Here is a 52,618-nt window from a genome sequence, read left to right on the forward strand (position 1 = left end):
CAAGAACCACGACCGTTCGTCTGGAAGGCCGATCCCGATCACATTATCGCAGCTGTCAGGCGCGGGCACCAAACGTTGGAATCAATCCACTAGGACGGTTTGACCACCAGAATGTGGAAGCTGCCGGACACCATCGTCGGACGGCTACCAGCAGCCACGGGCGCGGCAAATTTTGCGGTCGGCAGGTATATCGTGCCCGTCGAACTATCGAGCGCACCGGTGCGTGCGCCGGCCTCTGTCGTGACGCGACCGACCCGCGCCACGCCGCCCGGCGCGTCGAGCGAGAGAATGTCGAGTACGCCGTCACGACCGCACGGGATGAAGGCAAGCCGCCGCTTTACGTCCATGATGACCGCATCGGCACCTTTGCCGATATCGACCAGTCCGATGAAGCGCCGCGTTCCTGCTGCAACGATCGCCGCCTTGCCGTTGGCGCACGCCGCGATCAACCTGTCGTGCCGCGCGTCATAGCCCAGTCCCGTCGGCCCTTCGCAGCCCGGCATCGCAATCGGTTTGCCCGTCTTGCTCCGCGCGACCTCGACGACCTCGATCTCGTTGGCGTCCTCGTTATTGACGAACAGCGTCCCATCCTCGACCAGTGCGGCATATTCGAGTGCTGGCTTGACCGCGACAGTCGCTGTGACTCGCATCGCTTGCGTGTCGATCACCGACACCGAACCACTGTCCGAATTCATCACCATGGCGCGGTGGCGCGGCTCATCGTAGATCGCCGCATCCGGCTTCTTGCCAACCCCGACGCTCGCAATCTGCTTACCGGACGACGTGTCGAAGAACCGCACAGTGGCGTCGTTGCCACTTGTCACCAACAAGCGATTGTCCGGGAGCGGCAACACTGCGTGTCCGCGGGATAATTCGCCCCATGACGTGACGTGCCCGCCCGACGCCAGATCTACCACGGTGATCGATCCCGATCGTGCGACATACAGCCGGTGCATCTCAGCATCGACGCGCGCATAATCCCATGTTCCGTCCGGCCCCGCGATGCTACCGGTCACCGCATAGGTCGGCACGGGCGGCGGCGTGGCGGCGATGCTGGGCGCAGCACAAGCGAGCAAAGCAAGGGTCGATCGGCGCATGTCGGACTCCATCAGATGATCACCATTTCTGCGCCCGCCGCCCTCCGCATGCCAGCGCCGGGCGCTTCATTGGGAAAATACAATCGCGCGACCGGAGCGTCCGCGCCTGTCGTTGTTAACGAACATTGGGAAAAAGGAAGTGCCGCGTAAGCTGCAGCCAATCTAGGGAAGAGCATGATCGCGGCGCGGTCGGGTTTTGGATCGCAAGGCTAAGGAACACAGCAATGAAGACCATTCCCATGTCGCTTGCCGCCATCGCGTTGATTGGCACCGCGCCCCCTGCCTTTGCCGCCAAGGTGGCCAAGCCGAAGATCACGATGGCGCAGGCGCGTACGATCGCACTGAAGCGCGCGCCGGGCCGGATCAAGGACGCCGAATACGAGTTCGAAAAGGGCGGCTGGCGCTATTCGTTCGATATCTTGCAAGGCAAGCGCATTCACGAAATCGGCGTCAACGCAATGACCGGCACAATCGTCGAGGATGCGTTCGAAGCGCCTGGCAAGAAGGATTGACCTAAGGGATGCGCATCCTCCTCGCCGAAGACGATACCGAGACCTCCGCGTTCGTCGAGCGCGGGCTAGGCGAGCTCGGTCATGCCGTAACGGCTGTCGGCAGCGGAGAGGATGCGCTGCATCTCGGCGCGACCGAGAGCTTCGACGTGATAGTGCTCGATCGCATGCTACCGCAAATCGAGGGCCTCGATGTGTTGCGCCGCTTGCGCGCCGCAGCGGTGCGTACACCGGTACTGGTGCTGACCGCCAAGGGCGGCATCGCCGACCGGGTTGATGGGCTCGACGCGGGCGCGGACGATTATCTCGTCAAGCCGTTCGCAATGGCCGAATTGGTCGCGCGGCTGAACGCGCTAATGCGCCGCCCGCCAATCAGCGACGTCGTGACCCGGATCGAGGTCGGCGACATCGTACTCGACATATTGCGCCGCCAGGTGATGCGTGCAGGGAAGCCGATCCATCTCCAACCGCGCGAGTTCGCCCTGCTCGAACAGCTGATGCGCAATGCCGGGCGCGTCGTCACGCGAACCATGTTCCTCGAACAGGTGTGGGGATTCCATTTTGACCCGCAGACCAACATCGTCGAAAGCCATCTGAGCAGGATGCGATCGAAACTGCGCGAAGGGTTTGCCGACGACCCAATCGAGACGATCCGAGGCGCAGGCTATCGGATGCGCGCCGATGGCTAGTCTCAGGTCGAGCGCGGCCTACCGCATTGCGTTCACCTACGCCGCTGCGTTCGCCGCGGCGATTTTGCTGCTCGGAACAGCGGTCTATTTTGCCGCGGATGCCGAGTTCCGTCACTTGCGCGACCAGACGATTTCGGACGAACTGGCAGATTTGTCGCAGGAAAGCAGCGATGGCGATCTCGCTCGTGAGATTGGCGAGCGCGAAACGGCGCGCGCCACCCAGTCGTTCGTCTATGCGCTGTACGACCGAACAGGTAGGCGGATCGCCGGTACACTGGATACGCCGCGACCGGCGATCGGCTTTAGCCTTATCGTGTTCCACGATCCAGCCGAAGGCGACGATCCAGCCCGCGCCAAGGCAGTCGACCTTCCAAACGGTGAGCGGCTGGTCGTGGCGGTCGATTCGGAATCGGTCGAGGCGATCGATGAGACGATCCTCACCCTTTTCGGGATCGCGTTTCTGGGCGTGCTGGCGATTGGCTCGACAGGGGCGCTACTGCTTGGCCGCTATTTGCGCTATCGGCTGGGGGCGATCAGCACGACTGCTAACGCGATTGTAGCGGGCGACCTCGACCATCGCATGCCGGTGGGGCCCAACCGTGACGAATTCGACACCGCGGGGCTGGCGCTCAACGCCATGCTCGATCGCATCGCCGGGCTGATGGAAAATCTGCGGCAGGTGTCGAGCGACGTTGCGCACGATCTGCGCACGCCTTTGCTCCGCCTGCGCAACCGGCTCGAACAGGTCGGCACGGTCGAAGGCGCGGCACAGCGTGCGATCGAGCAGGGTGACGAGATGCTGAAACTGTTCGGATCGATCCTGCGCATCGCCGAGGTCGAGGGCGGCGGGCTAAAGCAAGGTTTCGCGCGGATCGACCTGTCGGCGCTGATCGAAGATGTCGGGGACGGTTTCCTGCCCGCGCTGACCGACAGCGGCCACACTTTGTCATGGGCGGTGGAGCCCGGCATCGCCGTGCTGGGCGACCGCGAGCTGATTGCGCAGGCGGTGGCTAATCTGCTCGACAATGCGCGTGTCCACACGCCGGCCGGGACTGCAGTCAGCCTGACGCTCGATGGCGAAAACGGGTGGGCGCGGCTGTCGATCGCGGATAACGGGCCGGGCGTACCAAGCCAGGATCGCGACGCCATCTTGCGCCGCTTTTTTCGCGGCGAAGCTAGCCGCACGACGCCGGGCAATGGCCTGGGGCTCAGCCTGGTCGCCGCAGTGGCAGCAGCGCATGGCGGTGAGGTGGCGATTGACGCCGCCGAGCCGGGGCTGCGGGTGTTGATCGTTTTGCCGAGGATGTCATGAAGCGCGCCCTGATCGTCGCTTTCCTGCTGCTCGGCGGCTGTCAGAGCTACGCGCCTGTGCGCTTGTCGTCGTCGCCCGACGTGCTGGCCGCACCGGACCCTGCTGCCCTGTCCAAAGCGGCGTCAGCGATCGACCGCCCTTATCTGAAGCCCGTTGCGATCGACTTGGGCGCACCGCTTGACGGCAATGCCATTGCAACGCTCGCGGTGATCGCGAATCCCGATCTCAAGGCATTGCGCACACGCGCCGGGGTGGCCGATGCGCAGGTGTTCGACGCGCGACTGCTGCCCGACCCAACGCTAAGTCTTGGCGCGAGCAGGGTGCTGAGCGGCCCCGATCCGCTGGTGGATCTGGTCGGCGCATTGGGGTTCGATCTCAATACGCTGCGCACTCGCGGGGTAAAGGTTGCGCAGGCCGAGGCAGCCGCCCGACAGGTCCGGCTCGATCTCGCCTGGAGCGAATGGCAGACATCAGGGCAGGCACGCTTGCAGGCGGTGCGGATCATCGCTTTGACCCGATCGCTCACGCTTGTTGAGACAAGCCGCGAGAGTGCGAGGTTGCTGCTCGATCGCACACTGCGCGCCGCCGGGCGTGGCGATATTGCGGGCGATCAGGTCCAGTCGGCACGCACCGCGAATGTCGATGCCGAAACAAAGGCACGCACCGCGCAGACCGACTTCAATACCGCGCAGTTCGAACTCGCCCGCCTGCTCGGCCTGCCGCCCGCGACGCGGTTGCAGTTTGCGCCGCTCAGCGAAACCGACATGCCTCTCGATGCGGAGCGCCTGTTCGAGGCCGCGCGCGCCAACCGCACCGACATCAAGGCGCTGGAGGCCGGCTATGCCTCGCAAGAGGCGGCGGTGCGCAAAGCGATCCTCGACCAGTTCCCCTCGCTCGCGCTGACCGTCACCGGCAACCGTGATACCGCAGGCAATCTGATCGTCGGCCCATCGATCGATTTCACGCTGCCGTTGTGGAACCGCAACCGCGGCGGGATCGCGATTGAAATGGCCACGCGCGAAACGTTGAAGGCCGAATATGACGCCCGCCTGTTCCACACCCGCGCCGAGATCGCAGTCGCCGTCGCCGGGATCGAGATCGCGCGGCGCCAGCGCGACGCGGTGCTGCGCGACCTGCCGGCGGCGGAACGTTACGCCAAGGCGAACCGCGCCGCTGCCGATCGCGGCGATTTGTCGCTCTCCGTTGCCGAAACCGCCGAACAGGGGTTGCGCGACAAGCGCATACTGCTCGCGCAGAGCGACCAGGCGATCGCCGAACAGATGATTGCGCTCGAACTGTTGACCGGCACGCTGAGGGAGGCGTGGACCTGATGAGAATATCGATTATCGGTGTGGCGCTGTTGGTCACGGCATGCTCGGGTCCGGACGAAACGGCGAGCGCGCCGGACGCGGTCGCGCTGGTCAAGCTCGCCCCAGTCAGTCAGGGCGGTGCCGGGCAGCGGGTTACCGTCTATGGCGCGGCCGAGCCGGGCCCTGCCGGCAAGGCGTCGCTGGTCGCCCCTGCCGAGGCGAAAGTCATCGCGATCACCGCGCCGGTTGGCACTCGTGTCGGGCAGGGGCAGGTGATCGTGCGGCTCGCCGCCTCGCCGGCCACACGTGCGGATGCCACTAAAGCCTCCAGCGATGCTACCTCCGCCGACAAGGCGCTTGGCCGCGCGATCCGCCTGCGTGCGGATGGTCTTGCCAGCGATGCCGAAGTCGAGACAGCGCGCGCCGCCGCTGCTTCCGCCAACGCGCTGCGCTCCAGCTTTGCCAGCCGCACCGGCGACCTGACATTGCGCGCTCCCACCGCTGGCATCGTCGACAGCATTGCGGTCGCGCCCGGTGATCTGCTTCAGACCGGGGCTGCGGTCGCATCGATCGCGCGCGCGGGCGATGTCCGGGTCAGGTTCGGGATCGATCCCGACACCGCGCAGGCGATTCGCCCCGGTATGGCGATCAACATTGCCGGCACCGGTGCGCGCGCACGGCTTGCGGTCGGGGTCGAATCGGTCAGCCCGACAGTCGATCCGCAGACCAGGCTGGCTGCGGTCTTTGCGCGTATCCCGGCGAGCAGCGGGATCGTTGCGGGCGAGACATTGACCGCGACGATTGACGCCGGCGGGCTTGATGCGGGGCCGAGCGGCGATGCACTGAGCATTCCCTATGCCGCGCTGCTCGACGATGGTGGGCAACCCTATGTCTATGTCGTCTCGAACGGGGTGGCGCATCGCCGCGATCTCGCCACCAAGCCATCGAGCGGCGACCGCGTCACCGTGGATAAGGGGCTCAAGTTTGGCGAGCAGGTCGTGATCGAGGGCGGCACCGCACTTGAAGACGGCATGAAGGTGCGTACGAAGTGACGGACGCGCTGCAGCGTCACGCCCGCGCATTTTGGCTTGCGGCGATTCTGCTCGTCGTGGGCGGCGTGTTCGCCGCGACACGGATGCCAGTCAGCCTGTTCCCGCATATCGATTTCCCGCGCGTCGTCGTGTCGATCGACGCCGGAGACCGCGACGCTCAGCAGATGGCGGCGGAGATCACCCGCCCGATCGAGATCGCCCTGCGAGCGGTGCCCGGCGTCACCCGCGTACGATCCATCACCAGCCGCGGTTCGGCCGAGGTCGCGGTCGATTTTCCTTGGGGCCAGGACATGGTCGCCGCTACTTTGGCGACGCAGACCACGCTGGCGACCACCTTGCCCGACTTACCCATCGGGACGCGCTTCGACGTCCGGCGCTCCGACCCGACGATCTTCCCCGCGCTCGGCATTGCCCTGACCTCTAAAACGCTCGATCAGACCGCGCTCCGCCAGATCGCCGAACTCAACGTGCGCCCTGCTTTGACCGCAGTGTCGGGTGTCGCAGGCGTCGATATCCTCGGTGGGTCGCCGCGCGAGCTCGCGGTCGATGTCGATCCGGCCAAGGCGCAGGCGCTCGGCTTGTCGCTCGACACAATCGCGAGCGCTCTCGGCAAGACCAATGCGGTGCGTGGGGTCGGGCGGCTTGAGGATCGCCACCGGCTCTACCTTGTGCTCAGCGAGAACCGTCTAGCCTCGATCGACGACCTCGCCGCCACCCCGGTCCGGGCGGGCACAACCGGCGGCGCCGGCTTGGTGACGCTCGGTCAGATTGCGATAATCAGGCCCTCGGTCGAACCAAATTTTACCAAAGTGACGGCAAGCGGTCAGGATGCCGTGCTCGTCAACATCCGCCAGTCGCCCAGCGGTGACACCGTGCGTATCGTGGCAGAGGTCGGTGCGCGGCTGAAATCGCTAGGCCTGCCGCCAAGCGTCACTGCGACGCCCTTTTACGATCAGTCCGAGCTCGTAAAGGGCGCAGCAAACGCGGTGCGCGACGCGATCCTGATCGGCGCGGTGCTGGCGGGGCTGGTGCTGTTCCTGTTCTTACGCTCGGGCCGGCTGATGTTGATCACTGGACTGATGCTGCCCGCCGTGCTCGGCTCGACTTGCCTGATCCTCTATGCACTGGGGATGAGCTTCAACATGATGACGCTGGGCGGCATGGCGGCCGCGGTTGGCCTGATAGTCGATGACGCTGTCGTTATGCTCGAACACATAATGCGGCGCTTGCAGGAGGGAGGAAAATCAGTTTCGGCCGCAGCCGCCGAAATGGCGCAGCCGCTGTTCGGATCGACCGCCGCGACGATCGTCGTGTTTACGCCTCTCGCCTTTATCAGCGGCGTCACCGGCGGCTTCTTCAAGGCGCTGGCGTTGACAATGGTCGCCGCGCTCGGACTGTCGTTGCTCTTCGCGCGCTTCCTGTTGCCGCTGATCGCCGAGCGTTGGGTGCGCATCAAGGATGTCGAAGCGGCGGATCGCGCTGGCGCGTTCCTCGGTCGGATCGAGCACTGGAACGGTCGCGCGAGCGAGCGCGCATTTGCCCGGCCCAAGCTGTTCGTCGCGCTGCTCGGCATCGGCATGGCGGTGCTTGGTTTTGCGGCGTGGAATCACGTCCCGTCGGGCTTTATGCCGGCGATGGACGAAGGCGGCTTCATCCTCGATTATAAGGCGCAGCCGGGGGCGGCACTCAGCGACACCGATCGGTTGCTGCGCCAGGCCGAACAGATCATCTCTGCTACCCCCGAGGTCGCAAGCTATTCACGCCGCACCGGTGCGCAGCTCGGCGGTGGACTGACAGAAGCGGATGAGGGCGACTATTTTATCCGGCTGAAGGGCGGTTCGCGCCGCCCGATCGACGCAGTGATGGCCGACATCCGCCAGCAGGTCGCGGCCAAGGTACCCGGCATCGAGATCGAGACCGCTCAGTTGATGGAGGATCTGATCGGCGATCTGACCGCCGTCCCGCAGCCGATCGAGGTCAAACTGTTCGGCGACGATCCGAAGCTATTGGCCGATTCCGCCAGGCGAGTCGGTGAGGGGATTGGCAAAGTCGCCGGCGTGGTCGAAGTAGTCGATGGCCTACGCGTCGCGGGCGATGCGCTGACAATCAAGGTCAACCCGGCAGCGGCACTGCAACAGGGGCTCGATCCCGATGTGATCTCGAACCAGGTTGAGGCGCTGATCGCGGGGGCGCCCGCGACCCAGTTGCGCATCGGCGAGCAGCTCGTCACGGTCCGCGTTCGCGCCTCGATAGATTTGCGATCTCGCGTCGACGACATCGCTAGGCTGCCGCTGGTAGCACCCGACGGGCATCTTGTCCGGCTTGGACAGGTCGCGGCGATCTCGGTCTCGCCCGGACAGGAGCAAATTACGCGCGAAGACCTCGCACCGTTCGTTGCGGTCACCGCGCGGCTCGAAGGGCGCGATCTCGGTTCTACGATGAAGGAGGTGCGCTCAACCGTTGCTGGGCTCAAACTGCCCGCGGCGGTGCGCGTCGATTATGGCGGTCTTTATGCGCAGCAACAGCGAAGCTTCTCCGATCTTACCGTCGTGTTCCTCGCCGCCCTCCTGCTCACCGCCCTGCTGCTGACACTGCTGTTCGAGCGGCTCGCCTGGACGCTCGCTGCAATCGTTACCGTCCTGCTGTCTGCGGCTGCCGTGCTGTGCGGATTGTGGATTACCGGGATCGAACTGGACATTTCCGCGCTGATGGGGCTGACGATGGTCGTCGGCATGGTCACCGAACTGGTGATATTCTTTCTCGCCGAACTCCCCAAGAACGCGCCGGTCGATCTCGCGGCGTTGCGCGAAGCCGGGACCAAGCGACTACGACCGATCCTGATGTCGGCACTGATCGCGATACTGACACTGGCCCCGCTCGCGCTCGGCTTGTCGCGCGGTGCAGGTTTGCAGCGCCCGCTCGCCACCGCGATCATCTTCGGCCTGACCGCGGCGGTACCGCTAGTTTTGCTGTTCCTTCCATCGCTCATCAAGGTCCTGACGGAAGCGCACGAAAGGTTGGCGTTGACCGGCGTCCAAAAGGGACCCCTCATTTCGACGGTTTAGGCTGCGGTCTGGATTTGCAGGTGGTGAGATCGAGAGCTGCCTTAAGCGTTCGCTTGGAAGCTACACCGCAATGATGCGAGACCACGAAGTGTATTGTGCGGACGACGCACGGGATCCGACGCTGCAATCCGCGCGACCTGCCGCAATAACGTCTCGAGGATGATCGAGATTTCGAGCTTGGCGAGATGCATCCCTGCGCAAACATGCGTCCCCATTCCGAACCCGAGATGATCGCTCGGCTTCCGGTTTACATCGAAGCGTCCCGCGTCCGGGTACTTCGTCGAATCGCGATTGGCGCAGGCATACAGCATCAACGCCTTATCCCCTTTTGCCAGCATCGCCCCGTACCACTGGACGTCTCGCGTCACCGTGCGGGCAAAGGCGCGGATGGGCGATTCAATGCGGATCACCTCGTTGATCGCGTGCGGGATCAACGACGGGTCGGCACGCAGCTTATCATATTCCGCCGGATTAGCGGCGAACAACTCCAGCGCAGCACTCGTTGCGTTGATAGTCGTGTCGAGCGACGGTGTCAGATAATCGACCAGCATCATTCGAGCGTTTTGCTCAGTGATATGCCCCGCATCGGCGGCAGCGAACAGCGCCTCGCCCCATCCACCGGGCACCATGTTGGCGCGTTCGACGCGTTCGAGGACATAGTCAATCACCTGCTGCGCGATTTCCAGTCCATCAAGTGTCCGCTGGCTCTCGATCGGTCCGAAGGCGTCAAAGATCCCGGCCGCCCATTCGAGCATCCGGGCGCGTCCCTCCTCGTCCAGCCCGACCAGTTCGGTGACGACCGCCAGCGGCAGAAAATGCGCGAGATCGGCCACGCCGTCGAAGGAATCGCGGTTGAGCAGGTCGCTGATCCGCCGTTCGACCAGCGCCTCGAGGCGGGGCCGCAGCACGGCAAGCGCTTTCGGTTGGAGAGGCTTGGCGAACAGCCGACGCATCCTGAGATGTTCTGGATCGTCGCTGCACAGCATGATGCCGCTGGTTGCCATGTTCATCGGCTCGTTCATCATGCAGCCCGAGGCCGACGAGAAAATGTCCGACGCGAGCAGTGCGCGACGGACGGTGTCGTATTGCGTGAGCGCCCAGGCGTCATGGCGACTGAGTCGCACCACCGGTCCCAGCGTGCGCAATCGATCATAGTGCGGATAAGGGTCGAGGATCACCTCGTTGCTCCAGAAATCACCGTCATAGACCGGGGTCGGATCGTTTAGCGCCATGTCCCTTGCTCCTCACGGCTTTCACCAATCATGCGAGACTTCTCCCCGCATCGTTCATGTGTCATTATTTGTTCATGCCCTCCGCCCCGCAAAAGACGCCTGCTAACGCTATCATGCCGCGCGAGGACCACCGCGTCCGGGTCGCGCGCGGACGCCGCGAGCGGATGCGCGCGCATCTCCTGCAATCGGTGCTGAGTGTATGCGCCGGTCGCAAACTGACGGGCGCTACGGTGATCGAGGATGTCGTCACGCATGCCAATGTTTCGCGCGGCACCTTCTACAAATATTTCGAGTCCATGGATGAGGCGGTCACGCAACTCGCGTTCGAACTTGCCGAGACGATGACCGCCGACATCGGGAACGTCTACGACGTGCTCGACGACCCGGTCATGCGCACGGCAACGGGCTTCCAGACGTTCCTGCTGCGCGCTTGGATCGATCCCGACTGGGGCGCCTTCCTCACTCACCTCGGTCTCCTCGACGGCGAAAACGGGTTGATCTCCAGCAAGGTCAAGGGCGATATCCGGCTTGGCGTGGAGACCGGCGACTATTCGGTCGTTTCCGTCGACCTTGCCGCCGATCTCCTGATGGGCGCGAAGCACGAGGCGATCCGCCGCATTGTCTCGGGCGAGCGTAATACCAGCTACGTCCGTGGCGTGACTGCGATGGTGCTGCGCAGCTTCAGCGTTTCGCCGACAAAGGCGGAAGTTACGGTTGAGAAGGCATATCGACGGCTGCTGGTCGAAGCGCCAGGGAAGGTCGGGTGGTGGCGCCCGATCGAATAGGATGCGTTGCGCCACCAAGCTTGATCAATATTTGAAGTGCACGGACAGCATGATGGTCCGCAGCTGGTTCGGGCCGGCCAGATAGGAGCTGTAATAAGCGCCGAAACGCGGATCCACCGAGGGACTCGCAAAGTCCTGTGAAATCGAGTTGGTGACGTTCTTCGCGACGAGGTCGAGTCCAAGCCGCTTATCCGAAGTTTCGACGCCGGCCTGCAGATCGAGCGTCGTCAGCGGTTCGGACAGAAACATCTCCTGACGCTGGTTGTACATACTGCTGCGCCTCCGCACGTTTGCGCCGAGGCGTCCATTCAACCCGTTGCTTATCGGCGCTTCATACGTAAAGCCTGCGTTGAAGATCAGCTTTGGCGCCTGCGACCGGCGGTACCGCCCAAGGATCGGCTTGCTGCCGGCGTCAACCGCCGGCGCATTGGTCGCCGGATCGATCGGCTGGATGGTGCCGGTCGAGTCGACATAAGTCAGGCCGCCGTCGAATCTGAGTCCGGGTGTTATCTGAAGGGCTGTCTCGATTTCCACGCCGCGGCTGCGCGCCGGTCCGTTGAAGGTGATGAACCCCAGCGTGCCGCCGGTGAATACAGTGTCCTGGAAGTTGTCGATATCGGTCGAGAAGCCGGCGACGTTGAAGCGCAGCTTGCGATCGAACAGTGTCGTCTTTAGCCCGACTTCGTACGTCTTGACCTTCTCGTCCTTGATCGCGGAGCCCGCCGCCACCAGGGCGGCCGGAACCTTTCCACCCACCAGTGCGGTCGGCGGCACGGCGATCGTATTGGTCTCGACATAGCCGCCAGCCTTGCTGCCATGGCCGAACGAGGCATAGGCCATTACACTCGGCGCAATGTCATATTGCAGACTGACATTGCCATCGACAAAGTCCGAATCGTGCTTGAGCGGCGTCGGATCGAAAGGAGGATTGGCGATCGTGTTCCAAACTGTGAACGGCGGGAGCGCGACGCGGCCGAATAGGACGTCCTTGGTCTCCCGCGTGTAGCGTAAGCCGCCGGACAGACGCAGCGCATCGGTGACGTGGATAGTGCCCGACGCGAACGCCGAATAGGCTTTCTGATCCTGGATGAAGGTGTTGCGGAAGGGACCATTAAATAGCTGACCGGGCGGCGGGCCGCCGGCCGGGGGAAACCCCGGCACCTGCCACAACTGACTTTCCACCGAGTTCCAATGACTGCTGAGGAAAAACCCTCCGATCATCCAGTCGAAGGTGCCGCCCGTTGGCGACTGCAGGCGAAGCTCCTGGGTGAACTGACGGTACCGCTCGTTGCGTACGAAATTGACGCTGTCGTCGACCGAGAAATCGAAATCGTCACGGTTGTTCAGCGTGTAAGTGACATAGCCGGTTTGCGCGGTAAGCGTCAGTTGCCCGACGTCGAGTTCACCCTTGACACTCGCGACGTTCGACTTGGTTACGTGGAATGTGTCCCCGTTCTTATTGAGCGAGGTAAATTGCGCGGTTCGATCGTCGAGAATGTTGTCGCCGTAGATTGCCGGCAGCGTGCCGCCGATAAGCTGGTAGCTTGCGCCGATCTGGCGATTGTCGGCATATTGATACGACCCGGTCAGCCGGAACGTGTCGGTTACATCGGCCCGGATGGTTGCGCGGAGCCCGAGATCCTGTCGCTCCGGCCCTTTCTGGCCGGTGAAGGTGTTGCGGACGAATCCGTTGAGATCGTTATAGTGGCCGGCGAGGCGGATCGACACCTTGTCGCTGAGCGGCAGATCGCTAGCCAAATCGAGTTGATAGCCACCATATTGGAACTCGTAGCCGGCGCGGCCTTCGATCGAGAATTTGTCGCCGGGTTGCCGAGTGACGACGCTGATCGCGCCCAAGCTGGCGTTTTTGCCCAGCAGGGTCGATTGCGTGCCTTTGATGAACTCCATTCGATCGACGTCGAAGAAACCGACCGCGTAGAGGCGCGTCTTGCCGAAAAAGATACCGTCGGAAAACAGCGCGACCGATTGCTCGAACGCCTGCGGTCGCGCCTGCGTGCCAAGCCCGCGAAAGGTAAGCGCGAGACCGTCATCCGGCGCCCGCGAAAACACCACGCCCGGTACCAGCGTCACCGCCTGGAACAGATCCTTGACGCCTGCCGTCGCGAGCTTGTCACCCGAGACTGCGGTGACACTGACCGGGATACGCTGCGCTGATTCGGAGCGTTTCGTCACGGTAACCACGATGTCGCCGACCTGGTTCTGTGGCTCCGATGCCGGGGTTTCGGCCGTTGTGGTCGGTGTGGCGGCAGGAGCGGGAGGCGGCGGAGCATCTTGTGCTGCGCCCTGCGTGCTCCATCCGGCAATCAGGCAACACGTTGCGACGGACGAAAGCCAGTCCTTGCGTGACATAGAAATCCCCTCTCCTCGATCCCGCGGGTCGACCATTCTGGCGGCCCTACGGTCGTATTCGCGTCTTTTTTAGAGCGTCGTTGCGGACAGTTGACTTCAAAGTATCATTCCTGTCAAGATGACATAATCGATACTAAGAAAATAGCGACGCATCGACGTCGATAGGAGGGCAGGTGCCGGAGCTAATCTACGATGTGATCCAGATCGGTTATGGTCCGGTCAGCGAGTCGTTGGCGCTGATGCTCGGTCGGCAGGGCCGATCGGTCGCAGTCTGCGAACGATGGACGACGCGGTATCCGCTGCCCCGCGCGGTCTGCGTCGATCACGAGCTTTATCGCGTCCTCGCGGCGAACGGCATGGGCGGGGTGCTACCGTCAATTACGCACGGCGGGCCGCTCTACCAATGGTTCAACGCCGATTGGAAAGAGCTGCTGGTCATCGACTGGGCAAAGCCATCGATTTCTGGCGGACCGGAGGTCAATTTCGTCCACCAGCCTACGCTCGAGGGTGCGCTCGACACCGAAGTTCGCGAACATCCTAGCGTACAATTGTTTCTCGGATGGGATGCTATTTCGATCGAGCAGGACGAGAAGCTCGCCTATGTCCGTCTTCGGCACGGCGAAACGGGGGAGGAGAAGACTCTTTCCGCACGCTACCTGGTCGGCTGCGACGGCGCCAATTCGATCGTGCGCGATACGATCGGCGGCTCTCTCGAGGACCGCGGCTTCGAAGCCGACTGGCTCGTAATCGACGTTCAGCTCAAGCACGGCGTCACGATCGAGTCACTCGGCATTCCCGCAGCGGGCCAATATTGCAATCCAGTACGTCCGACGACGATCGTGCCTGCCGGCATCCGCGATGGCCGGCTGTTTCGCCGATGGGAATTCATGCGGCTGCCAGGCGAGCGGATCGAAGACCTCGAAAGCGAGGATGCCGTCTGGGCGTTGCTCAAGCCTTGGGCTGGACCGAACGACATCGAGCTGGTTCGGCACAAAGTCTATAATTTTCGCTCGCTGCTGGCCGAGCGGTGGCGCGACCGCCGGCTGTTGGTGGCGGGCGACGCGGCGCACGTCATGCCGCCGTTCATGGGACAAGGCATGTGTTCGGGACTGCGTGATACGTGGAACCTGGCCTGGAAGCTCGGTTTGATTCTTGACGGTAAGTCTGACGATCAGTTGCTGGCCAGCTATCAGGCGGAGCGCATGCCGCACGTCAGCCAGATCACTGACATGGCGATTTATCTGGGCAAGATCATCTGCATTCCCGATCCTGAGGAGGCGGCCGAGCGCGACCGCGCTTTCCTTGGCGGCACCGCGCCGCCGCCGCCGCCCTTCCCGCATCTGACCGACGGATTGCTCCACCACGGCCCGGATGGCTCGGTTAAGCCTGGCGCCGGCCTGCTGTCGCCTCATGTCGAAGTCGAGCAGGGGGGGCGTGTCGAACGGTTCGATGATGTGGTCGAAGCCGGTAGCGGTTTCGTCATCATCGCGCGCGGTGCCGATCCTGAGACCAGGCTGGATGGCATGGCGCACAGGGCGCTGGCCGTCGTCAGCACCCGCTACGTCGCGCTGGACGGGACGGGGGCGAACGGCTGGCACGATCGGGACGGTCGCCTCGATGCCTTCCTCGATGAACAGCACTGGTCGGCGATGATCGTCAGGCCCGACTTTTACGTTTATGGTGGCGTTGCATCAGTCGCCGACCTCCCATCGCTCGCTGCTGCGCTGATTGCCGATCTTGCGGCTGCGGGCGTGCACATCGGCGAGAGTGCCAACCAAAAGGAGCATGCATGAAGCTCGGTCGTATCCAGGCTGCGGACGGGGTGCATCTCGCATCCATCGTCGGCGATTCACTCGTCGACCTCACCACTGCGGGCATTCCCTTTAAAACGATGCGCGCTCTGATTGCGGCGGGTGACGCAGGCCTTGACGCGGCGCGTGTAGCGACCTTGTCCGGGCGGCCGATTGCGCTCGCGGAGGTCCGGCTCCTCGCGCCGGTCGAGCGACCCGGCAAATATCTCGCGATCGGAATGAACTATCAGAAGCATCTCGAAGAGGCCGATAAACTCGGCGTCGCGCGCTCCAAGCACCAGGTCTGGTTCAACAAACAAACGACGTGCGTATCCGGCCCCTATGACGTGATCGAACCGGGGGTGACCGAGAAACTGGACTACGAGGTCGAACTCGGTCTCGTCATCGGTACAGCCGCCAAGGGAGTGACGGTGGAGAATGCCCTTTCCCATGTGTTTGGCTACTTCGTCGCGAACGACGTGTCGGCGCGCGACTGGCAGTTTCACTCGGCAACGTTCACCATGGGCAAGTCGTTCGACACGCACGGCCCGATCGGTCCGTGGATCGTGACAACGGACGAGGTGCCAGATCCACAGGCACTCGATCTGCGCTGCATCGTCAACGGCGAAGTCCGACAGTCGAGCAATACCGCCGGTATGATCCATCCGATCGCTGAACAAATCGCCTATCTCTCGACAGCCTTTACGCTGGAGCCGGGCGACCTGATTGCCTCTGGTACGCCGGAGGGCGTTGGCGTCGGCATGGAGCCGCAGAGTTTCCTCAAGAGCGGCGACGTCGTGCGATGCGAAATCGACGGCATCGGAGCCATCGAGAACCGCGTGGCGTGAGAAGAAACGCCCGTTAACGAATGGAGAAGCGAGATGGCCGTTCGAGGTATGATATCTTACACGCTGGAGGTCCCCGACCTCGACGAAGGCGTGCGATTCTATAGCGATGCCGGACTGTCGGCGACCGTCGATGGCAATGTTGGACGGCTGCGCTGTGCCGGACAGGATCGGGATTCGGTTGTCCTGATCGGCGGGTCACCGATAAAGCGGCTCCATCATGTCTGTCTGCGCGCGGACCGCCTCGACGAGATTTCGGCCGCGGTCGCGCGGCACGGCGGCAAGGTTGTGCCAGAACCACAGGGCTTCGCTGACAACGGATTGTGGGTCGAAGATCCGCACGGGATGCTGCTCCACCTGGTCGAACGCCCTGCCGACCCGCCATTACGGGCGGGGCCGAGTTTTGAGATCAACGGACCGGGGCGTATCGTTCGCACACGTCGCTCCGCGATGCTGCCGGGCCGATCCTATGGTTCCGCCGCACCGTTGCGGCTCGGCCATGTCCTCGTATTTTCGCCCGACGTTCCGACGAGCGTGGCATTCGTCACCCAAGCTTTGGGCATGGGCCTTGCCGATCGGGCTCAGGATATCATCGCATTTTGCTGCGCCCGTAAGGACAGCGACCATCACGTTCTGGCGTTCGCCAAGTCTCCCGGCATCGGCTTTCACCATGGCAGTTTTCAAGTCGCCGACCCCGACGAGGTCGGCCGCAACGGGCGTGCGCTAGTCGAAAAAATGCAAAAAGGCGATTGGGGCGTCGGTCGCCACACCATTGGATCGAACTTCTTTCACTATATCCAGGATCCGTGGGGGTCGTGGTTCGAATATTATTCCGACATGGATTTCATTGACGACTACGCGCTCTGGACTCCTACCAATTACGATATGAAAGACAGCCTTGCCAATTGGGGGCCGTCAGTCCCGAGCGACTTCGTCCATAATTACGAAGTGGATGCAACGTCGACAGCGGGTGCCGTGCCCGATTAGTTTAGCCTCCGTCTCGAAAGGCGAAGTCGTGATTTCGGGACCGGAGGAAATGCTTGGGAACGGCCTCGTCAACGGAGTCTCGCGTCTCAAATGGGTGGCACCCATCTTTGACGGGAAGTGGGGTATCAGCCATCAGTAACGCAAGCCTCGAGCCAGGTTCGCCGAAGCCGGCCGGAGCACCTCCCATTCCTGCACTGCTAGCGCGGCATAGGATTGGTCTGTGCCGGAGGCTTCGAAGGTCGCGCGGATGGCTGTTGTCGAGACCGGCTCGAAGCGGACGGTCTGGTAGCTACCGGCCGCGTTCGGATAGCCGCTGGGATGGCCGACCGGCTTCCAGCTGCCGCCGTCCCAATAGTCGATCCGCCATGATCTTGGCGGCGCCACCCCGGCATTCGCGCCCGCAGCCGCATCAGCCCAGAACCAGATGCGGGATTCGTTCACCGTTACCGGCTTGATCCAGCGATATTGCAGCCATTGGCGTGGCGGATTGTTCGGTGTCCAACTGGCCCACATATCGGGCGGCAGCGGCGCGTCGCGGACGATGCCGTCGTTCAGCGCCTTGATCCAATATTGCAATGGGATCGGCTCGTTGGAAGCACTGGCGATAGCCGTTGGGGCAACGTTGCGGGTCGGCGGCAGCGCCGGCCGGGGCCGCATTGTTGGGGAGAGCGGCAGGATGCGCGCGGGGGTGACAGTGTCGTCCCATTTCAGCTCGTCAATTGCGACACTGCGGCGAAAATGCCCGCCGCCCGCGGCATCGGCCGTATGATAAACGAGATACCATTTGCCCCGGAAAGCCACAACTCCACCGTGCGACGTGGTCGAACTTACAGGCTTTAGGAACACCCCGCGATAGGTCCAGGGCCCGAGCGGCGAGGTCGCGGTGCCATATGCCTGGCAGGCATGATAGACCGCCGGCGTGCAGCCCGAAGCGGGACCCGCCGCATTGCCCGCGTAGATCATGTAATACACGCGCTTGCGCTTCATCAGCCACGGGGCCTCGAAGAATCCCTTGAGTGTATCGACCTTCACAACCGGCCCCCTGGCCGTGACCATGTCGCGCTCCAGTTCAACGCCGCGCAATTGGCCGAAGGTGCCCCAATACAGATAGACCCGGCCGTCATCGTCGATGATCACCGTGGGATCGATGCTTTGCATCTTTTCCGCGCCCGGGGTCAGCGGACCGACGATCGGCCCCGCCGGATGCGCATCCTTCCACGGCCCTGTGATGTGATCCGCAACGGCAACGCCGATCACAGAGCGGTCATTGTCCTTGTACGTGGGCGTTTCCTTGATCGCTACCGGTGCGTAGAGGTAAAATCTCTTGTCCTGCCCGCGAACGATCTGTGCGGCATAGGCATGGCCCGGCTCGGCCCAGCCGAAGATCTGTTCGGGGCGCAGGAATGCCGGATAATGCCGCCATTTGCCCGAAGCGGCTCCGCGTGTGGCGAACATCTGCCACTCGTTCATCACGAAGCCGCCATCGCGCGAACCCGCTTCGTCATGCCCGGCAATGACATACAGCGTATCGTCAGCGACGATCGGGGCCGGATCGGCGGAATAATAGCTACCATCGGCGATGATCGGATTGCCCGGCACAGCAATGTCGCGCGGCGTGCCGGCGGTCTGTGCAAATGCTGTGCCGGTGAGTGCCACCGCGGCGCACATCGATCTCAACATCCAGCGCATGATAATTCCTATTTGTCAGACAAATTGTCTCTATAGCCGGTTTTGTCTGTGCGCAATCGCTACCGCCAGTTCTTCCGAAATCGGGTCAGCGAAAACGGGCCGAGATCGATCGGTGTGCGATCGCCCATCACCAAGTCGGCGATCCGTTCGGCCGTGGTTGCGGCAAGCGTCAGGCCGAGATGATTGTGCCCGAAGGCGTAGAATATGTTGGGCGCGTGCAGACTCACGCCGATCGCTGGCAAATAGTCGGGCAGGGTCGGGCGCGCGCCCATCCAACGCGTGACCGGATCCTGCATCGGCAGGCCGAGTGTCGCGAGATGACTTGCCAGCCGTTGCCATTTCGCCGGATCTGCCGGCGCGTCGCGGCGCGCGAATTCGACGAAGCTTGCCGCACGCAACCCTTCGCGGAAGCGGGTCACGATCATCGACCGGTCTTCAAACACCACCGGTGGCATGGTTTCCGGCCAGCCGGGCGCCTGGCCTTGCAGATGATAACCGCGCTCCGCAATGAGCGGCGCACGGTGCCCGAGCGGGGCGAGCAGGTCTGCTGATGCGATCCCGGCGGTAACCAGAACCCGGTCCGCCGGAAAGGGGGTGCCATCGACTGCCAGGCGCCCGATTCCGTTGCAGGCGGACAGTGTCGCCCTGCCGGCCACGCGCGAGCCGCCACAATCTCGGAAATGTCGTTCGAGTGCGCCGGCGAGCGCCGGGAGGGATATAATCTGCGCGGTCCCGCTGAATCGGATCGCATCCACCACTGGCGCGAGCGCGCGCAGGCCGTTCAGTTCGTCTTCGGTCGCATCGCGAAAGCGGGCATTGCCGGTGTCGGTCCGTGCCCAGGCCGCACGGCCGTTGGCCGCGGTCGCAATGCTTTCCCAGGCGACGAAATGACCGTCCTCGCGCAACAGGTCGGCAGCACCGATCTCCCCCAATAACGTTCGCCACGCGGGCAGCGCATCGGCGAGCAACGTCTTGAGTGCGGCGGTGCCGCGATCATGATCCCTTGCCGCAACTGCCATCCGCAGACCAAAGGGAAGCCATGCAGCAACTTCGCGCGGCGGCAGTGCCACCGGACCGCCGCCGCTGAACCGCCGCCGCCACACGCTTCGAAGTGCGGCGGGCGAGGCAAGCGGCTCGGCCTGCTCGATCGCAATGTGCCCGGCATTGCCCCATGATGCCGCGTCGCTTTCGCCGCCGCGATCGACCAAGGTGACATGCCAGCCCAGCCGCTGCAGCGTGATTGCCGCGGCGAGCCCGATGACCCCCGCACCGACGACGATAACGCTTGGCACATTTGGAAATGGGGGTAGCATCGGCTATTATTATATCGTATACAAAGATGCGGCAAGTGGAGGGCAGCAGTGCGGACACGAAATTTATGGCACGGGGTTTACCCCGCGGCGACAACCCAATTCAATGAAGCGCTTGCGGTGGATTTGGACGCCACGCAGGCCGTACAGGTTGCGCTGGTCGATGACGGTGTTGATGGTCTGGTGCTGCTCGGAACCTGCGGCGAAAACAATTCGCTCGAGCCGCACGAAAAACGCACGGTGCTACGCGCTGCGCGTGAGGCTGTCGGCGGCCGGGTACCGCTCGTTGCCGGAGTTTCGGAGATGACGACGGAACGCGCCATCGCCTATGCCAGCGAGGCTGAAGCGATCGGGATCGACGCGCTGATGCTATTGCCGGCGATGGTCTATGTGCCGACACCCGACGAACTATGTCATCATTTCCGCGCCGTTGCCGAGGCGACCAGCCTGCCGATCATGCTCTATAACAATCCTCCGGCCTACCGAGTCGCCATCGGCTTCGACACGCTCGATCGGCTGGCCGATCTTCCCAATATCGTTGCGGTCAAGGAGAGCGCGCCCGATTCGCGGCGCTTTACCGACATGATAAATCGCTATGGTGGTCGTTTCACGTTGATGGCCGGGCTCGACGATATTGCGCTCGAGGGGTTGATGCTCGGCGCGGCGGGCTGGGTTTCCGGGCTGACCAGCGCGTTTCCCATGGAATCGGTGGCGCTGGTCGCGGCGGTCGATCGCGGTGATCTGGCGGAGGCGCGGCGCATCTATCGCTGGTTCATGCCTTTGCTGCATCTCGATGCCGATCACGATCTGGTCCAGTCGATCAAGCTCGCGGAGCAGATCATGGGCCGGGGATCGGAACGCGTGCGGATGCCGCGCCAGCCGCTGGCCGGCGCACGCCGCGATGAAGTTATAGCGATGGTCGAGCGGGCGCGCGACACTCGTCCGATCCGCGATCTCGCCGCAGTCGCCTGAACGGGCTGCATGCGCCACACCTTCTTCTGCATCGACGGCCATACCGCCGGTAATCCAGTGCGGCTGGTGGCCGGAGGGGCACCGCTGCTGCGCGGCGCCGATATGGCGGAGCGGCGGCAGGATTTTCTGAAAAGATTCGACTGGGTCCGCACCGGCCTGTGTTTCGAACCGCGCGGGCACGATATGATGTCGGGCGGCTTCCTCTACCCGCCAGCCGATCCGGCGAACGATGCGGGCATCCTGTTCATCGAAACGTCCGGATGCCTGCCGATGTGTGGGCACGGCACGATCGGAATGGTAACGTTCGGCCTGGAGCACGGCCTAATCATCCCGCGCACGCCAGGGCGGCTCTCGATCGAGGTGCCCGCCGGGATGGTCCAGGCCGATTATACGGTGGAGCGCGACAAAGTGATTTCGGTGTGCGTTCGCAACGTCGCCTCTTATCTCGCCGAAACCGACATCATGATCGAGGTGCCGGGCTTGGGGCCGCTCAGCGTAGACGTCGCTTATGGCGGCAATTTCTACGCCATCGTCGAGCCCCAGGGCGCGTATTCCGGCATCGATGCGTTTGACGCATCGCGGCTGATCTCACTCAGTCGTGAGGTTCGGGCGCTCGTCCGCGCCAGGATTGAACCGGTCCATCCCGAGAATTCCTCCATACGCGGCGTCAGCCACGTCTTGTGGGCAGACGTGCCCAAGGCGGCGGACGCCGACGGGCGCAATGCGGTCTTCTACGGCGAGCGCGCGATCGATCGCAGCCCGTGCGGCACCGGCACCTCGGCGCGGCTGGCGCAGCTTCACGCGACGGGCCGCCTGAATGTCGGCGACAGATTCGTCCATGAAAGCTATATCGGCAGCCGCTTCACCGGGCGCGTGGAGGGCGTTACCCAAGTGGGCGGCCGACCGGCGATCGTCCCGTCGATCGAGGGATCGGCGGTGGCAACGGGTTTCAACACGATCTGGATCGATCGCACCGATCCTTTCCATGCTGGTTTCAGCGTCGTTTGAGTGCAGACTAGCGGGGGAAATGGATCGATGGGAATGGCATGGCAGGATTGATCGTCCGGACGCTCTCCAACCAGCTTGTCGATCTGGTGCGCGATCGCATTCTTTCGGGCGAAGCAGCGCCCGACATGCCGATCCGGCAGGATGCGCTCGCCTCCGAACTGGGGGTCAGCAAAATTCCGCTACGTGAGGCGCTCGCGCGGCTGGCCGAGGAGGGGCTGATCGTCAGCCGCGCCAATCGCGGTTTCTTCGTTACAGCGTTGACGACCGAAGAAGCCGAGGAGGTCTATGCGTTGCGCCTGAAGCTGGAGCCGCAGGAGACCGCCCGCGCCGCAGGCCAGGCCGATGATACCGAGCGCGCGACAGCGTGTGCAGCGCTGGCCGCGCTCGAATCATCGACCAGCGCGCATGCCGACGATGTCGGACGGCTCAACCGTTCGTTTCATCTGGCGCTGATCCGGCCCGGCAGGCAGCGCGTGACCGGAAACTTTCTGGAGCGGCTGCACGTGATGGCCGACCGCTATGTCCGCAAACACCTCGAGCCGACCGGCCGCGATCGCCGTGCCAACGATGAACATCAGCAAATCATGAGCGCGTGGCTGGCGCGTGACACGGTGGCGATCGAAGCGCTGATCGCGACTCACATCGGCCGGACGCTGGACGATCTCCGGCTCCAACTCGACGCGGCGGAATAAGCCCGCGCGCAAGCGCTTTCAGGGAGACACAGGATGCATGGTGGAATGTTCGGGCCGCTCAAGCCGATCGACCGGCATGGTGGGGGCCGCGAAGGACAGCGATTGCGACCAACACTTTCCTGGCCGCATCTGGTCGCCCTTGGCGTCGGCGCGATCGTCGGCACTGGGATCTATACGTTGACCGGCGTGGGGGCCGATCGCGCCGGACCGGCGGTTATATTGGCCTTCGCTATTGCCGGAGCAGTGTGCGCCTGCGCCGCGCTCGCTTATGCCGAACTCGCCACGTTGATTCCGACTGCGGGCAGCGCCTACACCTATACCTATTCGGTGCTCGGCGAGACGCTGGCCTGGGTGGTCGGCTGGAGCTTGATCCTTGAATATTCGTTGGCCTGTTCGACCGTGGCGGTCGGCTGGTCTGCGCATGTCGTCGGCGTGATCGAGGCAGGCGGTATTCACCTGCCGCAGTGGCTGCTGGTCGGCCCGCACGGCGGCGGGATAGTCAATCTGCCGGCGGTGTTGGTCGCGCTGGCGATCGCCGGATTGCTGATGGCGGGCACCAAGGAAAGCGCGACGCTCAATATCGTTCTGGTGATCGTAAAGCTCGTCGCGCTCACCGCATTCGTGGCGATCGTCGCGCCCGCATTCAACGGCGACAATCTCCATCCATTCATGCCGTACGGCTTTGGCAGCCATGTCGAGGGCGACAAGGTGCGTGGGGTGATGGCGGCGGCGGCGATCGTGTTCTTCGCCTTTTTCGGCTTCGATGCGGTCTCCACTTCGGCGGAGGAAGCCAAGAATCCGGGGCGCGACCTGACGATCGGTATTATCGGATCGATGGCAGCGTGCACCTTGATCTACATGGCGGTCGCGTTCTCGGCGGTGGGCGCAGTTGACTATCGTGCTTTTGCCGCCTCTGCCGAGCCGCTCGCCTTCGTCCTCCGCGCGCTCGAACATCCGCTGGCCGCGACATTGGTGGCGGGCGCGGCAATTGTCGCGTTGCCGTCGGTGATTCTGGTGATGATGTACGGGCAGAGCCGCATCTTCTTCGTCATGGCGCGCGACGGGCTGCTCCCCGAACGGCTGAGCCGGGTCAATGCGCGGACCGGCGCGCCGGTGCTGATCACGGGGGTGACGGGCGTGTTCGTCGCGGCCGTCGCAGGCTTCTTCCGGCTCGACGAGATCGCCGAACTGTCCAACGCCGGCACGCTGATCGCGTTCATTGCAGTTGCGGCATGCATGATGGTGCTACGCAAGACCCGGCCAGAACTGAAGCGGGTATTTACCTGCCCGGTGCCCTATGTCGTCGGGACGCTGGCGATCCTTGGCTGCCTGTACCTGATGATCAGCCTGCCCGGTGCAACGCTGCTGCGCTTTATCGGCTGGAACGCGATCGGCGTGATCGTCTATCTTGCTTATGGCCGCCGCCGCAGCGTCGCCCGGAGGCCGAGGGAAGCGCTCACAGATGCGGGCGAGACGATGCCGCCGGCGCCTTTCGTCTAAAAAACTTCGACCACAAATCGCACAGTTCACAAATGGTCTTTTATACTATATTAGTAGGACAAATAAAACTGGTCGATAGGAATGACGCATGATCCGGCGACGTGAACTTCTGCTTGGTGGTGGCGCGCTTGGTGCATTTCTTGCCACCGCGCCGCAGGTGTGGGCGAAGACCGTGATCGGCAATGCCGCGCTCCCCGCAAGCGCCAAGCCGTTTCCGCTTTCGGCGGTGCGCCTAACGCCGTCGGTGTTCCTCGACGCGGTCGAGGGCAACCGGCGCTTTCTGCTGTGGCTCGAGCCCGATCGGCTGCTGCATAATTATCGCAACAATGCCGGGCTCGGGCCCAAGGGCAAGCTGTATGGCGGGTGGGAGCAGGATACGATCGCGGGCCATACGCTTGGCCATTATCTCTCGGCCTTGGCATTGATGTATGCGCAGACCGGCGACATCGAGATGAAGCGCCGCGCCGATTATATCGTCGATCAGCTAGCCGAATGTCAGGCGGCGGAGGGCGATGGCTATGTCGCAGGGTTTACGCGAAAGCGCGGCGAGATCGTTGAGAATGGCAAGCTGATTTTTCCCGAGTTGATGCGCGGCGAAATCCGTTCCCAGGGCTTCGATCTCAACGGCAGCTGGGTGCCGCTGTACAATTGGCACAAACTTTATGCCGGGCTGTTCGACGTGCAGACATGGTGCGGCAACGCCAAGGGGATCGCGATCGCAACCGCGCTGGGCGGGTACATCGACAAGGTTTTCGCCGCGCTGGATGACGATCAGGTGCAGAAGGTGCTGGATTGCGAGCATGGCGGGATCAACGAAAGCTTTGCTGAACTCTATGCCCGAACCAAAGACGCGCGCTGGTTGAAGCTGGCCGAACGGCTGCGCCACAAGAAGGTTCTCGATCCGCTCACCCGCGGCGAGGATATTCTGCCCAATCACCATGCCAACACCCAAATCCCCAAGCTGATCGGCCTCGCTCGGCTGCACGAGTTGACCGGCGATGTCGGGCAGGGCGCCGCGCCGCGCTTCTTCTGGGATACGGTGACGCGCGACTATAGCTATGTGATCGGCGGCAATGCCGACCGCGAATATTTCCCCGCGCCGCGCACTATCTCGCGCCATATCACCGAGAGTACGTGCGAGAGCTGCAACAGCTATAACATGCTGAAGCTCACGCGGCATCTCTATGCATGGCGACCCCAGGCGCATTTGTTCGACTATTACGAACGGACGCACCTCAACCACATCCTCGCCCAGCAGGATCCGGCGACCGGCAAATTCGCCTATATGGTGCCGATGGCGTCCGGTGCGGCACGCGGCTGGTCCGATCCCGAATACAGCTTCTGGTGCTGCGTCGGCTCGGGGATGGAAAGCCACGCCAAGCACGGCGAATCGATCTGGTGGGAAGGCGGCGATACGCTGCTGGTCAACCTCTTCATCCCTTCCACGTTGGACTGGAAGGCGCGGCATGCGAAGGTCTCGCTGGAAACCGGTTATCCCTTTGACGGCAAGATTGGAGTCGTCATCTCGGCACTGGCCAAGCCGCAGACGTTCGCGATCGCGCTGCGCATTCCGTCCTGGAGTCAGGGCGCTACCGTGATGGTGAACGACAAACCCAATCCGCTGATCCGGGCCGACGGCTATGCAATCATCCGCCGCAACTGGCGTGCGGGGGACCGCGTGACGCTCGATCTGCCGCTCACGTTGCGCAGCGAGGCGACAAATGACGATCCGGACGTGATTGCGCTGCTACGCGGGCCGCTGGTGCTCGCCGCCGATGTCGGCCCGGCCGACAAGGAGTTTGCCGGCCCGGCCCCGGCGCTGATCGGCGCGAATGTGCTCGACGGCTTCGTTCCCGCAGAGGGCGGCCCGGCACACTATCGCACCACCGGCGTGCTGCGGCCCGAGCAATTGACCTTTGCGCCATTTTTCCAGCAACGGCAGCGCCGCACAGCAGTTTATTTCCGGCGCTTCACTGAGACCGGCTGGCAGGCCAACCGCGCCGTGTATGTTGCGGCGGAAGCCAGGCGCCGCGAAGTCGAAGCGCGCACCGTCGATCTTATTCATCTGGGCGAAATGCAGCAGGAGCGCGACCACAAGGTGGAATCAAAGGAAAGCTATCCAATCGCCTATCGCGGCCGCAACGGGCGCGATGCGCGCAAGGGCGGCTATATCGAATTCGAGATGAAGGCGCGGTCCGGCCCGCTTGTGCTGCAAGCGAGCTATTGGGGGGACGAACGCCCCGCGCGGTTCGACATCCTGGTCGATGGCACCAAGGTGGCAACGCAGACGTTGGGTGGTGGCGCATCGACGCTCGAATTCATCGACGTGGATTATCCGCTGCCCTCCGAGCTGACCGAAGGCAAGGCGACGCTCAAAGTGCGGTTTCAGCCAGCTGCGGGCGAATCGCGCTGCGGGCCGATCTACGATGTGCGCGTCTATGTCGCACAGGCAGCAGCCAAAGCTTGATCGGTCCCCCAAGTCCCAAAAATTGATGTCGAATTTGTTACTGGCGTCTCTCTATTTGTCGTAGTATACAATACACGATTCGGGATTGGCTCAGGAAAGGGCGAGTCGTGAGAATGAGCAAGTGGCAAGATAAGGACGCGGTTTTCCGCCGGTTACACAGTCCGGGCGGGGTCATGGCGGATCGCCAGGCTGGTGCCCGCGCAAGCTCGCAAAGAGAAAGTCTTCAGGGCTTCGAATATCGGGAAAATCAAAGGGGGGAATTATGAAAATTCGCACGAAACTCATCACCGGTACCGCCAGCGGCATTCTGGCGATTGCGCTGGTCAGCCCGGCGCTCGCGCAATCCGCGAGCATCGACGATCGCCAAGGTGTTCAGGCGGCCGAGGATCCGGACGGCGACGGCAAGGACGATTACGGCAACGACATCGTCGTCATCGGCATCCGCAGCAGCCTTCAGAAGGCTGCGAACAAGAAGCGCAACGCGAAGCAGATCGTCGATGCCGTGGTCGCCGAAGATGTCGGCAAGCTGCCCGACAACAATGTACCCGAGGCGCTGGCGCGGGTGCCCGGCGTGCAGATCGATCGGATTCATGGCGAAGGCAGCGGTGTTGCGATCCGCGGCTTGACCGACATCCAGACAACGGTGAACGGCTACAACAACGCGGTTGGCGGCTCGCGCACAAGCAATCTCTCCGATATTCCGGCCGAATTGCTAAAATCGGTCGAGGTCTACAAGACCCGAACCGCCGATCAGGTCGAGGGTGGCATCGGCGGCACTGTGAATGTCGAACTGCGCCGTCCGCTCGATCTTCCCAAGGGATTGACCGTCGCGGGCAGCTTTCGCGAAGTGTTTTCCAACATTGGCAACACCAAAAGCCCCTATGCTAGCTTGCTGCTTGCCGATCGCTTCGACACCGGTATCGGTGAGTTCGGCATTCTGGTGAACGCGGCTTACACCAAGAACAATTACAACGAAAATTTCATCGAGAGCGAATCCCCCGGGCTATTTTTCGGTAGCGACCAGACGAGCCTGCCAGCTAACAGGCAGATGAACACGATCGCGCCCTATGCTGTCAATTATGGTGTTGAGGCCGGTTCGATCGAGCGGCGCTCGGTTAATGTCTCGACCCAATGGCGGCCGAGCGACAATCTCGAATTCGTACTCGAAGGCTCGTATTTCGGCAGCAGAGAGACGCGTGCCAGGGACCGGCTTCACCTCGTCATCCGTAACGGCAACTATAACCTATCTAACGTGACCTATCAGCCCGATGACCGGACCGTGCGAACCGTGACTGTCACACAGCCGCTGGGCTTCCTCAACGGCGGACCGGAATCCTATTACCAGAACGTCGATTCGGACAATTATCAGACAAACTTTGAAACCCATTGGCATGACGATAACACGCAGATCAACGGCAGTGTCCAGTATAACTGGAGTAAGTCACGTGGCTACGATCTATTGTCCATCGTCCGGCTGAAAGGCGTCACCAGCGCGACGGCGGATTTTAATTCACCAAACGTACCCGGCGGCGGACCCTACATTACCTTCAATGGCGTCGATCTCAGCGACGTCTCACGCTACAGCCTGCAAAACTTCCACGACGAGCTGTCGAACGAAAAGAATAATGAGTTCGCCAGTCAGATCGATCTAACCCACAAGACTAGCGACACCGGTTTGCTGCGCAGCTTTCAGATCGGTGCGCGCTATTCGCGCCGTAACACCAATCGTATCTACGGCTATCGGGACTCCTTTCCGATCGTTAACGGGGCATCGCCGGACTTGACTGCGTTCCCGACCGGCGCGCAATACACATCGACCACGCCCGATATTCCCGGCTTCGCCGCGCCGACCTGGTACCATCTGTCAGGGCCGGCGCTGGCCGACAATATCGCAGACGTGCGCAGCTATCTCGCCACGCGTGCCACATGCTGCGGCGTCAATTATTGGGCGCTTGAATACCCCGCCCTTCAGCAGGTCGGCGGCGGCTCCGGCTATAAATCGCGTGAAAATACGTTCGCCGCCTATGCGCAGATAAACTACGCTATCGACATCGGCTTTCCAATCGATGGGGTCATCGGCGCTCGGGCAGTAAATACCTGGGGTGCGATCTCCAGCACGTCGGCATCGATCGCCAACCCGACTGGTGTGATTACGGTCCGCGACAATAGCGGCCGGGGTAACTATCTAGATCTACTGCCAAGCGCGAATGCGGTGCTTCACTTCACGCCAAAGTTACAGCTTCGTCTCGCTTATACAAAAAACGTTCAACGGCCAAATTTCCTGGATCTCAGCCCGTTCGTCGTCATCAACGGATTCGATACCAACAACGTTTTTGCCGGAAACCCGAACCTAAAGGCGAACAAGGAAAATAGCTACGATGCGTCGCTTGAGTATTATTTCGGGCGCGCTGGATCGATCACTGCGGCGGCCTATCTGAAAAAGCCCAATGGCTTCATTTATTATAGCGGGCTATCCCAGTTCGTCCCCGAATTAGGCCGCGAAGCTACGGTCTTCACCAATCGCAACGCTGGCCCTGGCACCTTCCAGGGCTTCGAGGTTTCCGCGCAGACCTTTTTCGATTTCCTGCCTGATTTCTGGCGCAATTTCGGAGTGAGCGCCAATGCGACCTATCTGGCGAAGGGTGAAATCAAATATCCGGACGGCAGCGACAATGCCGCGATCGGGCTGTCGAAATATACCTACAATCTCGCGTTCTACTACGATACCCCGGTGTTCAGCGCTCGCGTAGCCTACAACTACCGTGCGCGCTATCGCCTGTCGGTGCAGTCGGACTTCCCGGAATATTCGCTGTACAACGATCCAACTTCGCGACTCGATGCGGCGATCAACTTCACGCCGGTCAAGTTCCTGACACTCAGCGTTGAGGCTGCGAACCTGCTCAAGAACTCCAATCGAGTTTACTGGGGCAGGGACCGGTTGCTGCCGCAAGGTCTGCGCGTTCAGGCGCGCACGATCCAGGCCAGCGCGCGCTTCCGCTTCTGATGCGGCAGAGGCGCGTAATTTACCATCATGATCTGGCGTCGCATTTCCCGGCGTTACTGTAATCAAGGGATACGTCATGCGCGATACGATCAGTCGGCGGAATGTGCTGGCCGGGGCGGTTGGCCTGGGCGCGGCGCAGGCGCTGGGCGTCACGCCGGCGATTGCGGGCCAGGCCGCAAAGCCGGTCGCGGCGGGCGATGCCCGGTTGCCGATCGGCGGCGTGCCCGAGGCGCGCGGCCTGAAGCTGTTCACCAGCATCGACGGCGTGAAGCTGTTCGGGATGCAGAAGTTCAGCTTTGCGTGGCCCGAGCCTGCCGCCGAATTCGCCGGCCTGCATTTCGCCTTTGAAATCCTGACGTTCGAGAATGCCTATGCGGTCGATCCGGATAAGGTGCGGCTGGAACGCACAGCGAATGCGCTGATCTTCACCGCGACCGGCTTTACCTGGGCAGGCGGGCAGGAAAAGCATCCCGGACGGCTGGTCGCCCGGCTCGAACGGCGCAACGATGGCGCGATCCGCTGGAGCGTCGAAACCGATTTCGACACCCCCGTAAAATCGATCAAGACGATCGTGCGCGGGCTGCCGCGTGGGCGCTTTTCAATCGGGGCGAACGACTGGCAGGACCTGGGCGATATCGACGTGAAGGCGGAATATCCGCTGCTCGCGGGCGGCATGGCGACGCCGCTGGTGGCGATCGAGGCGGCGAGCGACAAACGCGTATGGGGCATCTCCGCTATTCAGCACGAGGTTCGCACCACGCGCTTCCTGTTCCAGCCCGGTCCGGATGCCTATCGCACCGAATTGATCTACGAACAGGCGGGCTGGCAAAAAACCAGCGCGGTGAAGACCCATGTGTGGGAAATCGTCATCGTGCCCGATTTCGCCGCCTTGGCCGATCGCCACTTCACGCGGCTAGGCACCGATCTCGGTATCCCCGCCGATCTCCAATCGCGCCCCGACGCGCCGGAATGGATGAAGCAGGTCGCGCTGGTGCTGACGCTGCACGGCATGCATTGGTCGGGCTTCATCTTCAACGATTACGCGCGCCAGCTCGAGATTTTGAAATGGGTTGCGACGCAGATCGATCCCAGGAATGTGCTCGCTTTTTTGCCTGCATGGGACGGGCGCTACTACTGGAATTATCCTCGCTACGCGGTCGATGCGCGGATGGGCGGCGAGGAGGGTTTTCGCAGATTGATGACCGCAGGCCGCAAGCTAGGCTTCCGCTTTGCGCCAATGTATGGATCGAACGTCGCCAATCCGCGCATCCCTGAATTTGCCGGCGTCCGCGATGCGCAGGCGATGACGATCAACGATTTCCCGATGACCAATGGCGAAGGCGTGGATTGGGACGGCGATCGCAGCCCGGAGCCGTTGCCGTTCATGAACCTGGCGGTGCCGAGCTACCGCAACCACATGATCGAGCGCATTTCGCACATGATCTCGACCTATGGTGCGGATGCCTATTTCCTCGATCTGTGCGGTACGTGGGACAATAATCCGCATGGCGATATGCTGCTAGGGCTGAAGGCGATGATCGATGAACTGGCGCGCCGCCACCCCGGCGTCGTGCCGATTGGCGAGATGCTGTTCGATGCGCAGATGCCGATCGTGCCGATGACGCATGTCGGGCGCTTCTACATGCACAAGGGCTATTTCGGGAAGCGCGAGGCGGTTTTCAGCCACCTGATCGCGGCGGCACCGGGGAAAGGATCGACCGGCGTGCACGAGGCCGGGTTTGGCTATCCATCGACGATCAGCGAGGAACAGGGATCAATCCCGACCGCGATCTTCGTCGATGATACGTTCAGCGATTATCGCAAGGAAACCGCCGAGGCGATCGCTCGCGCCAAGCGCCGTTTCGCCAAACGTGGCGGTCGCACCTAAAAGGGACCCGCCCGCGGGCTCGATTGTCCCGGACTGCGCTTGATCGAGTTCCACAGCTCGGGCGAGCGTATCTGGTGCTGACCACCGACTGGTACGGCCCGATACCGATGGAGCAACTGACCGTCAGGCAAGGCGTAGCGCGGTTCCCGACCGGCAACCGCAATCCCAATCTGCCGCGCAGGGAATGGACCGCCCGGCGTATTGATGGGTAGCTGCGAATGACGGGTGACATCTGGTACCAGCAGGTTGATTTCGCGCGTCGGGGCAGTCCGGCTGAGCGCGTGGTAGGCTTCACGCTGGCCGGACCGTTGCCGCTGATCCGCACGCTCGCGACCGATGGGCTGGCACCGACGCCGCTATTGGGCTGGAGCAATTGAACAAGTTCGGTACAGAGATCGACGATGTCGCGATCCGGCGGATGGCGGACGCGACGCCGTAGTTGGCCCGGCGCGATGCAGGGTATCGTTACGTCAATATCGACGATGGCAGGCAGGGCACGCGCGGGCCGGACGGTGCGCTCCGCCGCAATGCGCGCTTCCCGGATATGAAGGCGCTGGGCGATTACGTCCATGCGCGCCGGCTGAAGCTCGGCATTTACAACTCTCCGCGGCCGAAAAACCTGCGCCGGGTTCCCTGGCAGTTACGGCCATGTCGTGCAGGAGGCGCGCTCCTTTGCAGCATGGGGCGTGGATTATCTCAAATACGATCTCTGTTCGGGCGAATATTTCTACCTGATCGTGACAGCATCCGCCGCGTCTTCCAGCAGATGGGTGCGGCGTTGCGCGCGACGCGGCGGCCGATGCTCTACCGTCTGTGCGAATATCGCCGCGAAAAGGTCGGGGAATGGGGCCGCGCGGCGGGCGGGCATCTGTGGCGGACGACTGGCGAAATCGTCGATCGCTATGACGTGATGGCAGGGATCGGTTTCGACTAGAATGGCGATCCCGCCAATGCCGGGCCGGGCGAGGTGGAACGACGCCGATGCTGGAGATCGGCAATGGCGGGATGAGCCTTGAGGCCTATCGCTCGCATATGACCCTGTGGGCGATGCTCGCTGCGCCGCTGATGATGGGGGCATGACGTATCGGCCATCACGCCCGCGATCCCGGCGACCCTCAAGAACTCGGCGGTGCTGGCGATCGACCAAGATCCGCTCGGGCGGTACGGCGCACGGGCGATGCGGAAATCTGGTCTAAGCCGCTGGCCGATGGTTCGGTCGCGCTGGCGCTGTTCAATCGTGGCACTAGGCCGATCGACATCGCGTAATCGGCGGCCGATGCCGGGTTGAACGGGGTATCAACCGCTATCGATGTGTGGGCCGCTGCACCTGTCGATCCGGTCAGAAACCGCGTCACCGTCCCCGGACAGGGAACGGTGTTGCTGAAAGCGATCGGCCTTCGGGCTTCCTGACCGCCGCTATTCGGGCACCAGTTCGATCGTTGCCGCGCCGTTCCTGGCTGGCACTAGATAGGCGCCGCGCTCGGTACGGCCGCCGCGCATGGTGTACGTATCCTTGCCCGCGACGGTGGTTTCCACCCGCACCCGCGCGGCTGCGGCATGATTCCCGGCGGTGCTCAGGCGCAGCGTCACACGGCGCGAAGCGAGATCGTAATCGGCGCTGTCGATCTTGCCCGAATCGAGCGTGATCCACAGTCCGGCGGGGGCGACGAACAGCCGGCTGCGCGCGCTGTCATTGGGCGCGATCCGAACGCTGGCCTTGCCTGGCGTCACCTTGCCGCCAAAGCCGATCCAGCCGAATTCAGGATCATCAACGAGGTAGCTGGCAGTGGCATAGGCATGACCCCAGAAGCCCATGGCATGATCGCCCGAATAGCCATCGAAGCGCAGCATATCGGGGAAGGCGTGAAATGCCGCCGAGCCGAAGCCTTCCTCGTCCATGTTGGTCAGCGCGCCCATCAGCCCGCCATAGGCGACCCGCAACAGGTGGAAGTCGGACGGCTTATCCCGATAGGCATCGAACAGCGGCACCGCGTTCAGCGCCGATCCGTAATGGTGTAGCTGACGTTCAAGCCGCTGCGTTTTGCCTGCGAAGCCGAAATCCCAATAACGCCGCGCGCTGCCATTATAGCCCCAATGCGGCACTGTCGGATCGTATCCCAGGATCACCTCGCGGGTCATGTCGGCCTGTGGCTTATGGCCGAAATAACGCATCCAGGCATAGACTTCGGCTTGGCCGGTCGAATCCCACGGCATCTCGCTGCCAAAGGGATAAGCAAGCGTGGTCCAATGATCGGCGCGGGCCTTCATCGCTGCTTCCAGCGCCGCGGCCTCCGCCGTCATGCCCTCGCGCTTCAGATCGCGCAGGATTTCGATGAAGGTCTCGCCCTCGATCTGGCCGAACTGCGTATAGTGCGCGGCCAGCTTTGGCATCGCGATTGCGGTCTTGTAAGCCTGTTCCAGATACCAGCGCCAATCGTGCGTTTTGACCAGCCCCTCATGATCGCGCGCGAGCCGATAAAAGGTCCAATAGGCGACCGCGACGTGCGGATAGTTGAACGAACGGCCGAGATCGTCTGCACCCGTCTTGGGCCACGACGGCCAGTCCGCCTTCCAGCCCTTGCCCTTGTAATAATCGGGGAAAGCGACGGGATCGTAATACAACAGGCTCTTCTTGACGCCGCCGGCATTGGGCCCTTCGGTGACTTGCAGACGGCCGTGGACGACCTCGGTGACGAAACGTTCGAGCTTGGCGATCTCCGCCGGATCCGGATTGTCGAGCTGCTTGATGATCGCGCCGACCCAGCTGCCGGCACCACCCTCGTCGCTCAATCCGGAGATCCACACGCGCGGGTCCTGTGTAACCTGGGTGTTAGTGTCGCGATCGTAGCTGATCACCGAGGGCGAGCGCTTGAACGGATCGGAAGGGTCTTCGAACCATTGCTTGGTGGTCAGGAACTTGCCCATGTCGCCCGCCACCTGCGCGGCGGGCTTGGTGACGAAATACTGGATCGATTGGACCTGGCCGTCGGCATAGGTGAGTTCGAGCCGGGCGCGCCCCCATTTCACGCCGCTGACCTTGTAGCGCTTGTAATGCGCGGTGGGTGCAGCGGGCGCAACGCTCAGCGCACCCGCTGGAAACACCTCGATCTTCGCCACTGCCGAGGGGGCCTTGAGAAACAGATCGGCGGCAAGATCAGTCGGCACGACATAGCCGGGAATGCCGACAGCCACGGGCCTGCGGTGTGCCGCGAGCGTATCCTCGATCGCGCGGATCGACGGGGAGAGCGCGAAGCGGATGCCAATTTCGCGCATCTGCCCAGGTGCCAGAGTGATCGCAGTCGGCGCGTTCCACGGTGTCGCGTCCTTCCATTCCTTTTCGGCGAATGCGCTGCTCGCGACCATCCAGTCATAAAAGCCCTCGAACGGAATGCCGCGCCGGGTCTTGTCCGCCATCGCGCCGTCGCCGGTGGAGATCGGGCGATAGGCCTCGAACGGGGTCTTCCCTTCGGGCATGACCAGCAGCGCCGGACCCTTGCCGTTCAGGCGTGTCACCTGCAGATAGCCGGCATCGCGGCCGATATAGGGATCGAAGAAGATCGCCTGTTCGTGCGCCTGCTCTAGGCTGCGGTCGGTCAACACGTTGTCGAACACCATTGGAATGCCGAGCCCACCGATCTCGATCGCGGTCTTGCCCGGATTGGAAAGGGTGAAGGTCAGCACCAGATCGTTACCGACTGCGACCCAACGCCGCTCCACCCGCAGCGGAAATCCAGCGCCCATGGTCGGCGTGATGTCCGCCGACATTAGCACACCCTTGCGGGAGCCCAGCGCGCGGACGGCGACGCGATGCTGCGCACTGCCGAAATCCTGCCATGCCGCCCCGCCAGTGCGAAGCCGAACATTGAGATCTCCGGGATACATATAATGATCGCCTTGGCGCGCGATCTTGCCATCCATCACCGGTACGAAATCGAAATCCTTGACGCCGACGGGGGCCAATCGTGTCAGCAATTGCGACGCTGGATCGAAGCCAAGCTTGAACCCCGGGGTCGTCACAATGCGCGCTGCCGCATACGGTGCCGGATTAGCCGGAGCGTCCTGCGCCATGATAGCGACCGGCAGTGCCGATAACGGCAGTGCGAAACACAGCGCGGTAGACAGCAACAGCCGGTTCATAGACAAAACCCTTCAAGCGTTAATTCAATAGTCCGACAAAATAGCGTTTCCATCCGGCTGTCAAATATATTATACGATTTGTATCAGCGGGAGGATTGCTTGATCATTGGCGGAATGGGCAGACGGGGCAACCGGCGGGCGCCAGGGCCGTACACCCTCGCGCAATGGTTACTCCTCGCATCGCTTTCGGCGGCGTCGACCGCCATGCCCAGCAAGATAGCGCGGGGCGATGCGGCACGACTAAAGGCGCTCTATTCTGAGGATTGGAACCACGATTCGGCTGAAAGCGCACCGTCGGAAAATCACGGTCATGCCGAGCCAACCGTCTTGCCCGACGTCTCTCCGCGAGCGCAGGCTGGCCGCTTGGAGCGGCTTCAGTCGTCGTTCGGGAAACTGAAGGCGATCCGGCTCGATCGGCTCACGTCCGATCAGCGCGACGATTACGCCGTTTATGCCTATCAGCTGCGCATCCGTGTCGCAGAGCTTCGCTATCGCGATTACGAAAAGCCGCTCAACGCCGATACCGCCTTCTGGTCGGATCTCAACAATGGCAACGACCGCGCCTTTGCCGATGAGGCTGCCTATCGTGGCTATCTCAAGCAACTAAGCGATATCCCGCGCTATTTCGCGCAGCAAATCATCAATATGCGCGCCGGACTCGCGCGCGGCTTTACGCCGCCACAGATTGCTTTGCAGGGGCGCGACGCGACCATCGTATCGGTGATCGCAGCGAAGCGGATCGAGGACAATGTTTTCTACGCGCCGTTCCGCGACATGCCGGGATCTATCCCGGCTGCATCGCGCGATGCGCTGCGTGCAGCGGCGCGGAAGGCCATTGCGGAAAAGGTGATCCCCGCGCACCGCGATCTGCTTACTTTCATGCGCGGTACCTATGTACCGGGAGCACGCACCGCGTTGGCAGCGACCGAATTGCCCGACGGCCAAGCCTATTACCGCTCGAAGTTGTATGAATTCGCTACCGAGGACATGACGCCCGAGGCGATCCATGCGCTTGGCTTGGCCGAAGTAGCGCGGATCAAGGCCGAGATGATTGCGACAATGCGGCAATCTGGATTTGACGGCGACCTGCCAGCCTTTCTAGCTTTCTTGCGGCGCGATCCGCGCTTCTACGCCAAAACCGGCGACGAACTGCTCCATCAAGCGGCGTGGATCGCCAAGGAAGTCGATGGCAAGGCGTCCGCCTGGTTCGGGCGTCTGCCGCGTAGCCGCTTTGCGGTGCTGCCGGTGCCACCGGCGCTGGCGCCTTTCTACACCTCGGGCCGTGGTGGGCCAGGGGTGTATTTTGTCAACACCTACAATCTGTCTGCCCGGCCGCTCTATGCCCTACGCGCGCTGACGCTGCATGAAAGTGCGCCGGGCCATGCCTTCCAGATGCCACTCGCCGAGGAAAATCAGGCTCTGCCGCCGTTTCGCCGCAATATCTACATCTCGGCCTATGGCGAGGGTTGGGCGCTGTATTGCGAGAAACTGGGCGACGAAATGGGCCTGTATCCCACGCCACATGACCGCTTCGGGATGCTCAGTTACCAGATGTGGCGGGCAGCACGGCTGGTGGTCGATACCGGCATTCATGCGCAAGGCTGGAGCCGCGCACGTGCGCAAGCCTATTTGCACGACAATACCGCGCTTGCCGATCATGAGATCGAAACCGAGGTCGATCGCTACATCGCCTGGCCCGGCCAGGCGGTGAGCTATTATCTTGGCGAGATGGCGATCGTCGCGGCGCGCGCGAAGGCCGAACAGGCGCTGGGCGCGAAATTCGACATCCGCCATTTCCACGATACCGTGCTCCAGACCGGATCGGTACCGCTGCCGGTACTGCGGAGGCGAATCGATCGCTTCATCGCCGCGGGTGGCCCTGATCCCTATCCCCATGACTGATCGCGCACGCACACCGCGCCGCTCGCCGGGACGGATTATCCGGCTGGGTTCGATCCTGTTTGCCGTGCTGATGCTCCCCGCTGCGGCGCGCGCGCGCGATTTCGCGGCGGACGATGCGGCGGCGGAAAAGTATCTCCGGATTGACCGGCTGGTCGCCAATCTCGACGTCTCTGCGCACTTCGTAGCTGACGGGAAACTTGTCCTCTACCATCTCGGCCCGTTTGGCAGCCGCCGCTTTATGCTGGCCGATCCCGACGTTGGTACAGCGCGTCAAATCGCGCTCGAAGAAGAACTCGTGCCCGCGCTTGCGATCGCGCGCGGCAGGTCGATCAAGCCGGCGGATATCGATGCCAGGAAGATCGATTGGAATGCCGGCAAGCAACGGCTCGAAGGCGAGATCGATAAGGTGCGCTGGTGGTACGATCCGGCCACCCGCACCGCGTCTTACGAAGCGCAGGTGGAAAAGCCCGACGGCGTCGTATCGCCCGATGGTCGGTTCCGGGTTGTCGCCCAAAACAACAATCTGGTCGCGATCGAGATCGCCACCGGACGCGAGCAGCCGCTGACGACCGATGGAACAGCGGACCAGCCCTATGGCCAAGGCGTGGCGATGCTGCCCGACATCCTGCGCGAGGGCACCGAACAGCCCAAATTGCCGACCGTTGCTTCCTGGTCAGCCGATTCACGGCGGATCGTGACCTATCGGCTGGACATTCGCGGCGTCGAGCCCCTGACGATGACTCAATCGAGTCCGGACGGCGCACGCTATCCGCGTTCGTTCCGATATATCTATCCAACCGCCGGTGCGCCGCGCGTGCCGCTGGAAACACCGGTGATCATCGATGTCGCCACCAGTGTCGCGAGAAAGCGGGCTGCGCTGCTTGTTCCGGCTGTGCCGCCGCAAACGATGCTATATCCCTCCGACCCCGATCTCGGTTGGGAGGGTGATCGTGTGCGGTATCTCTGGACCGAGCGCGGCTACGGGCAAATCGTCGATTTCGAGATCGATCCGGCCAATGGCCTCGTGCGCCGGATCGCTCGTGAGCGTGTCAAGCCGGTCGTCACGATCACCTCGACTATCATCCGGCACGCGCCGGATATGGGCGGCGACCTGATCGTCTCCGAACGCAGCGGCTGGACGCAGTTGTATTTTGTCGGGGCCGGTGATCCGGATGGCGGTGTGCCGCTGACGCTCGGGAAGTGGGAAGTCGCGGCGATCGAAAGCATCGACCGCGATGACGGCGTGCTGATTACGGGCACCGGGCGTGAACCCGGTGTCAACCTGACCTGGCGCGCATTTTATCGCATCCGCCCTGGCGCGCAGCCGCAGTTGCTGACGCCCGAGCCGCTCGACCACGAAGTCACGGTTTCGCCTGACCGGCGCTGGTTCCTCGATGCGATGTCCAGCCCGACCGAGCCGACGCGCACGCTGCTCCGCCGCGCTAGTGACGGCAAGATCATGATGGAACTGGCGCGCGCCGATCCTGCCGCATTGCTCGCCAGCGGCTTCACCCCACCCGAGCCGTTTGCGATACAAATCGAGGGCACAACGCTCTACGGCATGCTCTATCGTCCGCGGCGATTCGATCACGCGCAGCGTTATCCCGTGCTCGACAACGTTTATACCGGGCCGACCACCAGCAACGTGCCGGCCACCTATGGCGGCACGATCCGCAACGCTGCCAACAGCATCGCGCAACTCGGCATCGTAGTTGCGCAGATCGACGGGCGCGGCACCTCGCTTCGCGGCCAGGCATTCAGGCTGCCAGCGTGGCGCAATCTCGGTGAGGTCGGGCTCGACGATCATATTGCGGTGCTCCGCGCGATGGCAGTCCGCTACCCCTCGCTCGATCTGAAGCGGGTCGGCGCCTACGGATTCTCGGCCGGCGGTTACGACGCGGCGCGCTTCATCCTGCGGCGGCCCGATTTCTTCACCGCCGCGCTGGCGGGGGCGGGTAACCACGATCTGCGGCTCGACAAGGCATGGTGGCCCGAAGTGTCGATGGGCTTGGCCGATGATGCAACGTGGGAGCGCAATTCAAACATTGCGGTCGCCGGGCAGCTGAAGGGCAAGCTGATGCTGGTGCACGGCGAGATCGACGACAATGTGCCCGTCGCCGCGACCTACCGCCTGGCCAAGGCGCTGAGCAAGGCGCAGAAGCCGTTCGAGCTCGTCATCCTCCCCGACACTGCCCACCGCGTCTACCAGCCGTTCTTCTGGCTCAAGGCGCGCGACTTCTTTCGCCGCGCGCTGCTTATTCCTGGAGATGCGCAGTGACGACCGTTTCCCATTCGAGGAGCTTCCAGATGAAATTCACCCCAGCGTTCCTGGCGGCGGTGTTGGTGTGCGCTTCGGCGCAGGCGCAGGAAGCCGCCAGGGCTCCCGACCCGGTCGAGGAGCGCATCCACAACGATTGGCCGGAATTGGGCCGGTATCGCAGCGCGAACGCCGCGTTGAAACCGACACCCGGGCGATCGCGCATCGTGTTCATCGGCGATTCGATCACCGACTGGTGGCTGGGGGCGGATCGCGCTTTCTTCACGCCGGGCCGGATCGATCGCGGGATCGGCGGGCAGACCACGCCGCAGATGGTCGTGCGTTTCCGCCAGGACGTGATCGATCTGAAACCCGATGTGGTGCAGATCATGGCCGGGACCAACGATATCGGCGGCAATACCGGGCCGATGACGGCGGAGCAGACGCAGGATAATTTCAAGACGATGGTCGAGCTGGCGCAGGCGCATGGCATCCGCGTTATCATCGGATCAATCTTGCCGTCGGATCGCTTTCCGTGGAAACCGGCGATGGAAACCGGCACTCGGATCATGAAACTCAACGCCTGGCTGAAGGCCTATGCCGCCAGTACGGGATCGGTCTATGCCGACTATTGGGCGGTGCTAAAAGGCGATGGGCTGGGCATGCGCGACGGCATGACCGGCGACGGCGTACACCCGACCGCCGAAGGCTATCGCGCGATGGCGCCGGTCGCCGAGGCGGCGATAAAGGCGGCGTTGGCTAGCGCCGCGCCCAAGCCGCTCAGGGCGGCCGAGTGATGCAGACGGCAATCGACGTGGGGCATTTTGCGGACCGCCAGCGCATCGCTGAAATGTTGCACGCGATCGACGTTGTCGATGCGGTGATTGCGGTCGAGCCGCTGCCTGGCGGCGTGTCGTCGGATGTCTTCCGGGTCGATCTGGGCGATCGCATGTTGTGCATGAAATTCGCCATTCCGCGGCTGCGCGTCGCGCGCGAATGGTACGCGCCGGTCGCTCGGAGTATCGCCGAATATCGCTGGCTAGCGTTTATCGGCAACCGCTTTCCCGGCTATGCGCCGCGCGTGCTCGGCCACGATCCCGATCGCCACGGCATCGCGATGGAGTTCCTGCCCCGCGACACGCATTCCAACTGGAAGTCCGATCTGCTCAGTGGCAAGATCGACGTGGGTATTGCGGCGTCGGTTGGCCGCCGGCTCGGCGAAATCCATGCCGCCTCGGCGCGCGATTCGGAGTGCATGGAACGCTTCGCCAGCCAAGCCGATTTCGATGCGCTGCGTATCGATCCTTATCTGCGCTTCACCGCCAACCAGCACCCCGCGATCGCCGATCGTATCGATGCGTTGGCGCGCGAGCAGGGCAACGCACGGATCGCGCTGGTGCACGGCGACATCAGCCCCAAGAACATCCTATGCGGACCAGATGGGCCGGTGTTCATCGATGCGGAATGCGCGACCTTCGGCGATCCCGCCTTCGATGCCGCGTTCGTACTCAATCATCTTGCGATCAAGGCGATCGTGTACCCGGCGGATGGCGCTGCGCTATTGCAGGCGGCTATCGCGCTTTGGGCGGCGTACCGGGGTGCGGTCGATTGGGAGCCGATCGCGTCGATCAACGCCCGCGTAGCACGGCTGCTCCCCGCGCTTATGCTGACGCGGGTCGATGGTAAATCCCCGCTTGAATATCTGACCTCGGCCACCGCCAAGGATGTGCGCGACGTAGCGCTCAAGCTGTTCGATCAAAACGCATCCGGCGTTCACGCGACCCTATACTCCATTGCCGGGATAAGCCGATGACGCTGTCCTCGATCGCATCGGTCCATGCCCGGCGCGTGTGGGATTCGCGCGGATTGCCGACGGTGGAGGCTGAAATTCGGCTGACCGGCGGTGCCTGGGGCCGCGCGATCGCACCAGCGGGGGCATCGTGCGGTTCGCGCGAAGCTGTCGATCTGCGTGACGGCGGCGCGGCGTTTGGCGGCAAGGGCGTGGCGCGCGCCATCGCCGGAATCCTATCCGAGATCGCGCCCGCCTTGTACCGCCTGGACGCAACCGATCAGCCGGCGATCGATGCGCTGCTGGCCACGCTGGACGGCACGCAAACATTGTCCCGGCTCGGCGGTAACGCGACCGTAGCTGTTTCGCTTGCGGTGCTCCACGCGGCCGCTGCCGCTGCCGGCCAGCCGCTGTGGCGATATCTGGCCGACATGCGCGCCGCCCGGCCGTTGCTGCCGCTGGCCGAAGTCCAGATTTTCGGCGGCGGGGCGCATGCTGCGCGCCGCGTGGACGTACAGGATTTCATGATAATGGTGCCCGGTGCAGCCAGCTTCGACGAGGCGATGGCGATCACTGCCGAAGTCTATCACGCGGCAGGGCGCTGTATGGCCGATCGGGGGCGCAGCGGCGGTGTAGCGGACGAAGGCGGCTGGTGGCCTGATTTCGAATCCAACGAAGATGCGCTCGACATGCTAATGCGCGCGATCGAGGCAGCCGGGGAAGTGCCGGGCGAACGTGTGGTAATCTCGCTCGATATCGCCGCCACGCAGTTCCGCGATGGCGATCACTATCGGCTGGCGCGAGACGGGCGGCTGCTCGATCGCGATGCGCTGATCGCGCAATTGGCCGATTGGCTCGCGCGCTATCCGATCGTCGCGATCGAGGATCCGGTGGGTGAAGATGAGGAGCAAGGCTTTGCCGCCTTCACGCGAGCGCATGGCGGCAGCGTTCAGGTAGTCGGCGACGATTATCTCGTCACCGATGCCGCGCGCATCAGGCACAGCCAAAGCCGGGGCGCGTGCAATACGGCGCTGATCAAGGTCAATCAGGCGGGCACCGTTTCGCGCGCGATCGCTGCGTTCGACGCGGCGCGCTCTGCCGGCTGGTCGACAATCGTGTCCGCGCGATCGGGCGAGAGCGAGGATGTTTCGATCAGCCACCTCGCGGTCGGGCTGGGTGCAGGGCAGCTCAAGGTCGGTTCGTTCGCGCGCAGCGAGCGGATGGCAAAATGGAACGAATGCCTGCGGATCGAGGAGCAGCTTGGCGCCGCACATTATGCGGGGGGGGCACCGCTTGCAGACACGTGGTGGGGCAAGACGCAGACCGGTTCCGCAACCACTCCGGGAGACAAAAAATGAAACTATTTCGTTTTGGCCAGCCGGGCCTCGAACGTCCGGGCGTGTTCGATCCGTCCGGCATTGCGATCGACGTTTCGGCGATCGTCGGCGATTACGATCCGGCTACGCTCGGGCCAGCGCTGGTCGAAAAGCTGTCGACAGTAACCGCAGCGCATCATCCGGCGGTGGACTTGGCGGGTGAGCGGCTCGGCCCCCCGCTCGCCCGGCCGGGGACGATCTGGTGCATCGGCCTCAATTACCGCGATCACGCGCACGAAGCCGGCATGTCGATTCCCGACGAGCCGGTAGTGTTCAGCAAGGCGGCCAGCGCGCTCAGCGGCCCGAGTGACGCGATTCCGTTCAGCGATGGGATGACCAAGCTCGATTGGGAAGTCGAACTTGGCATCGTTATCGGTACGGCGGCCTTCGATGTCGCGGAAGGCGCGGCGCTGGACCATGTCTTCGGCTACACCTTGATCAACGACGTTTCCGAACGCGCCTGGCAGCTCGAGCGTGGCGGGCAGTGGATCAAGGGCAAAAGCCATCCCGGCTTCTGCCCCGCAGGGCCGTGGCTGGTAACGCGCGATGGCGTGGCCGACCCGCAAAACCTGCGGCTGTGGCTCGACGTCAATGGCGACCGACGGCAGGATGGATCGACCGCAGCAATGATTTTTCCGGCCGCGCAGATCATCAGCTATCTCAGCCGCTTCGCGCGGCTCGAACCCGGCGATCTGATCTGCACTGGCACGCCGGCCGGGGTTGGGGCGGGATTCAAGCCGCCTGTTTTTCTGTCACCCGGGGATCGCCTGGAACTCGGCATCGACGGGCTGGGTATGCAATGCCAGATCGTCGCGCGGCGATGAACCGGATTGATCTGGAAGGCGCGGTCGCAGTCGTAACGGGCGGCGCGCAGGGCATCGGCGCGGCGGTTGCAAAGCGGCTCACCGCTTCAGGCGCGCAGGTCGTCATCTGGGATCTGGAGGCGGCGGCAGACATACCCGGCCAGATCAAGATCGATGTGTCGCACGAAGCCAGTGTGCAGGCGGCGGCGAACGAAACGCTCCACCGCCACCAGCAGATCGATATCCTCGTCAACAGCGCGGGGATTGCCGGGCCGACCGCCAATTTGTGGGACTATTCGTTGGCCGATTGGCGGCGGGTGCAAGCGGTGAACAGCGATGGCACCTTCCTGTGCTGCCGCGCCGTGCTTCCTGCTATGATCGCGCGCAATTATGGCCGGATCGTCAACATCGCCTCGATCGCGGGCAAGGAAGGCAATCCCAAAGCGGCGGCATACAGCGCATCAAAGGCCGCGGTGATCGCGCTCACCAAATCGCTCGGCAAGGAGCTCGCCGAATACGATATCGGCGTCAATTGCGTTACTCCCGCGGCGGCGCGAACGCGAATTTTCGACAGCGTTTCGCCGGAATTCATCGATTACATGCTGGCCAAGATTCCGCGCGCGCGATTCTTGGAGCTCGACGAAATCGGATCGATGATCGCCTGGCTGGTGTCGCGCGAAAATTCTTTCTCGACCGGTGCGGTGTTCGATATTTCGGGTGGCCGGGCGACCTATTGATGCAGCGCGGGGGGCAGTGACGATGACCATGTCGTGGATCGATGCGGCGATCGTCGTCGCCTATTTCATCGCCATTTTTGGGCTGGCGCAGCGTGTTTCGCGTGACAAACCCGGACACGTCAAGGATGCGACCGATTACTTTCTGGCGTCGAAGAACCTGCCATGGTGGGCGATCGGCGCATCGCTGATCGCGGCGAACATTTCGGCCGAACAGATCGTCGGCATGTCGGGCTCGGGTTATGCGATCGGGCTGGCTATCGCGTCGTACGAATGGATGGCGGCGTTGACGTTGCTGATCGTCGGCAAATTCTTCCTGCCAATATTTCTGCGCAACGAAATCTATTCGATGCCCCAGTTCCTGGAGCGGCGTTACGGCCCCTCGATCCGTACCCTGATGGCAGTGTTCTGGCTTGGCCTGTACGTATTCGTGAACCTCACCTCGATCATCTGGCTCGGCTCGATTGCGGTGGCACAGGTGACCGGGATCGATCAGGATATCGCGCTCTATGCGCTGGGCGCGTTTGCCTTGCTTTATCAGCTCCGCGGCGGGCTGAAGGCGGTCGCGCTGACCGATATCGTCCAAGTGACATTGCTTGTCGCCGGCGGGCTGACGATCAGCGCGATCACGCTCAGCCGGATCGGCGAGGGTAGCATCATCGGCGGCTTTTTCAGTCTGCTGCATTCCGCGCCCGAACATTTCCATATGATCCTGAAACCGGACAATCCCTTTTACAAGGACCTGCCGGGGATCAGCGTCATCGTCGGCGGGATGTGGATCGCCAACCTCGCTTACTGGGGCTTCAACCAATATATCATCCAACGTGCGCTGGCCGCGAAGAACCTGGCCGAAGCGCAGAAGGGCGTGGTATTCGCCGCCTATCTGAAACTGCTGATGCCGGTGATCATCGTCTTGCCGGGGATCGCTGCGGTGGTGCTGGCACCTGGGCTCGCCAAGCCCGACCAGGCCTATCCGACGATGATGACGTTGCTGCCCACCGGCATGCTCGGACTGGTCTTCGCCGCACTGACCGCAGCGATCGTCGCGTCGGCGGCGTCAAAGATCAACTCGATCGGCACGATTTTCACGCTCGATCTTTACCGCGCATTCGCGGGCAAGCGATCGGAGGATGCGACGCCCGAACAGGCGTATCGCGAGGAGCGGGACCTCGTATTCGTCGGGCGGATCAGCGCGATCGTGGCGACGCTGATCGCGGTTGCCGTAGCGCGGCCCCTGCTTGGCAAATCGGATCAGGCGTTCCAGTTCATCCAGGAATATACCGGCTTTTTCACTCCCGGCGTCACCGTCATCTTTCTGCTTGGCCTGTTCTGGAAACGAGCAAGCGAGGCGGGCGCGCTGGCCGGGGCGATCGGTTCATTATTGCTGTCGATGGTCTTCGCGCAATTCTGGCCGTCGCTGCCTTTCATGGATCGCTGGGCGGTGGTGTTCGTCGCGGCATTACTGCTGGCGATGTTCGTGTCTTTGCTGCGCCCGCAACAGCGTGTCGATCACATTGTCACGAACGATGTCAGCTACCGGACGACGACCGCGTTCAACATTCTGGGCGCGGGCGTCATCCTAGTGCTCACCGCGCTGTATCTGGCGTTCTGGTAAGCTGCTGCGTCGCTCAGTGATTGTCGCGCGGCAGGCCCATTGTCTGGGCGATGCGCAGATATTTCTCCGCCCCTTCCAAGATCGCGCCAGTCTCCATCTGTCCGACCACGCCGCGCGGCATCTCCTGCCACGGCGTCTGCGAGGTGGAAGGCGTAGCCGCCGGCCTGCGCCAGCGCGCGGCGGCGCTGGGCGAGTTCGATGCCCTCGATCAGCACGTTGGCGCCGTCCGCGCTAGGTCTCCGGTACGGATCAGCGCCAGCCCACCCATCGCGCGGCCTCGGGCGACGCGATGAGAGCAGCGCGCGAGCGGTCGGTTCCACATCATGTCTTCCAAAGCTGGTGTCGCAACCCCTCGGAATCACATCAAAACCCGATCGTCCACTATTACACTACCGTTCTGATACAGCCTCTTACCCCGCAAACTCATGCGTCGGCAGGCCGATCGAACCGGTTTCCACTTCGAACAGTGCGCCGTCGAATTCGGACTGAGGCAACCCGGTCGCTGCTGAGGTAACAAACAGCCGGTCGAGCCGTTCGCCGACAAAGGCCATATTGGTGATCTGACGCGCGGGCAGAGCAATGGCGCGATCGAGCGTTCCGTTGGGCGCAAAGCGACTGATGCGGCTGCCACCCCAATGAGCGACCCATAATCCGCCTGCGGCATCGACCGTCATGCCGTCGGGATAGCCGTCGGCCTCCTCGAATCGGATGAACGGCTGGCGGTCCGACACCGACCCATCGTCATGCAGCGCAAAGCGGTGGATCGTCTGCCGCGCGGTATCGCTGTGATAGAGCCATTGTCCATCGATCGAGAAGGCCGGGCCGTTTGGCACCCGGTAGCCTTTGTCCAATCGGGTCCATCGCCGGTCGGTGTCCAACCGATACAGCGATCCGGAATCGGCCTGTTCGGCCATATCCATCGTGCCGAACCAGATCCGGCCCTGCGCGTCCGCCTTGCCGTCATTAATCCGGTTGCCCGGGAAATTAGGCTCGGGGTCGACGATCGGGCGGATAGCGACCGGATCGAGGTCAATTTCGGCCACACCGCTCCGGAAACCGCCGATCAGTCCGCCGGCGCTGCGCCGCACGACCCAGCCAAGCGGTTCGGGCATCGCCCAGCGGGTGATCGCGCCATCAGTGAGCGACAGGCGGTTGAGCGCGGGGGCGAGAATGTCGACCCAGTACAGCGCCTGATCGCGTGGTGACCAGCAGGTGCCTTCGCCCAATTGGTCGCAAACGTCGCGCCGGATCATCTGCCATTCGGTCACAGCCAGAGCCTCAATGATTGTCGCGCGGAAGGCCCATCGTCTGGGCGATGCGTTGATATTTCTCCGCACCCTCCAGAATGGCGCCGGTGTCCATCTGGCCGACCACCGCGCGCTGAATCTCCTGCCACGGCGTCTGCGATGCGGGGTAGGCATAGCCGCCCTTCGCCTCGAGCGCGCGCCGCCGTGCCGCCAACTCCTCGTCCGACAGAGCCACGTTCACCGTGCCGCGTTTGAGATCGATGCGTACCCGGTCGCCGGTTTCGAGCAATGCGAGACCGCCCATCGCCGCGGCTTCCGGACTGGCGTTGAGGATCGACGGGCTGCCGCTGGTGCCCGATTGGCGACCATCGCCAACACAGGGCAGCGTCCCGATGCCTTCGGTGATGAGATAGGCCGGCGGGCGCATATTGACGACCTCCGCCGCGCCCGGATAGCCGATCGGTCCGGCACCGCGCATGAACATCAGCGTCTCAGGCGTCATGCCCAGCGCGGGATCGTCGATGCGGTGGTGATAATCCTCCGGCCCGTCGAATACGACCGCCGGCCCCTCGAACGCGTCGGGGTCGTCGGGATTGGACAGGTAACGCGCGCGGAAGGCATCATCGATCACGCTGGTCTTCATGATCGCGGCGTCGAACAGATTGCCCGACAGGACCAGAAAGCCCGCCTCCTCCTTCAACGGCTGGTCAAAGCGGCGGATGACCCGTTCGTCCTCAATTCCTGCGCTGCGGCAATTGTCGCCGATGGTGCGGCCGTTGGCGGTCATGGCACCTTCGCGGATCAGCCCATGGCCCATCAACTCTGCAACGACGGCGGGCACACCGCCCGCGCGGTAATAATCCTCCCCCAGATATTCGCCGGCCGGTTGCAGATTGACCAGCAGCGGCACCTTGTGGCCGACCGTCTCCCAATCCTTCAGCGGCAGATCGACCCCGATATGACGAGCGATCGCCGCAAGATGTATTGGCGCGTTGGTCGAACCGCCGATTGCCGAATTGACGACGATCGCATTGTGGAACGCATCACGCGTCAGGATGTCAGAGGGCTTCAGATCCTCCGCAACCATCGCGACGATGCGCTTGCCGGTCAGGTAGGCGACCTCCTGACGGTCGCGGTAGGGCGCAGGGATCGCGGCCGAGCCCGGCAGCATCATGCCCAGCGCCTCGGCGAGCGAATTCATCGTGCTCGCGGTGCCCATCGTGTTGCAATAGCCGGTCGATGGCGCGGAACTCGCCACCAGCTTGATAAAGCCTTTATCATCGATCTCGCCGGTCGCGAGCAATTGCCGCGCCTTCCACACGATCGTGCCGGACCCGGTACGCTCGCCTTTGTACCAGCCGTTGAGCATCGGGCCGACCGACAAAGCGATCGCCGGCAGATTGACGGTTGCCGCCGCCATCAGGCAGGCGGGCGTGGTCTTGTCGCAACCCGTCGTTAGCACCACGCCATCGAGCGGGTAGCCATACAGCGTCTCGACCAGACCGAGATAGGCGAGATTGCGATCGAGACCGGCGGTGGGGCGCTTGCCGGTTTCCTGAATCGGATGGACCGGGAATTCGAGCGCGATGCCGCCCGCCTCGCGAATACCGTCGCGGATGCGCTCCGCCAGCACCAGATGATGGCGGTTGCAAGGGGAAAGGTCGCTGCCGGTCTGGGCGATACCGATGATTGGCTTGCCGGAGCGCAACTCCTCCAGGCTCAGCCCGAAATTCAGATACCGCTCCAGATACAGCGCGGTCATGTCGATATTGTCGGGATTGTCGAACCAGGCGCGCGACCGGAGCTTGGGCAGGGGAGCGTTGCTATTGGGCGAGGTCATCAAGAGTTCCGTCATGGGCGGGTGAAAAGGCGGTGGCTCGACGCGGAGCGTGGGCTTGCCGGGATCAGCACATGGGGTCGGGCTGTCGGGCGATTCGTTGCGCCCGAGCGGGCTTGGCACAGCGTCCGGGGTTACGTTGAGGACTGCCGCGACGCTTCCGCGGGTTGCTATCGCTCAGCCTCATCTTCCCGCTTGACCCTGGCATGTCGCCCTCCCCGACGCAGACGCCATTGACGCGTCCTTGGCACATATATAGTCCGACAAATAAATAGAGCGCAAGTCGTGACGGCCAGACCGTCGGGCACGCCTGAACGGTGGAGAAGGATGATATGGCAATGCCGCCATCGACGACGGGAAATCCTGAGCAATTCGGGCAGAAGGGTTTCAGCTACGCCCCGGCGCTCAGTCTGCTGGCAACGTTGTTCTTCATGTGGGGCTTCATCACAGTCATCAACGGGACGTTGCTGCCACACCTGCGCAGCGTGTTCGACCTGTCCTATACCCAGACGACGCTGATCGAGAGCGTCTGGTTCATCGCCTATTTCTTCGCGTCGATCCCCTCCGCCAAGTTGATCGAACGGGTCGGCTATCAGAAATCGATGGTCATCGGGCTTGGCATGATGGCTGGTGGTGCGCTGATCATGGTGCCGGCGGCGCGCATCCCATCCTACGAAGTCACCCTGTTCGCACTATTCGTGATCGCCAGCGGCATCACGCTGCTACAGGTCGCGGCCAACCCCTATGTCGTGGTGGTCGGCAAGCCCGAGACCGCGTCGTCGCGACTGAATCTGGTGCAGGCGTTCAACTCGGCGGGCGCGACGCTCGCCCCCCTGTTCGGCGGTTATCTCATCCTCGGGCGCACTACTTCCGGTACGGCCGCCGCCGGAGCCACCGCACTGACCTCCGCCGAGAAGCTCGCCGACGCGCAGTCGGTGGTGCTGCCTTATCTTATCGTCGCGGGAGTATTGGCGGTCCTCGCCATTGTCATCGCGCGTTTCCCGCTCCCCGCCATGGGCGCAACGACGCAGCGCGCCGCCAAGGCCGATCGCAAGTCCCATTCACTGTGGAGCCATCGCAACCTGGTGTTCGGTATCCCGGCGATCTTCATTTACCTGATCGCCGAGATCGGCGTGGGCAATCTGTTCATCAACTTCGTCAGCCAGCCGGAGATCGGCAATCTGACTCACCAGCAGGCGTCCAACTATCTGTTCCTGTTGTGGGGCGGGATGATGGTCGGCCGGCTGGTCGGCGCATTCGTCATGCAGAAGGTCGATGCCGGCCATGTGCTCGCCATCGCCAGCATCGGCGCGACGGTGGTGATGTTGGTTGCCGCGTTCGCGACGGGCCATGTCGCGATGTGGGCGCTGATCTCGGTCGGGCTGTTTCACTCGATCATGTTCCCGACCATCTTCACCCTCGGCATTCGCGGCCTCGGTCCGCTGACCGAGGAGGGATCGGGATTGCTGATCATGGCGATCGCGGGCGGCGCGCTGGTGATCGTGCAGGGTTGGCTGGCCGATCAATACGGGCTTCAAGCGTCCTTCCTGCTCACTGCCGCCTGCGAACTCTATGTGCTGTTCTATGCATTGTGGGGATCGCGACCGACGCATGTACTGCCCGACCCGGCCGTCGGCTGAGCCTTCCACACAGCAATATGTCCGACTAATAGGAGAATATGATGACCGGGACGCTGCGTGGTGCCGCCGCTGCCTTGTTGCTGTCAGCGAGCGCGATCGACGTGGCGCAGGTTTCAACTGCTCCGGCAGTGGCCGCTGCTGAAGCGCCCGTCGCGGTGACGGTGCAGGGCGACCGGCCCCTGCTGCGCATTCCGGTCAGCAGCCCGACGTTCGAGTTCGGCCGTGGTGGCGTGGTCACGCCGACGCTGAAGCCGGTGAAAGAAGGCCGCCGTATCGTCGTCGCATTCTGGGCGCGCGCGCAACGACGCGCCGTTCAAGGGCGAACAGCAGGTGGCGATCGATCGCCTGCGCTATGCCGGGGATGATACGATACTGCCCGTACGCGTGACCGACTGATACACTGCGGCCCCACGGCCGAAGAGACCGCCCGAGAGACAGAAAAGTGAGCTATATCATGAAACACACCTTCCTCGCTGCGACCGCATTGGTTGCTCTCGCGATCGGCACCGTCGCGGCCACCCCGGCGCTGGCCGCCGGCGCCAAGAAATCGAGCTTCGGCACGATGCCCGATGGCCGCGATGTCCCCGCGGTGACGCTCAGCAATGGTCGCTTGGTCTCCGTCACGGTGATCGCGCTCGGCGCCTCCATCCAGGCGCTGATGATGCCCGACAAGGCGGGCAAGGTAGAGGACGTGCAGATTGGGTACGCCACGCTCGACGGCTATCTCGCCAAGCCCGAATTTTTCGGTGCGACGGTCGGCCGCGTTGCCAATCGTATCGCCAAGGGCCGTTTCACGCTCGACGGCAAGACCTACAACACGCCGACCAATGACGGCCCGAACTCGCTGCATGGCGGCACAAAGGGTTTCGACAAAGTGCTGTGGGAAGTGATCGAGGTTAAGAGCGGCCCGACCGCTTCGGTAACCTTGCGCTACGTCAGCCCGGATGGCGACATGGGCTATCCCGGCACGGTCACCACCTTCGCGACCTACTCGCTCGACGAGAAGAACCAGCTGACGATCGACTATCGCGCGACCACCGACAAGCCGACCGTCGTCAACATCTCCAACCACGCCTATTGGAATCTGGCCGGCGTGGGATCCCCGCGCGGCGCGATGGGCCACGTCGTGACGATCCCGGCGGAGCGCTATACCCCGACCGACGCAACCGCGATCCCGACCGGGCGGCATGTGCCCGTTGCCGGCACGGTTTTCGATTTCCGCAAGCCGCGTGCGATCGGTGACCGGGTGCGCGATGCGCGCGATCCGCAGATCGCTTATGGTCGCGGCTATGATCACAATTGGGTGATCGGTGATAAGGTGACGCCGACCCTCCATATGATGGCGCGCGTCGTCGATCCGGTGTCGGGGCGCGGTTACGAACTGTGGTCCAATCAGCCCGGCCTGCAATTTTATTCGGGCAATTTTTTCAACGCGACGATCACCGGCAAAAAGGGCCAGATCTACCGCATGGGCGACGCGATCGTGATGGAGCCGCAACTGTTCCCCGATGCGCCGAACCAGCCGAACTTCCCCTCGGTTCGGCTCGACCCCGGCCAGACTTACAACAACAAGATGGTCTACAAACTGACAACGCAGCGCTGACGCGACCGACCTAGTGGATTGATCGGAACGAAGGAGTCCGTTTCAGGATTCCCATGGCGGCTGCGGCATGCGACGTTGCGACATGCGCACTGGTATCACGATTGA

The 52,618-nt window shown here is 62.9% G+C and carries 40 protein-coding genes and 1 pseudogene; 32 read left to right on the forward strand and 9 right to left on the reverse strand.

From position 1 onward, the window contains the following. Nucleotides 1-89: 89 nt before the first annotated feature. Nucleotides 90-1,097, reverse strand: coding sequence for a YncE family protein (locus ACVWZA_RS20375; protein WP_457313273.1), 1,008 nt, complete (start codon nucleotides 1,095-1,097; stop codon nucleotides 90-92). A 224-nt stretch (nucleotides 1,098-1,321) separates the two neighbouring features. Here ACVWZA_RS20375 and ACVWZA_RS20380 point away from each other — a divergent pair, with 224 nt between their 5' ends. Genes ACVWZA_RS20380 through ACVWZA_RS20405 form a run of 6 tightly spaced genes read left to right on the forward strand, consistent with a single transcriptional unit; the run spans nucleotide 1,322 to nucleotide 9,034 of the window. Further along, nucleotides 1,322-1,609, forward strand: coding sequence for a PepSY domain-containing protein (locus ACVWZA_RS20380; protein WP_457313274.1), 288 nt, complete (start codon nucleotides 1,322-1,324; stop codon nucleotides 1,607-1,609). A gap of 8 nt (nucleotides 1,610-1,617) precedes the next feature. Beyond that, nucleotides 1,618-2,295, forward strand: a complete 678-nt coding sequence (locus tag ACVWZA_RS20385; RefSeq protein WP_457313275.1) for a response regulator transcription factor — start codon at nucleotides 1,618-1,620, stop codon at nucleotides 2,293-2,295. Further along, nucleotides 2,288-3,607: an ATP-binding protein gene (locus ACVWZA_RS20390; protein WP_457313276.1), complete on the forward strand. Its 1,320-nt coding sequence runs from the start codon at nucleotides 2,288-2,290 to the stop codon at nucleotides 3,605-3,607. Before ACVWZA_RS20385 ends, ACVWZA_RS20390 begins: the two co-directional genes overlap by 8 nt. Continuing rightward, entirely contained in the window at nucleotides 3,604-4,938 is a 1,335-nt protein-coding gene (locus tag ACVWZA_RS20395; RefSeq protein WP_457313277.1) for a TolC family protein, read from the forward strand. The genes ACVWZA_RS20390 and ACVWZA_RS20395 overlap by 4 nt, the downstream gene beginning before the upstream one ends. Then, nucleotides 4,938-5,969: an efflux RND transporter periplasmic adaptor subunit gene (locus ACVWZA_RS20400; protein ID WP_457313278.1), complete on the forward strand. Its 1,032-nt coding sequence runs from the start codon at nucleotides 4,938-4,940 to the stop codon at nucleotides 5,967-5,969. Before ACVWZA_RS20395 ends, ACVWZA_RS20400 begins: the two co-directional genes overlap by 1 nt. Then, nucleotides 5,966-9,034 (forward strand): efflux RND transporter permease subunit, encoded by a 3,069-nt coding sequence (locus ACVWZA_RS20405; protein ID WP_457313279.1) that lies wholly within the window; start codon nucleotides 5,966-5,968, stop codon nucleotides 9,032-9,034. The genes ACVWZA_RS20400 and ACVWZA_RS20405 overlap by 4 nt, the downstream gene beginning before the upstream one ends. A gap of 41 nt (nucleotides 9,035-9,075) precedes the next feature. Here the strand turns inward: ACVWZA_RS20405 and ACVWZA_RS20410 are convergent, their stop codons facing one another. Beyond that, on the reverse strand, nucleotides 9,076-10,266 hold the full coding sequence (locus tag ACVWZA_RS20410; protein WP_457313280.1) for a cytochrome P450: 1,191 nt from the start codon (nucleotides 10,264-10,266) through the stop codon (nucleotides 9,076-9,078). Between the two features lie 113 nt (nucleotides 10,267-10,379). Here ACVWZA_RS20410 and ACVWZA_RS20415 point away from each other — a divergent pair, with 113 nt between their 5' ends. Continuing rightward, entirely contained in the window at nucleotides 10,380-11,051 is a 672-nt protein-coding gene (locus tag ACVWZA_RS20415; protein ID WP_457313281.1) for a TetR/AcrR family transcriptional regulator, read from the forward strand. Between the two features lie 24 nt (nucleotides 11,052-11,075). Here ACVWZA_RS20415 and ACVWZA_RS20420 read toward each other — a convergent pair whose 3' ends face one another. Then, nucleotides 11,076-13,244: a TonB-dependent receptor gene (locus ACVWZA_RS20420; RefSeq protein ID WP_457313282.1), complete on the reverse strand. Its 2,169-nt coding sequence runs from the start codon at nucleotides 13,242-13,244 to the stop codon at nucleotides 11,076-11,078. Between the two features lie 350 nt (nucleotides 13,245-13,594). Here ACVWZA_RS20420 and mhpA point away from each other — a divergent pair, with 350 nt between their 5' ends. Genes mhpA through ACVWZA_RS20435 form a run of 3 tightly spaced genes read left to right on the forward strand, consistent with a single transcriptional unit; the run spans nucleotide 13,595 to nucleotide 17,043 of the window. Continuing rightward, nucleotides 13,595-15,214, forward strand: a complete 1,620-nt coding sequence (gene mhpA, locus ACVWZA_RS20425; RefSeq protein ID WP_457313283.1) for a bifunctional 3-(3-hydroxy-phenyl)propionate/3-hydroxycinnamic acid hydroxylase MhpA — start codon at nucleotides 13,595-13,597, stop codon at nucleotides 15,212-15,214. Next, the gene (locus ACVWZA_RS20430; protein WP_457313284.1) at nucleotides 15,211-16,059 is read left to right on the forward strand and encodes a fumarylacetoacetate hydrolase family protein; all 849 of its coding nucleotides are present in this window, start codon (nucleotides 15,211-15,213) and stop codon (nucleotides 16,057-16,059) included. The genes mhpA and ACVWZA_RS20430 overlap by 4 nt, the downstream gene beginning before the upstream one ends. 33 nt (nucleotides 16,060-16,092) lie before the next feature. Then, complete coding sequence (locus ACVWZA_RS20435) at nucleotides 16,093-17,043, forward strand: VOC family protein (RefSeq protein WP_457313285.1); 951 nt, start codon at nucleotides 16,093-16,095, stop codon at nucleotides 17,041-17,043. Nucleotides 17,044-17,175: 132 nt separating this feature from the next. Here the strand turns inward: ACVWZA_RS20435 and ACVWZA_RS20440 are convergent, their stop codons facing one another. Beyond that, a complete protein-coding gene (locus tag ACVWZA_RS20440) occupies nucleotides 17,176-18,732 on the reverse strand; it encodes a family 43 glycosylhydrolase (RefSeq protein ID WP_457313286.1) in 1,557 nt (518 codons plus the stop codon). A 59-nt stretch (nucleotides 18,733-18,791) separates the two neighbouring features. Further along, nucleotides 18,792-20,045, reverse strand: a complete 1,254-nt coding sequence (locus tag ACVWZA_RS20445; RefSeq protein ID WP_457313287.1) for an NAD(P)/FAD-dependent oxidoreductase — start codon at nucleotides 20,043-20,045, stop codon at nucleotides 18,792-18,794. A gap of 48 nt (nucleotides 20,046-20,093) precedes the next feature. Between ACVWZA_RS20445 and ACVWZA_RS20450 the strand changes: the two genes are divergently transcribed. The 11 genes from ACVWZA_RS20450 (at nucleotide 20,094) to ACVWZA_RS20500 (ending at nucleotide 32,839) form a co-directional block, all read left to right on the forward strand. Further along, nucleotides 20,094-21,014, forward strand: a complete 921-nt coding sequence (locus tag ACVWZA_RS20450; RefSeq protein ID WP_457313288.1) for a dihydrodipicolinate synthase family protein — start codon at nucleotides 20,094-20,096, stop codon at nucleotides 21,012-21,014. Between the two features lie 9 nt (nucleotides 21,015-21,023). After that, nucleotides 21,024-22,022, forward strand: a complete 999-nt coding sequence (locus ACVWZA_RS20455) for a 4-hydroxyproline epimerase (protein WP_457313289.1) — start codon at nucleotides 21,024-21,026, stop codon at nucleotides 22,020-22,022. Between the two features lie 38 nt (nucleotides 22,023-22,060). Further along, the gene (locus ACVWZA_RS20460) at nucleotides 22,061-22,714 is read left to right on the forward strand and encodes a GntR family transcriptional regulator (protein WP_457313290.1); all 654 of its coding nucleotides are present in this window, start codon (nucleotides 22,061-22,063) and stop codon (nucleotides 22,712-22,714) included. A gap of 33 nt (nucleotides 22,715-22,747) precedes the next feature. Beyond that, on the forward strand, nucleotides 22,748-24,214 hold the full coding sequence (locus ACVWZA_RS20465; RefSeq protein WP_457313291.1) for an amino acid permease: 1,467 nt from the start codon (nucleotides 22,748-22,750) through the stop codon (nucleotides 24,212-24,214). Between the two features lie 88 nt (nucleotides 24,215-24,302). After that, nucleotides 24,303-26,681 carry a beta-L-arabinofuranosidase domain-containing protein gene (locus ACVWZA_RS20470; protein ID WP_457313292.1) on the forward strand — a complete coding sequence of 793 codons (2,379 nt, stop codon included), beginning with the start codon at nucleotides 24,303-24,305 and terminating at the stop codon, nucleotides 26,679-26,681. 262 nt (nucleotides 26,682-26,943) lie between these two features. After that, complete coding sequence (locus ACVWZA_RS20475) at nucleotides 26,944-29,685, forward strand: TonB-dependent receptor (protein ID WP_457313293.1); 2,742 nt, start codon at nucleotides 26,944-26,946, stop codon at nucleotides 29,683-29,685. Between the two features lie 76 nt (nucleotides 29,686-29,761). After that, entirely contained in the window at nucleotides 29,762-31,573 is a 1,812-nt protein-coding gene (locus tag ACVWZA_RS20480; protein ID WP_457313294.1) for a hypothetical protein, read from the forward strand. Nucleotides 31,574-31,791: 218 nt separating this feature from the next. Continuing rightward, nucleotides 31,792-31,950, forward strand: coding sequence for a hypothetical protein (locus ACVWZA_RS20485; protein ID WP_457313295.1), 159 nt, complete (start codon nucleotides 31,792-31,794; stop codon nucleotides 31,948-31,950). Between the two features lie 62 nt (nucleotides 31,951-32,012). Next, nucleotides 32,013-32,507 carry a hypothetical protein gene (locus ACVWZA_RS20490; protein ID WP_457313296.1) on the forward strand — a complete coding sequence of 165 codons (495 nt, stop codon included), beginning with the start codon at nucleotides 32,013-32,015 and terminating at the stop codon, nucleotides 32,505-32,507. Between the two features lie 47 nt (nucleotides 32,508-32,554). Beyond that, on the forward strand, nucleotides 32,555-32,653 hold the full coding sequence (locus ACVWZA_RS20495) for a hypothetical protein (protein WP_457313297.1): 99 nt from the start codon (nucleotides 32,555-32,557) through the stop codon (nucleotides 32,651-32,653). Between the two features lie 3 nt (nucleotides 32,654-32,656). Further along, nucleotides 32,657-32,839, forward strand: coding sequence for a hypothetical protein (locus ACVWZA_RS20500; protein WP_457313311.1), 183 nt, complete (start codon nucleotides 32,657-32,659; stop codon nucleotides 32,837-32,839). A gap of 150 nt (nucleotides 32,840-32,989) precedes the next feature. Here the strand turns inward: ACVWZA_RS20500 and ACVWZA_RS20505 are convergent, their stop codons facing one another. Continuing rightward, on the reverse strand, nucleotides 32,990-35,710 hold the full coding sequence (locus tag ACVWZA_RS20505) for a DUF5695 domain-containing protein (protein WP_457313298.1): 2,721 nt from the start codon (nucleotides 35,708-35,710) through the stop codon (nucleotides 32,990-32,992). Nucleotides 35,711-35,914: 204 nt separating this feature from the next. On the opposite strand from ACVWZA_RS20505, the gene ACVWZA_RS20510 reads away from it, so the two are divergent. The 8 genes from ACVWZA_RS20510 to ACVWZA_RS20545 are packed head-to-tail and all read left to right on the forward strand — an operon-like array spanning nucleotide 35,915 to nucleotide 46,186. After that, the gene (locus tag ACVWZA_RS20510) at nucleotides 35,915-37,612 is read left to right on the forward strand and encodes a DUF885 domain-containing protein (RefSeq protein WP_457313299.1); all 1,698 of its coding nucleotides are present in this window, start codon (nucleotides 35,915-35,917) and stop codon (nucleotides 37,610-37,612) included. Beyond that, the gene (locus tag ACVWZA_RS20515) at nucleotides 37,605-39,890 is read left to right on the forward strand and encodes a prolyl oligopeptidase family serine peptidase (protein ID WP_457313300.1); all 2,286 of its coding nucleotides are present in this window, start codon (nucleotides 37,605-37,607) and stop codon (nucleotides 39,888-39,890) included. The genes ACVWZA_RS20510 and ACVWZA_RS20515 overlap by 8 nt, the downstream gene beginning before the upstream one ends. A 29-nt stretch (nucleotides 39,891-39,919) precedes the next feature. After that, nucleotides 39,920-40,666 (forward strand): SGNH/GDSL hydrolase family protein, encoded by a 747-nt coding sequence (locus tag ACVWZA_RS20520; RefSeq protein WP_457313301.1) that lies wholly within the window; start codon nucleotides 39,920-39,922, stop codon nucleotides 40,664-40,666. Further along, nucleotides 40,666-41,682 carry a phosphotransferase family protein gene (locus tag ACVWZA_RS20525; protein WP_457313312.1) on the forward strand — a complete coding sequence of 339 codons (1,017 nt, stop codon included), beginning with the start codon at nucleotides 40,666-40,668 and terminating at the stop codon, nucleotides 41,680-41,682. The genes ACVWZA_RS20520 and ACVWZA_RS20525 overlap by 1 nt, the downstream gene beginning before the upstream one ends. Further along, the gene (gene eno, locus ACVWZA_RS20530) at nucleotides 41,679-43,016 is read left to right on the forward strand and encodes a phosphopyruvate hydratase (RefSeq protein ID WP_457313302.1); all 1,338 of its coding nucleotides are present in this window, start codon (nucleotides 41,679-41,681) and stop codon (nucleotides 43,014-43,016) included. Before ACVWZA_RS20525 ends, eno begins: the two co-directional genes overlap by 4 nt. Then, nucleotides 43,013-43,858 carry a fumarylacetoacetate hydrolase family protein gene (locus tag ACVWZA_RS20535; protein WP_457313303.1) on the forward strand — a complete coding sequence of 282 codons (846 nt, stop codon included), beginning with the start codon at nucleotides 43,013-43,015 and terminating at the stop codon, nucleotides 43,856-43,858. Before eno ends, ACVWZA_RS20535 begins: the two co-directional genes overlap by 4 nt. Next, on the forward strand, nucleotides 43,834-44,574 hold the full coding sequence (locus ACVWZA_RS20540) for an SDR family NAD(P)-dependent oxidoreductase (RefSeq protein ID WP_457313304.1): 741 nt from the start codon (nucleotides 43,834-43,836) through the stop codon (nucleotides 44,572-44,574). Before ACVWZA_RS20535 ends, ACVWZA_RS20540 begins: the two co-directional genes overlap by 25 nt. A gap of 22 nt (nucleotides 44,575-44,596) precedes the next feature. Then, on the forward strand, nucleotides 44,597-46,186 hold the full coding sequence (locus ACVWZA_RS20545; protein WP_457313305.1) for a sodium/sugar symporter: 1,590 nt from the start codon (nucleotides 44,597-44,599) through the stop codon (nucleotides 46,184-46,186). A 13-nt stretch (nucleotides 46,187-46,199) separates the two neighbouring features. Here ACVWZA_RS20545 and ACVWZA_RS20550 read toward each other — a convergent pair. The 3 genes and pseudogenes from ACVWZA_RS20550 to ACVWZA_RS20560 all read right to left on the reverse strand — a co-directional run. Continuing rightward, nucleotides 46,200-46,504 (reverse strand): annotated as a pseudogene (locus ACVWZA_RS20550) (dihydroxy-acid dehydratase); the annotation flags it as partial. A 92-nt stretch (nucleotides 46,505-46,596) separates the two neighbouring features. Then, nucleotides 46,597-47,454 (reverse strand): SMP-30/gluconolactonase/LRE family protein, encoded by an 858-nt coding sequence (locus ACVWZA_RS20555; RefSeq protein ID WP_457313306.1) that lies wholly within the window; start codon nucleotides 47,452-47,454, stop codon nucleotides 46,597-46,599. Between the two features lie 10 nt (nucleotides 47,455-47,464). Continuing rightward, complete coding sequence (locus ACVWZA_RS20560) at nucleotides 47,465-49,273, reverse strand: IlvD/Edd family dehydratase (RefSeq protein ID WP_457313307.1); 1,809 nt, start codon at nucleotides 49,271-49,273, stop codon at nucleotides 47,465-47,467. A 329-nt stretch (nucleotides 49,274-49,602) separates the two neighbouring features. Between ACVWZA_RS20560 and ACVWZA_RS20565 the strand changes: the two genes are divergently transcribed. The 3 genes from ACVWZA_RS20565 (at nucleotide 49,603) to ACVWZA_RS20575 (ending at nucleotide 52,513) form a co-directional block, all read left to right on the forward strand. Then, on the forward strand, nucleotides 49,603-50,910 hold the full coding sequence (locus ACVWZA_RS20565) for a sugar MFS transporter (protein WP_457313308.1): 1,308 nt from the start codon (nucleotides 49,603-49,605) through the stop codon (nucleotides 50,908-50,910). A 41-nt stretch (nucleotides 50,911-50,951) separates the two neighbouring features. Continuing rightward, nucleotides 50,952-51,275, forward strand: coding sequence for a hypothetical protein (locus ACVWZA_RS20570; protein ID WP_457313309.1), 324 nt, complete (start codon nucleotides 50,952-50,954; stop codon nucleotides 51,273-51,275). Nucleotides 51,276-51,364: 89 nt separating this feature from the next. Continuing rightward, nucleotides 51,365-52,513, forward strand: coding sequence for an aldose epimerase family protein (locus ACVWZA_RS20575; protein WP_457313310.1), 1,149 nt, complete (start codon nucleotides 51,365-51,367; stop codon nucleotides 52,511-52,513). Nucleotides 52,514-52,618 lie beyond the last annotated feature (105 nt).

It is taken from the genome of Sphingomonas sp. UYAg733, from assembly GCF_054057355.1.

Excerpts from the sequence above, each read along its gene's own strand:
- ACVWZA_RS20475 (WP_457313293.1), top strand. The coding sequence starts at position 26,944 with ATGAAAATTCGCACGAAACTCATCACCGGTACCGCCAGCGGCATTCTG.
- eno (WP_457313302.1), top strand. The coding sequence starts at position 41,679 with ATGACGCTGTCCTCGATCGCATCGGTCCATGCCCGGCGCGTGTGGGAT.
- ACVWZA_RS20575 (WP_457313310.1), top strand. The coding sequence starts at position 51,365 with ATGAAACACACCTTCCTCGCTGCGACCGCATTGGTTGCTCTCGCGATC.
- ACVWZA_RS20430 (WP_457313284.1), top strand. The coding sequence starts at position 15,211 with ATGAAGCTCGGTCGTATCCAGGCTGCGGACGGGGTGCATCTCGCATCC.
- ACVWZA_RS20485 (WP_457313295.1), top strand. The coding sequence starts at position 31,792 with ATGACGGGTGACATCTGGTACCAGCAGGTTGATTTCGCGCGTCGGGGC.
- ACVWZA_RS20375 (WP_457313273.1), bottom strand. The coding sequence starts at position 1,097 with ATGCGCCGATCGACCCTTGCTTTGCTCGCTTGTGCTGCGCCCAGCATC.
- ACVWZA_RS20545 (WP_457313305.1), top strand. The coding sequence starts at position 44,597 with ATGACCATGTCGTGGATCGATGCGGCGATCGTCGTCGCCTATTTCATC.
- ACVWZA_RS20445 (WP_457313287.1), bottom strand. The coding sequence starts at position 20,045 with ATGCTACCCCCATTTCCAAATGTGCCAAGCGTTATCGTCGTCGGTGCG.
- ACVWZA_RS20540 (WP_457313304.1), top strand. The coding sequence starts at position 43,834 with ATGCCAGATCGTCGCGCGGCGATGAACCGGATTGATCTGGAAGGCGCG.
- ACVWZA_RS20385 (WP_457313275.1), top strand. The coding sequence starts at position 1,618 with ATGCGCATCCTCCTCGCCGAAGACGATACCGAGACCTCCGCGTTCGTC.
- ACVWZA_RS20480 (WP_457313294.1), top strand. The coding sequence starts at position 29,762 with ATGCGCGATACGATCAGTCGGCGGAATGTGCTGGCCGGGGCGGTTGGC.
- ACVWZA_RS20525 (WP_457313312.1), top strand. The coding sequence starts at position 40,666 with ATGCAGACGGCAATCGACGTGGGGCATTTTGCGGACCGCCAGCGCATC.
- ACVWZA_RS20495 (WP_457313297.1), top strand. The coding sequence starts at position 32,555 with ATGCTGGAGATCGGCAATGGCGGGATGAGCCTTGAGGCCTATCGCTCG.
- ACVWZA_RS20380 (WP_457313274.1), top strand. The coding sequence starts at position 1,322 with ATGAAGACCATTCCCATGTCGCTTGCCGCCATCGCGTTGATTGGCACC.
- ACVWZA_RS20570 (WP_457313309.1), top strand. The coding sequence starts at position 50,952 with ATGACCGGGACGCTGCGTGGTGCCGCCGCTGCCTTGTTGCTGTCAGCG.
- ACVWZA_RS20435 (WP_457313285.1), top strand. The coding sequence starts at position 16,093 with ATGGCCGTTCGAGGTATGATATCTTACACGCTGGAGGTCCCCGACCTC.
- ACVWZA_RS20565 (WP_457313308.1), top strand. The coding sequence starts at position 49,603 with ATGGCAATGCCGCCATCGACGACGGGAAATCCTGAGCAATTCGGGCAG.
- ACVWZA_RS20520 (WP_457313301.1), top strand. The coding sequence starts at position 39,920 with ATGAAATTCACCCCAGCGTTCCTGGCGGCGGTGTTGGTGTGCGCTTCG.
- ACVWZA_RS20400 (WP_457313278.1), top strand. The coding sequence starts at position 4,938 with ATGAGAATATCGATTATCGGTGTGGCGCTGTTGGTCACGGCATGCTCG.
- ACVWZA_RS20390 (WP_457313276.1), top strand. The coding sequence starts at position 2,288 with ATGGCTAGTCTCAGGTCGAGCGCGGCCTACCGCATTGCGTTCACCTAC.
- ACVWZA_RS20460 (WP_457313290.1), top strand. The coding sequence starts at position 22,061 with ATGGCAGGATTGATCGTCCGGACGCTCTCCAACCAGCTTGTCGATCTG.
- ACVWZA_RS20465 (WP_457313291.1), top strand. The coding sequence starts at position 22,748 with ATGCATGGTGGAATGTTCGGGCCGCTCAAGCCGATCGACCGGCATGGT.
- ACVWZA_RS20510 (WP_457313299.1), top strand. The coding sequence starts at position 35,915 with ATGCCCAGCAAGATAGCGCGGGGCGATGCGGCACGACTAAAGGCGCTC.
- ACVWZA_RS20505 (WP_457313298.1), bottom strand. The coding sequence starts at position 35,710 with ATGAACCGGCTGTTGCTGTCTACCGCGCTGTGTTTCGCACTGCCGTTA.
- ACVWZA_RS20395 (WP_457313277.1), top strand. The coding sequence starts at position 3,604 with ATGAAGCGCGCCCTGATCGTCGCTTTCCTGCTGCTCGGCGGCTGTCAG.
- ACVWZA_RS20440 (WP_457313286.1), bottom strand. The coding sequence starts at position 18,732 with ATGCGCTGGATGTTGAGATCGATGTGCGCCGCGGTGGCACTCACCGGC.
- ACVWZA_RS20470 (WP_457313292.1), top strand. The coding sequence starts at position 24,303 with ATGATCCGGCGACGTGAACTTCTGCTTGGTGGTGGCGCGCTTGGTGCA.
- ACVWZA_RS20515 (WP_457313300.1), top strand. The coding sequence starts at position 37,605 with ATGACTGATCGCGCACGCACACCGCGCCGCTCGCCGGGACGGATTATC.
- ACVWZA_RS20535 (WP_457313303.1), top strand. The coding sequence starts at position 43,013 with ATGAAACTATTTCGTTTTGGCCAGCCGGGCCTCGAACGTCCGGGCGTG.
- ACVWZA_RS20415 (WP_457313281.1), top strand. The coding sequence starts at position 10,380 with ATGCCGCGCGAGGACCACCGCGTCCGGGTCGCGCGCGGACGCCGCGAG.
- ACVWZA_RS20560 (WP_457313307.1), bottom strand. The coding sequence starts at position 49,273 with ATGACCTCGCCCAATAGCAACGCTCCCCTGCCCAAGCTCCGGTCGCGC.
- ACVWZA_RS20455 (WP_457313289.1), top strand. The coding sequence starts at position 21,024 with ATGCGCCACACCTTCTTCTGCATCGACGGCCATACCGCCGGTAATCCA.
- ACVWZA_RS20410 (WP_457313280.1), bottom strand. The coding sequence starts at position 10,266 with ATGGCGCTAAACGATCCGACCCCGGTCTATGACGGTGATTTCTGGAGC.